The sequence below is a fragment of the Brevibacillus gelatini genome (genome assembly GCF_050920745.1).
GTDB lineage: Bacteria > Bacillota > Bacilli > Brevibacillales > Brevibacillaceae > Brevibacillus > Brevibacillus gelatini.
In genome coordinates this window covers 3,162,501-3,218,388 of record NZ_CP154342.1, presented here as the reverse complement: position 1 = coordinate 3,218,388, position 55,888 = coordinate 3,162,501, and the positions used below count along the sequence as shown (strand labels likewise).

Here is a 55,888-nt window from a genome sequence, read left to right as displayed (position 1 = left end):
CGGCGGCTGGGCTGTGTCATTTCCAGCGATTCGCCGCGCAGGGAAAGACCGCCGAAGCGGGATTCATCGTACACGTCGTTCGTAATCGTCTGGATACCCTCGCCGAGCGGGCCGTAAATGTCAATGAAACGGCGTCCCACAAGTTGACGGCGCGCCATGTCGATTACAGTGTCGTCCAGCTGGCTCCATTCATCTTTTGTCAAGGGAGAGTCAGGGTATTTGCGAAGCTTGTCCATAGCGTAACCTCCAGGTCATATAAGATCGTTGTTTCCTTACAGTCCTTTCAGACTTCCTACTGTAAGCCCCTTTTTGCCGGAAACAGCCTTGGCCGGAGCAGAATGCTTGATGACGGAAGCAACACCGTTCGCAGCGGAAGCAGAAGCTTTCAAGTGATCCACCTGATGAATGTCGTGTCCTTCGTCGTGGTCGGTCAGATCCGGGCGGGACCCGTCAGAGAACCGCTCGCTCAATGAGGCCATGATTTCTTTCACTTGCAAGTAGTCGGCGTGGGTTTTTTCGCGCATGCCGTCCAGAGTCTGGCGAGTTTCTTCATCTTGAAACTCGTACAGGGAAAGCTCCAGGTGTTCGCGGAAATTGTGCAGGCCAAAGCGCTCCAGGTTCACATCCGACAGCATTTGCGAAAGCTCGCGGTCGCTCAGCTCGGCAAGCGTTTCTTTTTCGGACACTTTTTCCAGGTAAGGAATCAGTTCCTGGAGTCGTCCCAAGCGCTGTTCTTCTTCTTCCAAAATGTGATGGTAGTACAAGCGTGTATGCTCGTCCTGGGCAGCGTCGATAATCGGCTGGATGATTCCCATAAAATGATTGATGTATCCTCTGGTTCGATCAAAAATGGCGTGCAGTTGTGTAATTTCTTGCACCCTCCGCCACCTCCTCATTCACGATCTTATTTGTTCATTATACAGTTGGAAAAATGAACCGGGCAATACATATGTAGATATTCGGCTTTTTTTGTCATAAATGGCGGTTTCTATGCACAATGGTTGCCGGAGCAAAGAAGTCGTTACCGTTAGTTTTCTATTTTTACAAAAAAGTTATCATGGAGAGTATTGTCAAAGGCAAATGGGAATGATAATATTTATCAATAAGAGTGATATTCATTATCAATTAGAAAGCAGAGAAACAAAACATACATTTTACACTCACTTGAAGGAGGAAAACAGTTATGTCATCCATTTTAGTTATTGGCGGAGATCGCCTTGGAAATATCGTCGATTTGTTGCGCGGGCAAGGCTTCAAGGACATTCACCATGTCACAGGTCGCAAAAGCTCGCAAACAGGCGTGAAAATCCCGGCAGGTATCCATATGATTCTGGTACTGACTGATTTCGTGAACCACAACCTGGCGAAAACGGTGAAAAACCAGGCGAAAGACCGCGAACTGCCGATTGTGTTCTGCAAACGTTCGTGTTCCGCTATTGCCAAAGCTTTCGAACTGACCGCGTAAATACATACCCTCTCTGGTGGATAGACTAACGCGTGAGTCTGATCCCAACGGAGGAATGGCGTATGGAGCAAAACCGTTTGAACGAACTGCCTATTGCCAAGCTGACGGCCGTGCAGCTGCAGCAGTTGAAGCAGGCAGAGGAACAAATCAATTCCGAAGGTCAAAACGTGTACTTGATCGCGTTTGAAAAGCAACCCCCGTCATCCTAGACGGGGTGTTTTGCTTCTCTTTGTCATTTGAAGACGTACTGCTCCAGTTGCGCTTTCAGCGCGTCAATGCCGATGGCAAAGCCCAGGCACTGGCTGGATTGAATGATAAAGGCATTGAGTCCGACAACCTCGCCGTTCAGGTTGATGAGTGGCCCACCACTGTTGCCGGGGTTGATGGCGGCATCGGTCTGGAAAATTTCCTCGTACATTCGCTTGGCAACTTGCAGGCGACGGTTTTTGGCGCTGATGATTCCGGCAGTGACGGAGTTTTCCAATCCGAGTGGAGAACCGCCTGTGTGCAAAGAGCAGAATTATTAATGAAAAACAAGGTGTTGAAGGCGGACGGCGCGCTCAGGACGCTGCCCTGCTTCGGAGGAGACGGTTGCTTCCAGACGCCGGATGAGCATGGTGATGAGCAGGCGACGTTCTTCCTCACTGGCATGGGCCCAGATGAGCGGCCATTCGGTCATAAGGCCAGGAGCGGGGGAAGCGGTTGGCGGGGGAAGCTGGGCCTGCGATTCCGGCTGCAATGCCGCCATTTTTTCGCGAAACGCTTCCAGGGAGATCAGCCCTTCCTCGTAAGCTGCCTCCCAGCGCCGCCGCTTGCGCTCCCGTTTTTGCTCCAGCTCCGCTGCGGTCGGGCCATCGGAAGCGCGCAGCGACTCCCGTGCTTCCGCTAGGGCGGCAAGCGCTTCTTCCGCGTAGAGCATCAGCTCGGAGAGAACAGCCTGCTCCAGTCGGTCTTCGCGGATGGCAGGGGCGTCGCAGCGTCCTGTCTGCCTGTTTTTGCATAAATAGTAGCGATGCACATACAGCCTTCCGCCGCTTTTGCTCTTCGCTGTTTTCCCCCGCATGGGTGCGCGGCAGCGCGAGCAGTAAAGCAGGCCGGAAAAAGAAAACGACGAGCCAAGGACGCGCGGATGAAGCGAGCCACGTGCCGCGATCTTTTTTTGCACACGGTCAAAGCAGGCTTTGTCGACGATGGCAGGATGCGCCGCTTCCTCGATAATCCACTCGTCAGGCGCGTTTTGGCGCTGGTGCGAATCGGTGTAGTTCCAGCGCAAAGCCCCGTGATACACCGGATTTTTCAGCAGGCGAAGGACGGCGCTTGCACTCCAGCGGGCGCCATTTTTTCCGCGCAGCCCTTGGCGGTTGGCCCACTCGGCGATCTGCCTTGGTGATTCGCCTTTTTCGTAGCGGGTAAACATCTCGCGTACACAAGCCGCCTCGACGGGCAACACAGTCAATCTTCCTTCCAAAAGCTCGTAGCCAAAAGGAGCCGGGCCGCCTGGCCGTTTGCGTTCTCTCGCCATTTGCTCCATGCCGAGCTTGACCCGCTCCGCCAAATTTTCCCTCTCCCACTGCGCGAGTGCCGCCACCAGCGTAATAAACAGCCTACCGATCGCTGTCGTCGTATCGTAAACCTCCGTGCAGCTCTTGAAGCGTACGCCGTACTTTTCAAATTGTTGCAGTAGCCGATACAGATCGAGCACGGAGCGGGTGAGCCGATCGAGCCGATAGACGAGGACGACATCGATGTTTCCCTCTCGAATATCGTGCAAAAGCTGCTGAAGCGCCGGGCGATTCGTATCCTTGGCGCTGACCCCTTCGTCGGCGTAGATGGCGGCAACCTCCCACCCTTGAGAGTGAATGTACGCCAACAGCTTTTCCCGCTGGGCCGGGATCGAAAACCCTTCCCGTGCCTGGTCTTCGGTGCTGACGCGCATGTAGACAGCCGTTCGCATCCGCTTCCCTCCCATCTGCTGAGGTTGCTAGAGTCTACAGCAAAATGCCGGATTGTATGCCTGGCCAGCGCAAGAAAAAAGGTGGGCTTCAAGCGCACAAAAAAGCCCCGCTTATCCTTTGTTGGACAAGTGGGGCGGCACTACATCCATTTTTGTCCCCATTCGTGAATGGATTCAATGACTGGACGCAGGTCTTTACCTTTTTCTGTCAATTCGTATTCGATGCGAACGGGAATTTCCGGGTACACCTTGCGCTCCAAAATCCCCAGTTCCTCCAACTCTTTCAACCGTTCCGAGAGCATTTTGTCGCTCATTTGCGGAACCATCTCGCGAATATCCTTGAAGCGAACGGCGCCGCGCAGCAAAACGTGAATGATGAGACCCGTCCACCGTTTGCCCAGGATCTTAATGGCACATTCGTACTTGGGACACATGTGTTCGCCAGCAAACTCTTGACTCATGTTGGTGTCACCTCTGTATTGCATGGTTGTATTACCGCTTATTGTACCAGATATGCTTGAAAAAAGTAAGTAACGAAGTGTTGGGGAATCGCTCCTTTATGTTGTTGCCAAATGCATACGCATGTATGCGCATTCCTTTTGCCGACCGCCTGCTTGCCGTCCGGGCCTGGGGGTGCCCAAGCCCGTTTCGCCGCTGGATCGTTTCGTGGGCAGGTTCACGAACATAGACTGTGGCGAACGATTCGAGAAGAAGAAGGTGTTAGGATGCATCCCAAACGGGTGATCGGGATTTTGACCTGGCGAAAGGGACAGCGCTTTGGCGAACCAGACTATTTGCGCAAGCTGGTGCGGGCAGGGCAAAGGCTGGGGGCGGAAATCTACCTGTTTTCGCATCAGGACGTGAATCGGAAAGCAAAAAAGATCAGAGGCTTTGTGCCGAAAGCGGGGGGCGGATGGGCCAGCAGATGGTTTCCGTGGCCAGAGGTCGTCATTGACCGCTATCGGCGGCGCGTACCGGAGTACATCCGGCTGCGAAACAGCAACCTGTTTTTCTTTGCGAACAGCCCTTTTTCCAAAAAGTGGCGCGTGACGCAGCTGTTGGCCAAAGACGAACGGGTCCGTCACTGGATTCCGGAGACTCATCTGTACGCAAAAAAGACAATGGCAAGCATGATGGCCCGACATCCGCTGGTGTATGTCAAGCCGGGGAATGGTTCGGGCGGGAAAAGCATTTTGCGGGTGGAACATGTCGGCAAAAAGTATCTCCTTTCCGGACGTGACAAGCAGTATCAGGTGCATATGGCCAGGCTTGCCAGCAGGATGGCTGTCGAGAACTGGGTCAGCCGCTGGGTGGCCCAGCAACGAATTGCAGACGGCAACTTTTTGGTCCAGCAAGGAATCGATCTCGGCCTGATCCCGGGTCATGTGGCAGATGTCCGGGTGTTGATCCAAAAGGACGAGGAAGGCGAGTGGAGAGTAACAGGCAGCGGGGTTCGCATCGGCAAGTCAGGCAGCTCCACCTCCAATCTGCATGGCGGAGGACGGGCGTTTCCGTTTGCGCCGCTGATCGAAAAATGTTTCGGCAGCAAGGCACCGCACATTATCCGGGAATGCCACCTGCTTGCCCATGAGGTGGCGAGCACACTGGAGGACTATTTCGGCAGGATGATGGAGTTTGGCCTGGACATCGGTGTGGATGTGAACGGGCGGGTGTGGCTGATCGAGGTCAATCCCAAGCCGGGACGTGAAGTTTTTCGCCGGATAGGAGAGAGGGACACGTATGCCAAAGCGATCGAGCGTCCGGTGCAGTTTGCGCTCCATCTTGCCCGCAGCAGGCAAAGCCGCGAAGTTTCACAGAGGGCGTGACGCGCTGGCGATTGAGCAACAGCCTGTTTTTTGGCGCTATGACGACAAGCGGGGAACCGACACTGATGACCCATTCACCAACCTTGGTGTGGGAAGAGTTGCCGAGCGGCAAAGGGTAAAGCTTGCAGTCCGCGTCAATTTTAATGACAGCATAATCTCTGACTCGATCAGCGATGATGCGTTTGGCTTCGAAAATCTTGCCGTTGAACAGCTTGACAAAAATTTTTTTCGATTTGCCGATGACATGCTCGCTGGTCAAGATATAACCTCTGGGATGGAAGATAAATCCCGAACCGAAGCTGCGCTCAAGAGGCGTCGTCGATTTATCTTCGTGATCGATGAGGCTGCGGATGAGGGAATCGACATCTTTGGCAAGGGGGGCGTCTTCGGTAACGATGGAGACGACTCCCTCCTGAACTCGCTCTACAATCGGAACAAAAAAGTTGAACGGGTGCAGACTGCTGCTGCTCACAGGGTACTTTACACGCGTATACTGGGACCATCGTTTACTTTTCAACAACCTCTCCCCCTACAGCAGTAGTTAGGTATATATCATCTTATGGAACGGCAGAAGGGAAGGGACGCCCAATTTGCTTATGCACGTGTGTTATATCATTATTTTCGATTGATATAATAAAGAAATAGCATTGGTATAATTATTAGAATCGAATTATAATACATGTAGGTAAAGAATATTTTGAACATAAAGGCTTGGCAGATGGATGCCTGTACTTGTCTGAAAAAAGGGAATAATCTGCTTTGTCTGTAGAGAGAAAAAGAAAGATAGGGAGGATGCGAAGAGATGGATGTGAAAACGATCATACTTGGTTTTTTAAGCTACGGAGAGATGAGTGGATACGATATCAAGCAAGCCTTTTCCAATAGCATCGGATTTTTCTACGACGCCAGCTTTGGAGCCATTTACCCTGCGCTGCGCAAGCTGGAGGAAGAAGGACTCGTCACCAAGCAAGAGGTCATTCAGACTGGAAAGCCCAACAAAATTTTGTACCAGATTACCGCACAAGGGAGAGAAGTGTTCCACCAGGAAATTCAGGCACCGATCCTGCCTCCGGTACTGCGCTCCGATATGCTGGTGAAAATTTTCTTTGGCAAGAGCCGCACGCCAGCGGAGCAAAAAGACATGCTGGATAACTGTCTGAATCTGCAGCGGAAGATGCTTCAGCAAAGCCGGGCATCTTTTAAAAAGTTGGAGACTCACTTTGACGAATATCAGCGCTTTTGCTGGGAGTACACGATTCACCATTTGGAAACGACGATTTCCTTTCTGGAGCAAAAAATGCCATCCCTGTTGAAGCAGCCTGCCTTGTCCGCTTCCGTGGGGTAGCTCCTGTCCCAACCGAGCAAACATATAGCAAAAAAGGCTTCGCCTGCGAGCAACGGGCGAAGCCTTTTTTTCGGCGCACCAGGTACGGGGCCGGCAGCAAAGCAAAGTGCAGTCAGCTCTGCCAAGGATACTACTTCAAGTTTTCCGGGTTGAGGCATTCCAGCTCAGGCACGACGAAGCGTCCGTCTTTGCGGATCAGGCGGTCGTCAAACCAGATTTCTCCGCCGCCCCATTCCGGACGCTGGATCATCACCAAATCCCAGTGGATCGAGGACTTGTTGCCGTTGAAAGCTTCGTCGTAGGCTTGCCCTGGCGTAAAGTGGAAGCTGCCGTCGATTTTTTCATCGAACAGGATGTCTTTCATCGGGTTTTGGATGTAAGGGTTGACCCCGATGGCAAATTCGCCGATGTAGCGCGCGCCTTCATCAGTGTCGAACACTTCGTTGATTTTTTTCGTGTCGTTGGCGGTTGCTTCCATGATTTTGCCGTCCTTGAACGTCAGCTTGATATTGTCGTATGTAAAGCCCTGGTACGGAGATGGCGTGTTGTACGCGATCGTACCGTTTACGGAATCACGCACAGGAGCGGTAAAGACTTCTCCGTCCGGGATGTTGAATTCCCCGGCGCATTTGATCGCAGGAATGCCTTTGATCGAGAAGGTCAGGTCTGTGCCGGGCCCTGTGATGCGCACCTTGTCGGTTTTTTCCATCAGCTCGACGAGGTTGTCCATCGCTTTGTCCATTTTGCCGTAGTCGAGCGTACACACCTTGAAGTAAAAATCTTCGAAGGCAGCGGTGCTCATGTTGGCGAGCTGGGCCATGGAAGCGTTCGGGTAGCGGAGCACGACCCATTTTGTCTCCGGTACGCGCACATCGAGCACCGGGCGCATCAGCAGCTTCGAGTACAGCTGCATTTTGTCGCCAGGCACGTCGGACAGCTCGCTGATGTTGTCGCCGCCGCGGATCCCGATGTAGCAGTCCATCTGCTTCATGAAGGAGACGTCTGCCTCGCGCATGATGCCAAGCTGGGTTTCATTGACGCCGAGCAACAGCTCGCGCTGAATGCTCTGGTCAATCAGCTGGACGTAAGGGTTGCCGCCTGCTTCGTACACTTTGGCAATAACGGCCTTCGTCAAGTCAGTGACATCGCCGATGGAGTAGATTAAAACGTTTTCCCCTTTTTGCACGCGGGTGGAGTAGTTGACCAATACATCTGCCAAACGTTCAATACGCGGATCTTTCATAGGAAGGGTATCCCTCGCTTTCCATATCATAGTCAGTACGTATTGTACACAAAACAGATAGAAAAAAGCTACCCAGGCAGGGTAGCGTGCGGAGGAAACGCGTTTACAGGATTCGGTTCTTCATGTATATGCAGTGTCCTGCCCTTATATGACGCTGTCAATCGCAGCCGCAGCCGATGATGACCAGCAGGATAAAAAGAATCAGCACTAAGGTGAAATCATCGAGGTCTCCATTGAAAATGCTGCTCATAGGATGAACATCCTCCTTGTTGTGTGTTAAGCCTCTTGTGCTTACATCCATAACATATGGGTTTTTGCACAGTCCCGATACGGGCATTCGCCCATTTATGGGAAGATTCTTTCCATTTGTCCGCCATCACTTTGCATGTTTATTATTCTGAAAAGCAGGAAAAGCTAGAGGATACGAAAAGACTTTGCAAAAAACGAAAGGATGTTATGGCGATGCAAAGATCATCTTCGAGTCTGGCACACGATCTGCCCCAAATTACCATCACTGTGGGGGAGGATTTCAAATCAATCATGTGGAAAGCCCAGTACGATATGGATTTCAATACCGAATGCTTGTTTTGCTTTTCGGAGCGGATTACAGGATACCGGGTGGAAGACGAGGCAGGGCATACCGGCAAGGTTGCTGTTTGCCCGCACTGTGAAAAGGTAAACGCGATTTACGCGTAAACACGGCGAAACAGGCAGCAAAAAACGATGCACTCAAGTTGGAGGGCATCGTTTTTTTGTGCGGACTACTATATCTGCCACTGCATCCACCAAGTACCACCTGGCGTTTAGCAGGATTGAAGGAGCCAGCCACGAATAGTATGAGAGGTATACATATGTAGAGAGTTAGGGGTGAACTTTGTGCAAAAGAAATGCAGCCGCTGCGGGAACGACATGGAGATCGTACTGCGCAATGTCGTGTATAAAAAGCGGGTAAAAATCATGAACGTACCCGTGCACGTTTGCGTGGACGAGTGTTGCGCTCATTCCCAGGTGGTAGATGTGATTAAGGATGACCTGAAATCACTCATGGAGGAACTGGGCCAACATCCGCAGCGACAGGCGATTGAGTTTGAAGAGTTGTCAGAGTTATCCAACTTATTGGTGTTTATTGCTAATGAAAAGGCAAACTCTTCGGTGCGAGAAGTGCTGGGCGAGAGGGTCAACGAGCTTCTGGATCTGTTTTTGTTGGCGCAGTCCCTGGGCGATCAAAAATGGATGAAGGAATTGCGTGAGCGGTTGACCAAAATCATGGTATAAGCAAAAAGAGGGCGGCAGTGTAGCCAAGCGTAGACTTTGCCATAAGGATTTCGGTATACTAAAAAACCATAGAGCAAAGTCAAAAGGAGAGATACAAGGTGGCCCAAAAACAGCTTCATTCCATTGAAGAACTGGAGCAGTTCGTTGCGCAAAAAGGCAAAAAGCTTTTGTTCAAGCATAGTACAATCTGCCCGATCAGCACGTCCGCCTACGAGGAGTTCCAGGCGTATTTGCAGGAGCATGCGATTGAGTCGGCCGTGATCCTGGTGCGGGAGGATCGTCCGGTGTCCAACGCCGTAGCAGATCGTTTTGCGATCAAGCACGAGTCACCGCAAATTTTCCTGCTGGAAAACGACGAAGTAAAATGGCACACGTCGCACTGGAAAATCACCAAGGACGCCATTCGTCAGGCGGTTGGGGCATAAGTTTTTTAGGAAATTTTAGGACTGACCCCGTGATGTGAGACAAATCAAAACACCTTCAAGAGAACCTACCTATATCGTAAGATATAGGGTCAACCTTGGAGGTGTTTTTACGTTGGCAACTAGAGTGAGTTATCCCGTAGAAACTAAAAGGAAAGCAATTGAAATGCGTCTTTCTGGCGTTACCAAAAAGCAGATCATGCAGGAACTAAATATTAAAAATAAGACCCAAATTAAACAGTGGATGCGCTGGTATCGAAGTGGAGATGTTCATCGTCTTCAGCAGCCTGTTTGAACTAGCGTCGTCACCTTCGTACGGCGCAACGTAGGGAGAGCTACCTCTTCCATCATGTGCCTATTGCTAATCATCCGTTCAATGCATACATATCGTTATTCTTCGCGTCTACAAAATTGATCCCAACCCTAGGGGAGGACAAACGAGGCGATTCCCGTTCTCTAGCTCAATAATACGGAAAGCATCCCCATCATAATCAAGCTCGTTATTTTTATAGGACGCGCAAATACTTAATACTAAGCGTCTTTTTTTGCCAGCCTTCCCCATACAACACCCAAACCAAGGGTAAAAAATAAGACATATTTGTTAAAAAAAACGGAATAAAGGCAAAAAAGACACAGAAAAATACACTAAGAATCAACTTAAAGTAAACAAGAACCCGGGAGCGGCAAAAGCTTGGGAGAATTATTTGGATGCTTCCATTTCTCCTAAAGCGCTTACTGAAAAAAATCTGTCCGTACCTTTATTTAATCAATGGAGTAAGGATGTCGCTTCTAGTTACAGAAGTAGTGCTTGTGGACCAACAACCATATCCGCAATTACGGAATATTGGAGAACGTCAAAAGGAAAAAGCAATCTAACCTAAAGTATATCTGCGGCGACCATTTCCCTATACTTCACTGGGAAAAGTCGCCATTTTTTCTTAAGAAAACAGAATTGATGAAGAGCGCAGAACTTTGTATGTTGGGATGGCAAGATCGGAGAGCAAGCTGTATCTTACATACTCCCTAAATAGAGAGGGGGAAGAAAGAGAGAAAAGTCACTTTTTACTGACATTCCAGTTGAAGAGACTTTTCAGTCGTAATATGAGGACTCGATCACGGGAATGAATATGTGAATTTCGCCGCATTTCCCCCCTTCACCAAACTGTATTGACAAAGTAGTAGACCTATTCTAGGTGATTTGGGTTTAGTCTTTTGTCAACTTTCAATTATTCGAATTAGTGAAGGATATTAGAGAAGAGCAAGAAAGACTACTTTGGGTTGATTTTGTGATCTTTCAATTCCCTTTATGGTGGTACTTTGTTTCTTATATTCTGAAAGGCTGGTTTAATCGAGTGTTTGCCTAGGGCTTTGTTTATGCTACATGGCGATCAGGGCAGCGTGTATACGTCTCATCCTATCAAGCAGCCGTTAAGAGAAAAGGCATTACCATGAGCATGTCCCGTAAGGGTGCGCCCGCTGATAATGCCCTATCGAGTCGTTTCATTCCACACTAAAGTCTGAAACGTTCTATCTCGATAATTGTATTTGTACGACGACTGCCATCGTTGTACAGATTGTTCAAGACTACATTCATTACTATAACTCAGTTTGCATTCAAACGAAACTAAACAACAAGTCTCCAATTTAATTTCGGCAACTGGCTGCTTAAATGGCATGGCAAAGGTGTTTTGATCCCTGTCCCACGGACGGGGGTCAGTCCCTTCATTCCCGCAGCTCTTTTTGCATGTTACTCCCAAAACAGCTCCAGCTTGTCCCCGCTTTTCAGCTCCGTCTGGAAGCTGGCTTGCTCGCCGTTCACCAGCATGACGAAGCCGGAGATGCTTTCGCTGTCAGGCTTCTCCAGGGAGAAGTTGACAAAACGGAAAACGTCGCTGAATACAGGCGGAGCGGCTGGCGTGGATTTTACGGTAATCACTGCGCCGTCCGACACCAGTTCGTCTGCCGTTGCCGCTCTGCCGTCTACGGTGATCGACACTTGCGCCACAGGCAGAACGACGCGCTCGCCGTTAAAGAAAACGGTCATCGTCTCCTGCACCCACTCTTCCAGCGGAATCACATCGCGGATGGCTGGCGGCGCGACTTCCTCCAAATGATAGTGCAGCACATCGCCTTGCCGGATGGTGTCTCCGAACGCGGCGGGCTTGCCGTTCACCAGGAGGATCGGATTGTGGGAAGGAAGGGTATAAGACTGACCATTGACACTGAAATGCAGTCTGGTTTGCGCAGACTGTTCCCCTGACGCGAGCAGCCCGGCTGACTCCAGCACCTGGGATACAGTGCGTGGCAGGAAAATTTCTACCTCCGCCCGATCGTCCAGTTGGTCGTCAAGCTGGGCAGGTGCGCCGTTTACCCGGATCATCGGACCGAGCGAGAGCGGGCGGTCATTGCAGGTGATGTCCAAAGTGTCCAGGTGGTCGAGCAGGTCGCGCACCAACACGCTGGCGTCCTCGCCGTTTGTTCCGGCGACAACCGTGATGCTGTCCCCATCCGCAATCGGCGCGTCGAGACTCGCTGCCTCGCCGTTTTTCATGATGACCGGAGGCGTGCCGTGTTTGCCGGGAATCATTTTCATCCTGCCGTTGACGGTGACGCTCATCGCCAGCCCCGGTCTTCCGTACAGACGGCGAATGTCAAGGCCAGCGGCAATCAAGGTATCGCCCAAAGACATTTTCCGCAAGTCAAAAATGCGCAGCGGTGTGTCGTTGACGGTGACAGTGACGTAGCGGAGAGGATGACGGCGGGCTGCTACCGCGATTCCTACGGGCGTCACAAACTCAGGGCCGCTGAGAGCCGGTATGTCTCCCACGAACTGCTTGATGGCGTCGCCGCCTCTGACGGCGACACGCGCCGCTGGCATGTTCAAAAACTGGGCGACTTTTCCCGGGAGGCCAGGGGTAAGGCTGCCACCGCCAATCAGCATGACAGCCTGCGGCGCTTTGCCGTTCAATTCGCTGATTTTCGTTGCAATTTTTTCTGCCAACTGTGAGATTTCAGCGTCAATCGCGCTGGTTACTTCGGCTGCGCTCATCGTGTGCTCCATGCCGAGAATGTCTGCAAAGGTAACAGACTCATGGGTGGTGAGCTGGCGCTTGACCTCTTCCGCCATCGGAAAATCGAGCAAAAAGGCATTCATCAGCGCATCGGTGATCTCGTCTCCGGCTACGGGTACCATGCCGTAGGCTGTAATGGTCCCCTCCTCGGTCAAAGCGACGTCAGAGGTGCCCGCGCCGATGTCGACGAGCGCAATGTTGAGTCGGCGCATGGTCACAGGGATGAGCACGTTGATGGCCGCAATCGGCTCCAATGTGAGCGCCTGCATCTCCAGATCGCACCGTTTCAGGGCGGCGATCAGCGAGTCGACTACTACTCGCGGGAGGAATGTCGCGATCACGTCGGCGCTGGCCGTATCTCCCCGCTGGTCGATCAGGCTGCCGATCAGCTCATCGTCCAGATAGTAGTTGACGACACTGTAGCCGACACAGTAATAGCGCGTGGCGTCCAGCTCGCGCAGCTCTTTCGCCAGTTCAGCCTGTGCTTCCTGCACGGCGGCAAACTCCAGGGCCACGACATTCTCGCGTGTAATAAAAGCGTGTCTGGACAACGGCATGTCCACACGTACGCGCCGGGTGCGCAGCGAGCGGCCGGCTGCCGCCACGGCCACCTGGCGCAGCGGTCCGTGTTTTTCTTCCAGTTCTTCTTTTATTTCCTTGATAACCTTCGCGACAGCGACGATGTCGTGAATCTGTCCGTCCAGCATGGAGCGCTCGTCGTGCTCGCGGATGGCGTAATCCAGCACGCGAAACTGGTCATTGTTCGCCTCCACAATCAGTCCGACGACACTGCGCGTTCCAATATCCAAGGAAAAAATCAGCTCAGGGGAGCCTGGTTCTGTATAGGCTGACAAAGGCAAGTCACTCCCTCGTTTTCATGTAAATCCACAAAGACAGGTCATAAAAGCAGATAGAACATATATCCATTTGATTCGACCAAAACCATAGAGAATCCTGTCGAATCAAGGAATCTTACCATCTTTGGCGAAGAATTTGCAAAGATAAAAAAACATAAACAATTTACTTTCGCGCTTTTTGGCACTAAACTGCTGACAAGGGAGTACGAATCGATTATAATAACCGTAATTTATCGCCAACCACCTAGTAGACCTATATAAAAAGAGGAGAGTGGAGAGACAAATGGCACACGATCAAATTGAAATCATGCGCAAGCAGATTGACGAAATCAATCTGCAAATCCTGGACTTAATCAACAAGCGGGCGACATTGGTGCAAGAGCTTGGAAAAGAAAAAGAAAAGCTGGGCAGCAACCGCTTCGATCCCGAGCGTGAGCGCCAAATGCTCAACCTGATCGTGGAGAACAACAAAGGACCGTTCAACGACAATACAGTCCGCCATCTGTTCAAGCAAATTTTCCAGGTATCCCTGGACCTGCAAAACGAAGACAAGAAAAAAGTGCTCTTGGTCAGCCGCAAGAAAAAAGCGGAAGACACCGTGATTACGGTAAAAGGTGTCGAGTTCGGCGGAGGCAGCCCAATCCTGATCGCCGGCCCTTGCTCCGTTGAAAGCTACGAGCAGGTGAGAGCCGTAGCGGAGAACCATGTGAAGCGCGGTCTGAGAACATTGCGCGGCGGTGCATACAAGCCTCGCACGTCTCCATACGACTTCCAGGGTCTTGGCGTAGAAGGTCTGAAAATCCTGAAGCGGATCGGGGACGAGTTCAACCTCGTCACCATCAGCGAAATCGTGACGCCTGCCGATCTGGAGATGGCAGCCGAGTACATTGACGTCATCCAAATCGGTGCGCGCAACATGCAAAACTTCGAATTGCTGAAGGCAGCAGGCCGTGTGAACAAGCCTATCCTGCTGAAGCGCGGTCTGGCGGCTACGATCGAGGAATTCATCTACGCAGCCGAGTACATCGTCTCCGAAGGCAATACGCAAGTGATGCTGTGTGAACGCGGGATTCGCACCTACGAAAAAGCGACGCGCAACACCCTCGACATCTCTGCTGTGCCGCTGCTCAAGCAAGAGACACACTTGCCTGTATTCGTCGATGTGACACACTCCACTGGCCGCCGCGACCTGTTGCTGCCTTGCGCCAAAGCCGGATTTGCCATCGGCTCCGACGGGGTCATGGTCGAGGTTCACCCGGATCCGGACGTAGCGCTGTCTGATGCGAAGCAACAGCTCAACATTCCTCAATTCAACGAGTTCCTCGATGAATTGCTCGCTTCCGGCCTGTACAAAGGCGAAGTTGTAGCAGCAAGAGGATAACGAAACCGTTTGAAGGGAGTATACGGGTCCTTCCTGCGCGCAGGGAGGGCCTTTCTCATTTGACGAACCTTGGCCGACCAAGTAAGCTAGGATTTAAGTGCTGATTATCGGCAAAGGAGGCTATGCCAGATGAATGATCGTGACCACTGTTGCTCGTCTGATCGCGCCACCGTGCGTCCTGATAAAATCAAATCGAATCTCGTTTCCCGGCTCAACCGGGTAGAGGGGCAAATTCGCGGAATACGCGGGATGGTGGAAAAAGACGTCTACTGCGACGATATTCTCAACCAGATCGCGGCTGTGCAGTCCGCCTTGAATGCCGTGGGCAAAATGCTCTTGGAGGGACACATGAAAAGCTGTGTCATCGAGCGCATCCAGCAAGGGGATAGCGAAGTGATTGACGAGCTTTTGAAAACGATGAACAAACTGATGAAATAACGGCAGAATAGGCCGCAAAAACGATTGCATCGCTATTAGGCTTGTCGTATCATAGGTGCATACATTTATGAAAATAACTATGAAAACCAATATATAGGGAAAGTGAGGGCGTGTGATGCCGGTAACAATCTACGACGTGGCAAGAGAAGCGGGGGTTTCGATGGCGACTGTCTCCCGTGTCGTCAACGGGAACCCGAACGTAAAGCCTTTGACCCGAAAGAAGGTACTGGCAGCGATTGAACGTCTGGGGTATCGACCAAATGCCGTTGCCCGCGGTCTCGCCAGCAAAAAAACAACAACCGTCGGTGTCATCATACCGGATATCTCCAGCCTGTTTTTTTCTGAATTGGCGCGTGGGATTGAAGACATTGCAACCATGTACAAGTACAACATCATCCTTTGCAACTCGGACCAGCGGATGGAAAAGGAGTTGCAGCTCATCAATACGCTGCTCGAAAAGCAGGTGGACGGGCTGCTGTTCCTGGGAGCCGAAGTCAAAGAGGAGCATTTGCAGGCCTTGACCAGCACCTCCGTGCCGACTGTTCTGGCTGCGACCCGCGATGCGGACAACGTGCTTCCGTCGGTGAGCATCGACCACTTCCAGGCTGCCTATGACGCGACAGAAGCGCTGGTTTCTCGCGGCCACAAGCGGATCGCGATGATTTCAGGTCCGCCCAACGACCCGCTAAGTGGCCTGATGCGCTACGAGGGGTACAAAAAAGCGTTGAACGACGGCGGCATTGAGCTGGACGAGAAGCTGGTTGCGACAGGCAACTACTTCTACGAGTCAGGCTTGGCGACAACCAAGGCATTCCTTGCGCTTTCCGAGCCGCCTACAGCGATTTTCGCGGCCAACGACGAAATGGCGATTGGCGCGATCCACGCCATCCAGGATTCCGGTCTGAATGTGCCGGACGATATTGAAGTAATCGGTCACGACAATATCCGCCTTGTGGAAATGGTGCGTCCGCGCCTGACTTCCGTGGTGCAGCCGATGTACGATATTGGGGCCGTCGCGATGCGCCTTTTGACGAAGTACATGAACAACGAAAACGTGGAAGAGCACGTGGTGCTGCTGCCGCACCGGATCGAGTTCCGGGAGAGCACGAAGCCACAGCAGGCGTAAGCGCTGTGCTGTTGACAGCATGAGGAGGATGGAATGATGCGGTACGGTATTATCGGTGCCATGGATGAAGAAATTGCGCTGTACCTGGAAGCGATGGAACAGACGGTTGCAACCGTCAAAGCGGGAGTGACCTACTATACAGGCAAGATGGAAGGAAAAGAAGTCGTGCTGTGCAAATCAGGCGTCGGCAAGGTCAATGCCGCCGTCACGACGCAAATCCTGATCGACCAGTTCCAGGTGGAACGAGTCATTTTTACAGGGGTGGCCGGAGCGGTTCACCCGGAACTGAACATTGGCGATATTGTCGTCTCGACAGATTGCCTCCAGCATGACATTGACGTGACGCCGCTCGGTTTTGCCCCAGGGCAAATTCCTTTTACCGAGCAGTGGATCTGGGAAGCCGACAAAGAGCTGATGCAGCAGGCAATCGAAGCTGGCAAGGAGCTGGAGGCAGGTGTCCAGGTCGTGAGCGGCCGCATTTTGTCCGGCGACCAGTTCGTAGCCAGCCGGGAAAAAGTGCAATGGCTGTATGAGCAGTTCGGCGCTCACTGCACGGAAATGGAAGGCGCTGCCGTCGGACAAGTATGTGCGATGAACGGCGTACCGTTTGTCGTCGTGCGCTCCATGTCCGACAAGGCAGACGGCTCGGCACACGTCAACTTCGTCGAGTTTACCAAGCTCGCTTCGCAGCGCTCGTATGCTATTGTCCGTAACATGCTGACCTCCGCTGCGGGTGCGTCACAGCCAGGCGTGATCGTCTACTCGACGAAAAACTGCGTCGACTGTGATATGGTCAAGCAATGGCTGACGGCAAAAGGCATTTCCTTCGAGGTGCGCGACGTCATGACCAGCCGCGCTTACCAGGAGGAAGTCGAGCGCTTTGGCTTTATGGGCGTTCCGGTGACAGTCGTGGGCGACAAAGCGGTCAAAGGCTTCGCACCGGCCGAGTTGGAAGCACTGGTACAAAAATAGCAAAAGACGAAGAAGCGGGAAGATCGGCATCACAAGAGGATGCGTGGTCTGCCCGTTTTTTTGTTTCCCCTTTTCCCGCAAGAGCGCAAAAAAAGAGCAAGCAAACTCATTTGCCTGCTCCAGTCGGCGCGTACTGCATCGCCCGTTCCAGGGTTATCCGGTTTTTTTCGGTAATTTCTGCGCGGCGGGGAATGGCCGGAAACGGTTCGTCGAACAGGCGCAGCGGCAGCGGCAAATCAGTCTGCGGCTGCCAGCGCTGAAGCCAGCTCGCTGGCAGGTCGCCGTCCTCCAGCGGCTGATCGCTCATTTCGCTCCATAACAGTGTCCACGCTCGCGGCACGACCCGCCAAATGTCGTAGCCGCCACCTCCTACCGCGATCCAGCGTCCGTCGCAATACGTATGGGCGAGCTGGTGGGCAAGCCGGGGAATCGCCTGGTAAATTTTCATCGAGCACGAAAGGTGCGTCAGCGGATCAAACGTATGGGCATCGCAGCCATTTTGGGTCAAGATCACATCCGGCTTGAAGCCGTTTGCCAGCTTGGAGACCAGCTCTTCGTACACGGCAAGAAACGAGTCGTCTTCCGTGAAGGCATCGAGCGGCACATTGACGGAAAAACCGTAACCGCTTCCATCCCCGCGTTCCGAAAGGTTTCCTGTTCCTGGAAACAGGTATTTGCCTGTCTCATGGATGGAAACGGTGAGGACGTTGGGATCATCGTAAAACGCCCACTGTACGCCGTCGCCATGATGAGCATCGGTGTCGATGTACATGACCCGGACATTCCAATGCTTGCGCAAATAGGCGATGGCAACGGAGCAGTCATTGTAGATGCAAAAGCCCGAAGCCCTCCCGCGAAACGCGTGATGCAGGCCGCCCGCAGGATTGAAGGCGTGCTCGGCTTGTCCATGCATGACGGCATCGACGGCGTTCAGCGTTCCTCCGACAATGAGGGCAGCCGATTCATGCATATTGCGAAAACAGGGGACGTCCTCGGTGCCAAGACCGTAGCTCATCGCCTGCGGAAGCTCTGCTTCGCTGTGTCCCTGCTCGCGGACGAACTCGATGTAGCGCCTGTCGTGGACGAGAGCGAGCTCATCGTCCGTAGCCATGCGCGGAGCCAGCAGGTCTGACTCTTTGAGCAGGCCATAGCTGCTCATCAGATCGTGCATGAGCAGCAGACGGCGCTGGTTAAACGGGTGGTCATCGTGAAAGTAATACTTCGTGTAGTCGGGGGAGTAGATCAGACGAGCATTCCGGCTCACAGGAGTATCCCCCCATCTGTCGGTCCGACGACGACGAAGCCTCGCTGGAGCAGCAACTGGGTCACGACGCGCGGATCAATCGTCTGGACGCGGAAGACCAGATTTTTTTTCCCAGGGTTTTTCCCCGGAAACACAATGACGCTGGTCACATTGACCTGGGCTTCGCGAAACACCTGGCTGACCTCTGCCAGCATGCCGACGCGATCGTCTACTTCTACTTCGATGTGGGAGCTGGGCTTGTTGACGCCGAACAGCTCAATCAGGCTGGAGAACAGATCGGATTCCGTAATCATGCCAACGAGGCGGTTTTCTTCCACGACTGGCAGGGAGCCGATTTTATGCTCATAAATCTGGAGAGCGGCGTCTTCGATAAAATCAAGCGGGTGGGCGGTAATGACCTGTCTTTGCATGATGTCAGCCACAGGCTTGTGCAGGACGGTGTCGTCGTCATCATGGGTCAGCAAACGGGAGGGGAGGGCATCACGCAGATCGCGGTCTGAGACGATGCCGACCAGCTGGCCATTTTCAATGACGGGCAAATGTCTGATGCGATTGGCTCTAAGCAGCAGTAAGGATTCTCCGATGGTAGTCGCAGGCTGAATGGTAACGACTTTTTTTCGCATGATATCTTCTACACGCATGATGGAGGGCCTCCTTGCATCCTTTGGAAAAGGTGTCCAGACTAATAAAGAAAGCGATTCTGAAAGCGCATGGCATCAAAAGCGACGATGGTCTCGGCAGGAACCCGTTTTCCGATTTTGGCCATCAGACAGTTGGCGGGGTGCGAGCATATTTCCGGATCGTCTGTCGCCATCCAGATCAGCCCGACACTGCCCATTACTTTTTCCATGACCTTTCTGTACTCCCACACATCGAGTCCGGTTCCTTTCAAGTCCCAATGCCAGTAATACTCGGTCGTAATAATGACGTAGTCTTCCATGGCATCATCCATAAAGGCGACCTCAAGCAGCTTCTTGGCCACACCGCCAGCCCGTACTTTATGGCTGATTTCGATGGCGCCAAGCTCCAGCAGATCGGGCAGCTTTGCCATGGACCAGCGTTCCAGCGGATCGGGGTAGAGGAAGGTAACGTAGCCGAGCACAAGATCTCCTTCCCGCGCGATAATGATGCGTCCTTCCGGGAGATCCGCTATTTCAATCAGGGCCTCGTGCTGCTGCTCCGGGATGCGAAATGCCTTGAGCCCTTCATCGAAGCGCAGGTCAGCCAGATAACTCCCCGTAATCGGTCCTTCGATCAGCAGTTCTTTTCCGTTCACGACCATGCTCGCAGAGTGATAGCGTTTGACGTGTTCCATCGGTTCCCCCCCTAATGCTTGTAGAAAAAGAGAGATGGCGATTGTGACCATCTCTGCTGATTCTTCCTACCTTAGTCTATTCAGTGGTGGTTGCCGTTACGTTGTTGGAATGTGGCGATTCTCCGTAACTGTTGACGGCGGTGACGTAGTAGCTGCCGTTCGGCACAGCTGCCGCGTGTGTATAGCTTGTGGCGGATACCGTGTCGAGGAGCAAATAGCCGCTTGCCGCATCAGGGCTGAAATACACGTTATAGGCCATGACCTGTTCCGCTTGGCTGTTGGCCTTCCAGGACAGCTTCACGCTGTTTCCGCTCATCGTGAGCGACAACGATTTCGGAGCGGACGGAGGCGCGGCCGACGGCGTATTCGTATTCGAGCCCGTGCTGGCGTTCGAACTGCCGCTTCCGCTATCTCCCGACCATGGCACGCCAGGGTTGGCAGGGTCGGTGCCGGTGTTGTCAGGCAGTGTGCTGCCGTCCGGTTGCGTACCCGGATTCGGAATCTCCCACGTCTGGGCAGAGCCGACAGAGGCGATGGCAGAAGGCGATGATTCATTTCCGGCTATATCGACCGCAGTGACATAGTAGCCTGCGCCGCCGCTTCTTGCAGTTGTATCGGTGAAGCTCAGTTCAGCCGGATCTTTTACCGTCGCGATTTTGACAAAGCCGTTTTGCGCGTCGGCGCGGTAGATGCGGTATCCTACCAGGTCAGGCTCTTTTGCCGATTGCCAGGAGAGGGTAATTTGCTTGCCTGCGCCGCTTGCGGTTACACCGCTTGGTGCTGCCGGCGTTCCGCCGACCTCTGTGCGCGGGTCTTCCTTGTCCGGAAGACGCTGCTCCCAATCTGGCGGCTTGACGGCAACGCTCTTGTTTTTGGCCTGAATCTGCTCCTTGGACGGAAGCGGATCAGGGGAGCGGTAGAAGATGCCTTCGGTGACGAAATCGTCCGGAGTGCCTTCCTTCGCCAGATAGCGCTCGCCGTTATACGTTATCAGACGCGCTTTTTGGTGAGAGTCGTCCACCTTCGTCGGAACGAAGCGGCGGTTGAACAGATCGGTAATCAGATGCCCCGCCTGCCTGGACAGCTCGCTTGGCAACAGGCCGGATTTGGAGTCGACTGTCGCCGTGACGATTCCCGCCGGCTTCTGGAACGTAGCGTCAGGAGGAGACAGGTGCGGGTGTTTCTCGATAATCTCCTTCATGACCTTGCCCCAGACGACCATCGGCACGTATTTGTCTGCGTCCGGCATCGGGTACGGTTCGTCAAAGCCGACCCAGACACCCATGGACAGCTCCGGCGTGTAGCCGACGAACCACAAGTCGTTGCTGTTGTTCGTCGTCCCGGTCTTGCCTGCGACGTCGACCTTGCGCGGAACGAATTTGCGAATGTGCGTACCTGTTCCGGAGTTGACGACGGTGCGCATCATGTCAGTAATCAGATAGGCGGTTTGTTCGCTGTACACTTGCACTGGCTGGGCTTCGTGACGATAGATCACTTTGCCCTGGCTGTCTTCAATCCGCTCGATGAGGTAGGCGTCCACGAACGAGCCGTGGTTGGCAAACGTGGCGTAGGCGTTGGTCATTTCTTCTGCCGTCGTCCCGTATGTAAGACCGCCGATTACGCCTGTTGCAGCGTAGTTGTCTGCCTCGACCAGTGTAGTGATGCCCATTTTCTTGACGTATTCCAGCGCGGTAGGAATGCCGACCTTCAAATACGTCTTGATCGCCGGGATATTCCAGGACATCCGCAGCGCTTCCCGCGCACTCATGATCCCTTGCCATTTGTTGTTCCAGTTTTTCGGCAGGTGCGTGCCGTTTTGCCCGTCGGCGAGCAGCACAGGTGCGTCGTCGATTGGCGAGGCTGGCTGCAAAAGTCCCAGCTCAAAGGCCGGCGCGTACGCAGCGAGCGGCTTCATGGCCGAACCCGGCTGACGCGGAACCGTCGCGTGGTTCGTCTGCTCCACCTTGAAGTCGCGACCGCCGATCATCCCCAGGATCGCTCCCGTTTTGTTGTGGATCAGCATGGCGCCGACTTCTTCCAGCGCGTTCTCGATTGTTTCCGTCTTGCCGTTCGAGCGGCGGATCGTGTAGGTGCGGTTTTTCCCGAAGTTGTTCGGATCGGCCGCGACTGCCTGCATGATGCTGTAGACGTTTTTGTCAATCGTGGTGTAGACCTTGTAGCCTTTGCGCAAAATATCCCGGCGCTTGTCCTCGACCAGCTGGCGGTATTCGTTGCGGCCGATGGTGGACTTGTCGCGCCCTTTTTCCGCGAGATCGGCATCGACCAGCTGACGGGCGGCCCGCTCCTCGATCTCCATCATCAAAAACGGAACTTCGCGGTATGCCTGCTGGGTTGGCTTGGCCAGCTGCGCCTTCAGATCGGCATTGAGAGCGTCATCGTATTGCGTCTGGGTGATGTAGCCGTTTTCCAGCATGCGGTCGAGCACCATTTTCTGGCGTTCCTTGCCGCGCTGGTAGCTCTCGGCGCGAAACGGCGAGTAGGCGCCAGGGTTTTGAATCATGCCTGCGAGATAAGAGGCTTCGCTGAGATTCAATTCCTTGACATCCTTGCCGAAAATCCCTTTGGCCGCGGCCTGCACGCCGTACACGTTTGAGCCGTTGGCGTTTTTTCCGAAGTAGATTTCGTTCATGTAGGCTTCCAAAATCTGATCTTTGGAAAACATGCGCTCGATCCGGATGGCGCTGAAAATTTCCCGCGCTTTGCGGGTGTGGCTCACTTCAGCGGAAAGGATCGTATTTTTTACAAGCTGCTGCGTAATCGTACTACCGCCTGTCACGACAGGCTGGTTGGTGAATTCCTGAATCGCCCCGCGTAGCGTGGATTGAAAAGAAACGCCTGAATGGTGGTAGTAGTTTTTGTCTTCTGTGGCAATGATGGCGTTGATTAAATAAGGAGAAACGTCTGCTTTTCTCACCAAGCGCCGGTCGCCTTCCTCAGCCCGCAGTTGGCCGATGAGAGAGCCGTCGTTGTAGTAGGCGAATCCCGTCAGATAATTGGTGAAAATCTTGTCCTCCAACTCTTCCTTGCTGCGCACGGGCTCGTCTTTGACGAGTGCGGCAACATAACCTGTCACGATTCCTCCGGCGACAGCCGCCCCCATGAGTCCGAGCAGAAACACCATCTGAACGATGATCCAGATCAATCTGCCACGGCTACGGCGTCGCTTTTTTTTCGACGGTTCAGAGGAAGATGTGTGGTTGTTCGACATAGTCTACGACCCCCTAGCATACCACCTGATTATACCATACGAGGAACCTTGAGGGTAGAAGCGATGAGGGGGACAGTGGAGAAGTTGCGTGTCGTGTCATAATGTGTCAAAAGTTGTTGAAGCGGGATAAATAAAAAAGAGCAGGCCGACGAGCGGCGCTGCTCTTTTGCTTCCAGACGATTAACGGCTGTAGAACTCAACGATCAGAACTTCGTTGATTTCGGAAGGCATTTCTTCACGGTCTGGCAGACGAGTGTAGGTACCTTCAGCAGTAGCATCGTTGAAAGAGATGTAGTTTGGCAGGAAAGTACGGCTTTCCAGAGAGTCCTTAATCAGTTGCACATTGCGGGACTTCTCACGGATGGAAATCACATCACCCGGTTGTACGCGGTAGGATGGGATGTTCACTTTTTTGCCGTTTACCAGGAAGTGACCATGGTTTACCAGCTGACGAGCAGCAGGGCGAGTTGGAGCGAAGCCCATGCGGTATACCAGGTTGTCCAGGCGGGATTCCAGCAATTTCATGAAGTTTTCACCGACTACGCCAGCCATTTTGCTAGCTTGGTCGAAAGTGCGGCGGAATTGTTTTTCGCTCAGGCCGAACATGTGACGCAGTTTTTGCTTTTCTTGCAGCTGAATTCCGTACTCGGACAGCTTGCGACGGTTGTTGTGACCGTGTTGGCCAGGCGGGAAGTTGCGTTTGATGTCTTTTCCTGTACCGTCGAGGGAGATTCCCAGACGACGAGCCAGTTTGTGACGAGGTCCTGTGTAACGTGACATGTATTCAGTCTCCTTTAAATTGGATTCGTAGGTGTTTACTTCCGAAAGGCTAGTTCCTGCTTTATCTACACGAACTTCGGACGGTAGCGTTTCCGCATCGTGCTCCTCACAGATATTCAGCCGCAGTCTGTAAAGGGAGGGAACTAAGAGGGTACATCCTTCCGTTTTTACCTACAATCAATGCTACCCTGTACACATACAATCAATAATAATAGGCAAGGTGTAAAGAAGTCAAGAGAAAAGAAACACGCCACTTCTGGAGAAGAGATGGCGTGTTTCTTTCATTTAATCACGGAGAAAGTCTGATTCCGTATCCACGTTGCCGCGTTTTTCCAGGAAGCGTGTAAACGTAACGGCCGCATCTGCCCGCGACACCGCGCCCTGCGGCTGGAACTTCGTCTTGTCGGTCGGGACGATGCCCAGTGTCGTAGCGATAATGATCGAAGCGCGGTGCTTGGTGTTGCCGATGTCGGTGAGCGGCGACTGGAACATGCCTGGGTAGTCTGTGAGCTTCTTGTAGCCGAGCGCGCGCACGATCATGTCGGCCAGCTCTTCACGGTTGATCGGCTCATCCGGGTTCAGCTTGGAAGCATTTTTGTCCAACAGGCCGCGGTCCACCGCACCTTCGACCGCAGAGAAGAAGCGCGAGTCGTTTGCCACGTCGCTGAAGGTCGCCTTGCGTTCCAGGGAGTACACCGGGTAGTGGCGGCCCTGGTTCAGACTAATCATCAGCATCTCGATCATTTCGCCGCGTGTGATCGGCTTTTGCGGCAAGATTTTGCCATCCTCCAGCGAGAGCGCCTCGTATTCGTACATCAGGGACAGCTCCTTCTCGGCCGGATGACCCTTGAGGTCGAGCGGTGCTGGCCGGTGCAGGTTGAGCACTTTTCCGGATGAAGCAGAGCGCCACTCTCCTGTCGTCGCATCCAGGAAGTAAGGCTGCTCGAACGGCGTGGACGTTACGCGGTAGACGAGCTTCGCTGTTCTTTTCGGAACGTAGGAAGGCAGTTCCTTCACCTTTTTGTCGTCTTCCTCGCTGAGCGGCTCAAGGGCGTACACCGCTTCTGCCGCAGACTCCTTCCACCAGGCCTGGATCGCTTCGTCGTCAGACAGATGATTCGGGACTTTAGTCGGATACGTTTCGCTGCCAAAATCAGTTCGATAGGACAAAAGTTCGCCTGTCTGCGCATCGTAATAGAGGTAAGCCGAGCCGCTGGCAGCCGCGATCCCGTTGATGTACCGTCCCAGGGTGATCCGGTACTGGTTGGCTTTAAACGGCTCTATTTCTTCCTCGTCGCGATCGACCAGATACAACTGGTGGGCCGAGGTCGGCGTCCATTTGCGGACGGTTTCCATAGCGGCTGCCTGCAGTTTTTTCAGATCGAGCGTCTTGGCGGGCTTTTCTTCCTCATCTCGCTTCGATTTCCCCTTGCTGTACGAGTAAACGTCGCCAGTGACGGCGTCAAAGCTTACGTAGATGTAGTTGTCGTTTTCCTTGCCTTTTTCCATGTATTCGAGCTCCCACACGGGCCGGTTGCCCCGGTATTCTCGCTCGCTGTAGTTGGCGGAGCGCAGCTCGTACTTGCCGAGGTCAAACGTTTTTTTCGCCCATTCAATGGCTTCCTCCTGGCTGAGCGCAGTTCCCGAACGGAGAGGGGAAAGCGGCTTGCTGCTGACGGCGACAGGCTCCTTGCTTTCGCCGCGGGGTTTAAGGGAGCGGTTCAAGGCTTTTCCGCTTTGGGCGTCGAGATAAAAGGTGAATGGATTTTGATAGCCGAGCGTGACGGTATCTTTCTCAGCGCCTGTCCGCTCCCACGGAAGCAGGTACGAAAGCTGCGGGTCAGCCTGCTCCTGGAACAGCTTTTTTGCTTCCTCCAAAGAAATTTGCTTGTCTGGCTTCTCGAACTTCACGTCGTTCCACAACAGGGAAAAATCGCTGACGATGCCTGCGCCGTTGACCGTGATGTCCACGCCGTTGTCCGGGAACAGCACATCGTCCACGACACGGACGAAGCGGAATGTGTAGGAAACGTCGGCCGTAAGCGGCGTTTTCGGCTCGGGCAGCTCACGCAGGTAAAGGCGGGTTTCCGCGGCTTTGCCAGGGTTGTTCTTTTTCAAAAATTGCTCTGCTGCTGCACGGGCGTCTGCATAGGAAACCCGTTTGGCATAGGGCAGGTTGCTGCGGCTTTGGTCGTAATGGGAATAGGAGGTCAGCTCCCCGGTATTGGCGTTGATGCTGACGCTGTAGGACAAGAGCACTTTCTCGTTCTTCGGGTCCTTTTTGTTCCAGCCGAACGACCATTCCGGAAACGAGCGCCAGTTGTCAGCCGAACGGAACGACACGTTTGACAGCGTGAGTCCGCTGGTTGGCACAAACTTGGCAGCGAGCGTAAGTGCTGCTTCTTTCGACAGCTTTACTTTGCTTGTGGCTGCCAGAGTCGCACCGTTCAGCTGGGGACTGGCGACGATTTTGCTAGCTGTAGCTTCCGGTGTGTTTGCGTGCGCTTGGGCAACAGGAAGCAGCAGGCTTGCTGTCAATACGAATGAGCTGGATCGGATTATCCAAGGCTTCATGAAAATTCCCCCTGTGGTGTAATAGCTTTTGCTTATAACCTCTGACGAGGAAAAAAACGAAATCGTTTCATTTCGTCGAAAGAGAACCATTTGCCATAAATCTAGGAATTTTGTACCAAATGTTAACGGATCAAACTAGAATTGTGTACAACCATCTTATATAATAAGTAGTACTATCCATCACAACATGAGAAAGACTGCCTTGACTGTTTGATTTTCGCAAGCGGTCATCTCTATTTTTCGAATATCTCCGCTCTGGGTCAGACCTGCAGGCTGCCAGGGGCGGTTTACACAGAAAAGGAGCTATTGCGTTTTGGAAACCATCATGTATCTCGTTCGCCACGGAGAAACAGAGTGGAATCAGAGTCGACGCATTCAGGGACACAGTGACATCGCTTTGAACGAGCACGGCAGGCGGCAGGCGGAACTGGTAGCCGACCGGTTCCGAAGCGAGACGATTCACGCTGTTTATTCCAGCGATTTAAGTCGTGCGCGTGAGACTGCTGCCAAAATTGCCGCAAATTTCTCCATTTCCGTAGGCACGCAGCCTAATTTGCGCGAGCGCTGCTACGGGCAGTGGGAGGGGCTGACCTACGAGGAGATTCGTAAGCGCTTTGAAAATCAGGATGAGGCTTCCTGCGGGATTGAGACGTTTGAGGACATGCAGCGGCGTGTGGTGGCTGCTCTGACCGAGCTGGCTGTGAAGCATCAGAATGAGGCAATTGTGGTGGTTTCGCACGGCGGCCTCATCAACAGCTTTTTGCACTATGTAACAGCAGGGGAGCAGGGAACCGGGATTACGCGCATCGACAACACGGGAATTTCCGTGTTCCGCTATGCCGACCGCAGGTGGGAAGTGCTCCAGGTAAATGATACTGACCATTTGGAAGCTTGAGAAAATGCTGAGAGAGGGAGTTTCTCGTGGCAAGTAAAATGTTGGGGAAGTTAGAGACGGTCTTTTCCTACACGGCGCATTTTATCCTGCAATCTTGGCCGGAAAATAGCCCAGGCCTCCTTTTCCTGACAGATTCCGGGGGCCGTGTAATCAACTTCATGGACATGCATGATAGTCAATCTGGAAACTCTCTGTCTGCGGCTGCGCGCGAGTACGTCCAGACCGGGAAAGTCTGCCATTATATTTTGGAAGCGCTCGGCACGAAAGAGGTCGTTGTCAAGACCAAAAACGGGTACGTCTACGGAGCCTTTCCGCTGAAGGAGCTGGATGGCAGTGTACGGGCCGTCATTGGCATGATCGTCGCGCAGCAAGAGATTGAATTCGACTTGGGTGCGTACATGCGGGGGCTGGAGCCGCTCATTCGCATGGGGTACGATGCGTACATCCAGCACGCGACCAGCCAGATCGTGACAGATTTGACCCTGTATGACACCGCGCGGGATTTGCTGACCAACTTGACTAGACAAATCAGCAGCATCATTTCAAAAGGCTATTGCTCGGCAGTGAAGCTCTCCGAAGAGGGAGTGCTGGTCCCACAGGATTGTGTCACGACGGAAGAAGCGGAGCCAGGCCAGGCTCATATCGCCCAATTGGTCACGCGCATCGGAAATACGCCAATCACGCCGATGGCACTCGACGATCATCGGGTCATCGTGGTCCCGGTAAGTCTGAATTCCGTTCCGCTGTACGCCCTGTTTTTGCACTTGCCGCCCAAGGAGCAGGACTGCTTCTATGATACACGCGACGTCGCCTTCCTGCAGGAGATCGCGGAAAAGGCGAGCTGTGCCCTCTGGCGTGCGATCATGTCCGACGATTTGCGCCGGGAAGCGAACAAAAAGGATCTGCTCTACCAGCTCATGTCAAAAATTCAGGCGTCCATTGACGTCAATGACGTCCTCCACGAGATCGTCACCAGCATCCCCAGCCTGTATCCGTATTTTTCGGTCGAGCTGTTCCTGACTGTGGAGCCGGATGCCACCACGCCCGTCAAGCAGCTGTCGTTCCAGGAAGACGAGCCGTCCACCAGCACGAAAGCGTACCTGGAAGGGCGATTGGTCGCAGAAGAAGTGGGCGAAGGCGATCAGCGGGTGACGGTAATTGCCGCGCCGCTTTTGGGCAAGCAAGGAATTTACGGCGTTTTGCAGGTGACTTCGAATCAGCCGATTTCGTTGAGCCAGCATGAGAAGGATTACATTGCCATTTTGGCCGATACAGCAGGCACTGCATTTGAAAATGCCCAGCTTTACCAGCAATCGCGCAATCTGATACGCGAACTGCGTCTCATCAACGACATGGCCAGACAGCTGAACAAAAGTCTGGATTTAAAGGAAATTCTCGATTTTGTGACGGAAATGATGCAAGCGACATTCGATGCGGAGTTTTGCGCCATTTTGCGAAAACAGCCGGAAGAAGACAAGTTTGATGTGCTCTCGGCGTCAATCCCCGCCTTCAACGGCACCGTCGTCAACGCGCTTGAAAAACCGTTTCGGCAGATCATGCAGAGCAAGCAGACGCTGCTTCTTGCCCAGCCTGGCGCGGGTCCGCTTCCGTTTTCCATGTATTCCTGCTGCTCGCTCATGGGGGTTCCGCTTGTTGTGGAGGGCGAAATTAGCGGAGTGCTTCTAGTCGCTGATTCCCGCTATCATTCTTTTAGTTTTGACGACTACAAGCTGCTCGAAATTTTCGGCCAGCACGCAAGCCTCGCCATGACCAATGCCGTTTTGCACAACGAGATGGAGCGCATGGTCATTACGGACAATTTGACCGGGCTGTTCACGAGACGCTATCTGAACGAGCAAGTCAGGGCATCGCTTGCCAAGGACAACTACGGCTCGCTGATTTTGATCGATATTGACTACTTCAAGACGGTAAACGATACATTCGGACACCAGGTCGGAGACGAAGTGCTGATCCAGGTGGCCAACCTCATCCGTCACAGCATCAGAGAGAGCGATATTGCTGCGCGCTGGGGCGGAGAGGAGCTTGCTGTCTACCTGCCGCGCGTAGACAAGGCGACCGCTCACGCTGTCGCCGAGAGAATCAGGCAGTGCGTAGAGAAGGAGACGTCTCCGCGAGTGACGATTTCATGCGGTCTCGCGAAATGGAACAGGGAGATGGACGTCAATCTGAGCGTCGAAGCCTTGTTCCACCAGGCGGATATTGCGTTGTACGAAGCAAAAAATTCTGGCAGAAACCAGGTTGTTCTCGCCTAGAGCCAAACCAATGGCTCTTTTCTCTTTTTGATATGCTTTTTTGCAGTGCGGTTGACTCCTGTATAAGATATATCGGCAAAAACAGGGGAAACTTGAAATAAGAGGGAGGAGTTGACCATGGACACGCGTGAGTTTCGCACCAGGGCGACACAAATTGCACCGGATATTTACTGTCTGGAAATTCCTACCCCGTTCAGTGTCGGAGCGGTCAACGTCTACTTGATAAAGGGCGACAAGCTGACGCTGGTCGATGTGGGGCCGAAGACAGATGAGGCGTGGCAAGCGCTCGTGGAAGGCTTGCAGTCCGCCGGAGTTCGCGTGGAGGAGATCGAGCAGATTGTGCTGACGCACCATCACGTTGACCATTGTGGGCAGCTGGAAAAAGTACGACAGCTCTCCGGCGCCCAGACGCTGGCTCATCCGCAAGCGGCGCCATACGTCGAGCTGGATGCAGACTTCATGGATTTTCACGACCAGTTTTTTCTTGAGCTGTACCAAAAAAGCGGCGTGCCGAGCGACATGCTGGTCATCATTGCCAAGTTTCACAAGCTGATAACGACCTTTTCCGAGCCCAGCCGGATCGACGTATTGCTCAAGCATGAGCAGCGGGTGCCGCATCTGGAGGAATGGCAGGTACTCTACACGCCAGGGCACAGCCAAAGTCACCTGTCCCTGTACAGAGAGCGGGATCGCACCATGATCGGCGGCGATCACATCATCGGACACATTTCCTCCAATGCCTTTATCGAACCGCCGCGAGATCGTTCGGGGGCACGGCCGCTTACGCTCGTTCAATACCGGACGGCGCTGCAAATGTGTGCAGACATGGAAATCGACCGGGTGCTGTCGGGTCACGGCGAGATCGTCACCAACCATCGGGAGCTGATTCTCGCCCGTCTGCAAAAAAACTGGAGCAGGACAGACACACTGCGCCAACTGCTTGCCGATGGCGAAAAAACAGCTTACGAGCTGACCACGCTTTTGTTCCCTACCCTGTATGAAAAAGAGCTGCCGCTGACGCTTTCCGAGACGATCGGGCATATCGACCTGCTGACGATTTTGCACCAGATCGAGGTAACGGAAAAAGACGGCGTTTTGTACTACCACCTGTAGCCAGACCAATCCCTGTCATTGGCTGTCCAAGCAGAATAAGCCTATTCCTCCCCGGAAACGCTAAAAGGGACAATTATCCTGAAACCACCTGGAAGTGGCCGAAGGGTAGCCAAGGGAGGAAGCGTATGCGCAAGTATTGGACGATATGCCTGTTGACAGTGGCATGTACGGTTGGCGGCTGCACTCAAATGGGCGTCAAGCAAAACCCCAGCTCCACCTTTGAAGAGGTGCGCGACCAGTTTGCGGCCCAGAGCTCGTATGCGTTTTACGGCAGGACCAAGCTTTTGACCGCAAACAGCGCCAATGCCAACATGGTGAACTTTTCCGGACGCAAAGACGGCGAGGCAGAGTATATGAATGTGAAAATTTCCGTCCCGGAGGAAAAGCGGGTGCAGACATTGGCGCTTTTGCGTGAGGGCAGCGAACTGTACGCCAAGCAGGAGCAAGGGGAAAAATGGAAGCCCGTACCGGGAGATGGCGTCGCTCTGCGGCAGGAGATGGACAACTGGAGTCCCAGTTTTTGTTTCCAACAATTGGATGAAATGAAAAAGGACGTCCGCCAACTGCCGGATGAAAACCCCAGGGACGATCTGGAAGCGATCAGTGTCACGCTGGATTCAGCCAAGCTGAAGGCGTGGCTGTCTGCGCAAATGCAGGAGCAGGCTGCCGCAGGCTCGCGGATTCAGTCCGCCGCAGGGCCGTTTCCCGGGCACAAGCCGAAGCTGAAGCTGGCGATGCAACTGTCCGATGGGGACTGGGCAGGGGCGAGCGTGCGCCAGGGAGGCACTTCGATTCAAGCGAAGCAGTCCCAGGACGTAAAGGCATTGGTCGATCAGATGGACGTTGAAGCAGAGTGCACGATTTACTACAACAAAAACACGATGCTCCCGACCAACATGACGATGTCGATCCGCTCCGCTTACGATTTGCATGACCAGCGGGTAAAAGAGCATTCCCAGGTGGAGACCTTTTTGCAAAATTACGGGCGGGCAAAGCCGGTCCCGGCCCCGGACGAGGGCGCCAAATAAGGAGCAAAAGAACAGACGCTCACTTTCCATTGTCAGCGGACAGGGAGCGTCTTTTTTCTGTCAGGGGCATGCGTTTGTGATGCAGGTCGGCAGGTGCGGCGGCCAGGACAGGCTGCCGGGGGTTTTTCGTCTGGCAGAGGTAACTCTTTTCGGACTTTGCGCGTCTTTATTCATGGCAAAGAGGCGCACACCGAGCCGCTTTCTTCCCAGCTTTTTTCTAGGGCGAACTGCATTCCTAGAAGGAATACAGGAAAACTTTGTCGAACTAACAACAAGTCTATCTTTTTGCGTCGAAAAATCATGAATTGACTTTCAGGCAATTGTCGCCTCTGGTTTTGCTGAGCGTAAAGGGGATGGGAATCAGCGATGGATCAGACGAAAATGCGTATTTTGTCCGCAGCCGCAAAGCTGTTTGACACATACGGCTACAAAGGGACGTCCGTTAGACAAATCGCTGCCGAAGCACAAGTAAACGCCGCGCTGATTTCTTATCACTTCCAGGGCAAGCAGGGAGTGCTGGAGACCCTGATCGCCTCTTATTTTGAGACGCTGTTTCGGCTGCTGGAAGAGCAGGAAGCCGAGCAGCAGCATGTCTCTGCCATTGAACGACTTGAACAGGTGATCCAGCTTTATTTGCGCTTTCAACTGGAGCATGCGCCAATCACCAGGCTGGTTCATCGGGAGCTGAGTGTCGAGTCGATGCTTGCCCGTGAAGTGATGACGCTGTACATGAGCCGATGGAAGCACGGCCTTTCCCGCGTGATGGAGGGCGGTGTGGCATCGGGCGATTTTTTGCCTGTATCGGTTGATCGCATAGTGCTGGCCGTAAGCAGCCAGATGATATATCCGTTTTTACAACCGCAAATGGTTCGCCAGGTTTACGATCTGGAGCCGTTTTCCGAGGAGTTCGCCAGGTGGCTGCAAGATTCCATCATGCGCTTTTTGCGCGGAATTTTGCTGCCCGACTAGGATGCGCCGCCCTCGAAGGCTTTCGTCAATAGCCTGGCACAGCGAAGTTTTCCAAAGGGGATGTTTGACAAGTGAAACGAAAACTATTCCTGCTCTGTCTGGCAGGCATGTTGCTATACACGAATCCGGCTTACGCCACACCTTTTCCGGACAAAACCGATGAGGTCGTGCAGGACGCCGACAACTACATGAAAAAAGAAGAAAAGGAAAAGTTTGCACAGTCTCTGCAAAGCTTGCCTGGCAGCTACAAGGTCGTCGTGGTGGAAAGTACGGCGCCGGAAGCAGAATCCCCTGACATGTACGCGCAGAAGCTGTTTGACAACTACAATTTGGCTGAGGACGCGTTGATGGTCGTGCTCGACTACAATACCGAGCAGCTCGGGATGTACGCAGGGCCAGCCTTGCAGGCCAAAGGCGTGACGACAGAGCTTTTGCACGACAAAATTGCGTCGTACTACGATCCTTTTCGCAACCAGAAGCAGTATTTGACCGGCATTCAGACTGTGATCGGGGAAGTGAACCGGGAGCTGAGCAGCATTTCGGACAAGCAGGCAGCAGCGACTGCGAGTGATGCGAAAGCGCAGGAGCAGCCGGAAGAAACAGACATGCTGGGCGGCATTCCGTGGTGGATCTACCTGATCGGCGCTGTGTTTGCGGGGCTGTCTGTCCTGTTGATCTACGCCATGATTCGCCGCCGCTCGATTTTCAGGCAGGTCGATGACGTAGAGGACTGGAAGGACGAGCTGGTTGAAAAAATCAACGTCATCGAGGTGGAAAAGCCGCTGCGCCGCTCCAGCGGAATGACAGAGGTGCGCTATCACCACCTGGCGGACAAAAAAGAAAACCTGCTGCGCATTCGCATTCCGGATGTGGAGATGATGATTCTCGATGCGGAGGAAGCGTGCGACCGTTTCCGTTTTTCCCTGGCTTTGGGCATGCTGGATGAGGCGAGAGAGACGCTGACCCAGATCGAGGACGAGCTGAATGATCTGAAGGAAGACACGACAAAGGTAGCGATTGCCAAGCAGGAGAGCAAGGTCGTCATTCCGGAAATCGGCAAGCAGGTGGAGCAGATGGAGCGCCGCCTGTCCGATTTGCGTCTGGAATACGGACTGGCTTTTCACGAGCTGAAAGCGTCGCTGGACGAGGTAGAGACGATGAGAAACCTCGTGAAAACGTCGCGGGCGGCAGGCGACGATATTGCCGCCTATGATACGACGCTCAAGGCTCAGCAGTTGCTGGAGCAGGTCGGAAAAGCGATGGAGCAGATCCCGGCGCTGGTGCAGCGCGTGAAAAAGGAAATGCCGGAGGAGTTCAGACAGCTGGAGGACGGAATCAGCCAGGCGACCCGCGACGGTTTTGACTTGAACCAGGATTCGCTGGACAAGGCGATGCTGCAAGCCAAGCAATTGCTATCCTCTGCGAAAGGCGCGCTGGAAGAGGGCAATCTGGAGATGGTCATGACGCATTCCAAGGCGTTTGACGTTTTGATCGAAGCTACCTACCAGAGCATCGAAGAAGGAGTGCTGGCTCAGCACGAGGCAGCGGCCGCTTCGGCGCAAGTCCAGGAACCGCCGGTGCTTGCAGAAGAGTCGCACGCAGGTGAGGAAGAAGCCGAGCAAGCGAACAGTGTGCCGCCTGAAAAAGAACAGGAAGGCAGCGACGCGGAAGTCGCAGCGATCATCGAGCAGGCTCAGGAAGTGCAGCCACCAGTCGTCGACGAGCAGCCGCCGCAGGAGCAGCGGGAGTCCGTTCGCGAGGAACAGGAACCACAAGCGAACAGGCAGCTGGCGGAAGCGGGCGAGTTTGCTTCCGACACAGCAGTTGCGGCAGACACGCGCGACCAACTGAGCGAGGCGGAACGGACTGTGCTGCTTAAGGCCGTCAAAGGACCTGCGAATGCAAAGAAACAAAGCATGGCAGATGCGCACGCCCAGCAGGAAAGCAGCGACCACGCAGAAGCCGAGTACGAGCTGGTCATTCCGAAGAGCCAGATGAAGCCGGAGGAGCCTTATCAGGAGGAAGAGCCGGATTATTTGCTGATCGAGACAGAGGATGATGCCCTCGACGAGCTGGAACGCATTTCCAGTACACTCATCCGTGTGCGCCAGCAGATCAAGCGCAGCTATTTGCCGGGTGTTCCAGATCAGCTCAAGTATATGTTTGAAGAAGTCGTCCAGACGTTGGGGCGGATCAAGACGATCATGGAGCAATACCGTTACGATCTGGAGGAAGTGGCGATTTTGATCCAGGAAGCGCACGAACTGGTCGTAGAAACGGAGCGGATGGCCGAGCAGACGATTTCGGCCTGCCAGCTGGCGGAAGGAGCCATCCAGTACACCAACCGCTATCGCAGGCAAAACCGCTATGTCAATGAACTGCTGACCAAAGCGGAGCAGGCGTTCAGACAACTGTCCTTCACGGAAGCTTACCAGCTGGCGGAAGAGGCGCGTCTCGTCGTGGAAGGCGAGCCGGACAGGGAGGACAATCGCTGGCTTTTGCGCAGAAAGAAAAAGGGGTGAGGATACATGCAAATTCTTCCCTTTTTTCTCTTGGCAGCAGGCGTTCTCGTCATGCTCCAGCCGCGCACCAAAAGATGGAAGGCCCGGATGAACGCGCATTTGCAGGGCAATGAACAGCGGATCAAGCAGCGGGCCAACACGTTCTTTTTGCTCGGTCTGGCCTTTGTGCTGGCTGGATTTGCTTACTTGTTCCGGCTGGTCGGATAAAAAAGTAAACGGCATGCAAAAACACCTGATCGCACGAATGGGAGGACGCGGTTCTCATCTCGTGACGGCAGGTGTTTTTTGTTGGACAAAAAAGAAGCACCGCTTAACAAGGCGGTGCTTCTATTGGGGAAGATAAAGGGAGTAAAAACCTGTTAACCAGCGCCTTACAACTGGGGGGAGCAAGGTGCTGATTCCTCTTTTCGAAAAAAAGAGTACCTGCCTCTAAGCTTCCCCCATTCGTCTTTTTTTAAACACGACTCTCGCCCAAAAATTCCAAAGCTTCTTCGGCGCTGTGCGTGCCGGCTGCATGTCCGGAGGAAAAGGCGATGGTAATGTTGTAGCCGCCGGTATGGGCGTGCACGTCCATGACTTCGCCAGCGAAAAACAGACCGTCCATCAGCTTTGAACGCATCGTGCGCGGGTCGATTTCCTTGACGCTGACGCCGCCGCCTGTAATAAACGCTTCCTCCAGGGACAGTGTTCCCGTGATCGTCAGCGGAAAGGCCTTGATGATCCCGGCGAGATTAGCCCACTCCTGCTTTTTCATATGGCTGTACGTCGTGTCCTCGGCAATTCGGGCAAGCGACAGGACGAGCGGAATCATCCGCTCCGGCAGATAGCCTTTGAGCACGTTTTTGACGGCCTTTTTCGGCTGATCCTCCAAAAGCTTCCAGCTTTCTGCGCTGATTTCTTCCTTGCTTTTGCCGGGCATCAGATCGAGGGTGAGCGCCAGCGGGACAGCACCGTATTTGCGCTGGCTGATGGAGACGTAATGCCCCATGCGCAAGGAAGCAGGCCCGGACAGTCCGAAATGGGTGAAAATCATGTCGCCTTCCTGGGTCGTGATCTTTTTCCCGTTTGGTGCGTACAAGGTCATCGTGATCTCGCGCAAGGACAGCCCTTGCAGCGTTTTGTCGCGGATGAAGGAATCGTTTGCGGTGAGCGGCACTTCTGTCGGATACAAATCGGTGATCGTATGCCCTGCCGCTTTGGCCCAGGCGTAGCCATCTCCTGTGGAGCCTGTTTGTGGTACTGAGCAGCCGCCGACGGCAATAATGACGCAGGGAGCCGTCAGCTTTTCGCCTGACGCAAGCAAAATACCTGACGTTCTGCCGTTTTCATAGAGCACTTCTCTCACGGGAGCGTTCAGCCGGATGTTGACGTGCTGCTGCTTCAGCCGGTCGATCAACGCCTGCGCGACGGTTACGGCTTTGTCCGTCACCGGAAACATCCGCCCGCGATCCTCTTCTTTCAGGGCGACCCCCAACTCCTGGAAAAAGTCGATGATGTCGCGGTTGCCAAATTGCGCAAGCGCACTATACATAAAACGGCCGTTGCCGGGCATTTGCCTGATAAGTTCGTCCTGCTCCTTGGCGTTGGTCACGTTGCAACGGCCGCCGCCGGAAATGATGAGCTTGCGTCCCAGCTTGCCGCCTTTTTCCACCAGGCAGACACGCGCTCCACGGCCTGACGCCGCAATCCCGGCCATCAGTCCGGAAGGCCCGCCGCCGATAATGATAACGTCGTAGTCGTACTGTAATCGATTCATGTATTCTCGTCCTTTTATGGTGTAGGGTAAGGCATCCTTCATTTTACCACAAGAAGCCATGGCAGCGCGCAGATCGAGAGGAAGGGTGGGTACGCCCAAGCCTGAATGACACGCCAAAAAGGGCGGGTTTGATTGAAACCCACCCCGCCCCAACGTTCAACTTACCCAAGCACCGCAGACAACGGCTTCTTCTCCAGCACGTACCGGACAACCGCTTCATCGCGGACGATGTCTGTAACGATGTAGCCTTTGGCGAAGCAGCTGGTGAACAGCTCGCCGGTTTGCTTGCGCCAGGCCAAGGCGATGTTCATGTCTGCCTGCTTCACCTGCTGGAAAAAGGCCGGGACTGGCAGCAGCAGGACAGGCGCTTCCTGTGTAGTGTCACCAGCGATGGGAGCCGGGATGCCGTCGATGAGTTCATAGCGCAAAATTTCCGGGGCATGGTCGTAGGCACAGCGCGGTGCGCCTTCCGCCTGGCGTGCTTCCACACGGTGGCTGTCAATAAACCATTCGACGAGAAAGCGGTCGGTCGGCAAGCCGCGGTTGAGGTCGTCGTCGAGGTCGCCGTAGCAGTTGGGCAAGTACGTGCGGACAATTCCACCGAGCTTGACAATGTTCAGGACGCCGTTCACCGTTTCCAGCGGGTCGTAGGTCCAGGTGATTTTGGTGTGGCCGAGCGCTTTGGCCTCTTCCTTTTGCAGCCATTTCATTTTGACGCCGAGCCCTTGCTTGCGATACTCGGGCAAAAAGCCCAGCATGTGGGAGCAGAGGTGCATCTCGCCGTTGGTATAGCCGGGAAAGCTGTACAAAAAGCCGATCATCTCGTCCTCGTCAAACGCCCCAAGGAACAGTCCACCAAATTTGTGAATCGTCAGCGTCATGTGGTACGGAATGGCTGAGGACGGACTCCATATTTTTCCTTCCAACGCTTCCAGTTGCTCGATTTCGCTCGTCTCTGTCAGTTTTCGCAAGGTGATTGCCATTTGTTTGTCCTCCTGCCCAGTTTTTCGTTTTTACTTGATTCGAACAAGGGGAGGCATATTCCTGCCTGGGCAACGGTTGCATCCCCGATCAGCCTCACAGATAATAGGAGTGGCTGACCACATGAGGGGAGGTGGCGCTTTTGAACGCGATTGTTTTGTACACAAAACGCCAAGGTCAGGCGACGTCTTACGAATTTAACTTCTTCGACAACCAGTTCGCCACGGAAAATCTGGCTGTGCGCAAAGTGCTGATGTCCATGCTGGAGTCCGTGCGCGAACGGCTGACGGATGTGGAAGTGGAGTACAACGACAGCATGCTGGCGGAAAAGCTGGGAGCGAGACGCGCGGCAGAGACGCTGCGTTTTCTCGGGGCAACCAAGGAAAACAGCAAGGAAAACCGCAGCAACGGCATCGTCGTCAGCCGCTCGTTTCAAGCGCCGCTCACTTCTGAGCGCTATGCGTACTTTTACGAGCTGACCGACATTGCCACGCTGTCGCACTACCGCTTGAAGGAAGGCAGCGAGGATCGGATCGTCTTTTACTTCACGCGCTATTTGCAGTTGATCGCCCCTGACGAGCAGGTCAGCCGGGCCTTTTTGCAAAAGCTCGACGATTTTTCCTTGCCGTACAAGCTTGTGCCGATCAACTGAACGGAAAAAGCCATTTCCGCCGCTTCAGGGAAATGGCTTTTTCTCATGCGCATCGGCGTGCGACGATGAAGCACAGCCGATTGTCAGGTAGCAGGGCGATTCGGCCCTTCCAGTTTTTTGTCCCCGTAGCCGGGGGCGTCGTTTTGCACAGACCGCGGCTGGCGGTTGCGGTCAGCTTCCCGCAATTGCCCGGCTTGCTCCTGCTTGTTTTGCCTGCTCATGCTAGGTGGCACCTTCCTTTCTTCCTGTTTTCGGTTCGGGAGCCTGTTCCGGATTTTTGTAGCGCGGCATCGCGTAAATCGCGAACAAGCCGAGCAGCGCAGCCAGCAAAAGCGTAATGATCCCGTAGCTGATCCACGGGCTGCGGCTGCCGACTCCCCCGAGTTTCTCCACCATGGCCCCGCCGATGCTCGTCCCAAGGGCCGTGCCGATGCCGGATACGAAGTTGGAGAAGCCAAAGTAGGCTCCGAGCCATTCTTCCTTGGCAAAATGGGTGACGAGCGAGTCCTGGACAGGCATGAACAGCATTTCGCCGACGATAAACACGACAGCTGCGGCACTGAGCGTAACGAATTGATTGGCCCAGCCCATCGCGGTCAGGCCTGCGCCGAGCAAGGTCGTTCCGGCGGCGAGTGCCACATACGGGTTGATGCGCGACAGGACAAACCGCGAGACGAAGCCTTGCAGCAGGACGACAGTGATTGAGTTGATCGTCCAGACGAGACCGATGAGCGTCGCAGAATGCAGCACGTGCTCGCCGCGCAAAGGCAAGACCATCGCAAATTGCGCATACAACGCCCAAATCAAGAGGGTAATGCCGGAAAACAGCAGAAAGCTGCGGTGCTTCAAAATATGCCGGTATTCCGAGATCGGCGTGTGGCGGCAGTCTGGGCCGATACAGCGATCATCCGGCAAGGCAAAAAACGTGAGCACGGCGAGCAAGCCAAATACAGCGGCTGCGATCATAAACGGCTGCTGACCGATAGACGTCATCCACGTGATGACCAGCCCCGCTACGATGATGCCGCTATGCGCGAGAATGCCCCGCCACGAAAAGGCGGCGGTACGCTTTGCTTCCTCGACCTCATCTGCGATCATCGCCTTGATCGTAGGCGCCAACAGTCCTAGCCCCAGCCCGTTCACGGAGGAAAAGAGCAGAAACATGCCGTATCGCGTGCTGTAGTGATAGCCGAGCATGGCCACTCCCTGCAGCAGTGCGCCAAGGGCGATGATCGCGCGGCGGCCCCAGCGATCCGACATCGGCCCGCCGATCAGACTGCCAATCTGGTAAGCAATGCTGCCCGCTCCCAGGATGAAGCCGACCTGGGCGAGATGCAGCAGCCGTACTTTTTGCAGGAACACCGGAAAGACCGGAATGACCAGATACGAGGCCAGGTGCATGAAAAAGACGAGCAAGAGCAGGATCAGATAAGGCTTGTTGCGCCAGAGAGCTCCACTTGAGGCTGTCATAACCGCCTCCTTCAATTACGGTATCGTCTCTTCTAGTATGAGTGAATGAGGTTTGTCTCTATGCAACAAAATGGGCGAGCATACAAATGTGCGCGACAGGCAGGCATATGTCCAATCCAACCCTTTCCCCGCTACATATACCTATAGAGAAAGGTACCATGGGCGGTATGCCAGGTGCGACGGTTCGAGGCCAGCGTGAAGGGGGGATCTGTCATGAAAGGCTTCGGCTTTTTCAACCAGGATGGCTTTGAAACGGTGATCTGGATTATCGTTATCATCTTTCTCCTCTCCATATTCTTTGACGAAGGGATAGATTGAGATGAGCGCATATCGGCCGGTTCGCCGCCTGAACAATCACTATCGCTCGAATCAGGGCTTTAAAGCCTGGATCAAGGCCAACGAGCAATGGTTCAAGGAAAATCCGGAAGTGTTCAAACAGGTAATGAGCAACCCCAACATGGTCAACCTGTTTATGGATCTCATGGTGATGAACTCGCCGCGCATTCAGAGACGTCTGCGCAGGCAGGGCAAAAACAAGACATGAGCGCATGCGGCATGCTGTCAACAAAGGCATGCCATCTTTTTTTGAACAAGCAGGCGGTCATCCTTTCGCGCAGGCCTGACAGCGGCTTTTCAAGCATAAAAGCCAGACAAGCCGCGTAGGGATAAGCATAGGCAGCGCGGTCGAGAGGGTGGGAAACTGCATGGCACAAGTCATTTTGACGTTTTTTGTGGCCTACGGCATTGTCGTGGGGGGAGCTTTGTGCGGTGGCTTGGGAGCCTTTTTGACGGAAAAGCCCCCGTTGTTTTCGATGGTCCAACTGGCGGACCAGTTGAAAATCTGGGGCCTGGTCGGTGCTTTGGGCGGCACCTTTGACTCATTTTTGCAGATTGAAAAAATATTAATGGGCAATTTCTCGCCAGTGTTCAAGCAGCTCGTGATGATCGTCGTCGCCTTTTTGGGCGCTCACATCGGAACGATTTGCGTACATTGGCTCGTGCAGGTGCGCTCATGATGGTCGTCCTGTGGAAACGCTATCTCGCTCTTCTGCTCATCGGCTGCCTGTTGGGCGGAACGGCGGTTCTTTTTGTGTACGGGCGCGAAATGGAGCAGATGATGCTGGTCCGCAAAAGCCTGGAACTGCAAAATAAAAAGCTGTACGAGGAAAATCAGGAGCTGAAACAAAACCAGCGTGTGTATCGAAAAAAGCAGGATCAGGTTATCGAGGAAGTCCGCGCCTTTGTCATGCCTGTGGAGCAGAAGCAGCCGCTGCACGGAACGATCATCGTGCAGGTGGTCGACTTGATTGAAAAAGATTTCGCCTCGCTCAAGGGCAAAAAAGCAGAGCAGGTCGCTGAGGTTCACCAGGTGCTGCACGAGATGTTGCGCCGCCGGGAATATGTTTTGTCTGACCGGACGATGGTAGAAGTGCGGATCAAGACGGTTTTTATCGCACGGACGCTGAAAGTCTTTGTGACGGCAGAGGTTATTTCAGATGACGTCTGGCAAAAGGTTGCGCGAAACTTTCTTTTTCTTCCCCCGTATATTTCTACATAGAAATCTGAACGCAGGTCTGGTGTTGATCTGGGGGAACGCAAAGGAGAGGCGAGTACATGTCCATGTTCAAAAAGTTGCTGGCCAGTGTCGGAATCGGAGCGGCCAAAGTTGATGCTCGTTTGGAGCAGGAGTCTCTGGTTCCGGGAGATCTCGTGAAAGGCGAGGTGCACATCACCGGGGGAGACGTGGCACAGGAAATTGACGAAATCTATATGTACGTGGTCACACACTACGAACGCGAAGTGAACGACAACAAGGTGAAGGAAGAGTGCACACTGGTCAAGTACCGTCTGACCGAGCGCGTGCAATTGCAGCCGAAGGAGGAAAAGGTACTGCCTTTTGCGTTCCAGCTTCCTTATGAGACGCCGTTGACCATGGGACGTCAGCCCGTTTACTTGCGGACGGGATTGGACATCAAAAACGCGATTGATCCGGGCGACTCCGACTTTATCGAAGTGCGTCCGCATCCGTTGATGGCAAAAGTATTGGAAGCGGTTCAATCGCTCGGCTTCCAGCTGTACAAGGTAGACTGTGAGTACAACCGCTACCTGGGCCGGACGTATCCGTTTGTGCAGGAATTTGAGTTCCGTCCGACAGGGGCATATCGCAGCCGTCTGGAGGAGCTGGAGATTGTCTTTTACTTGCGCGAAGGCGAACTGGAAGTGCTCCTGGAGCTTGACAAGCGCGCGCGTGGCTTCCTGGGTGTCTTGGAAGAAGCATTTGACCTGGATGAACGCTATGTCCGCTTCCGGCTGTACGATGCCGACCTGAAAAGGCCGACTTCCGCGATCGCGGATGCCATCGAGAAACTCATCAAGCAGCAACTGCGCTAGTCGGGCTTTGCCTGTGAATGAAAAAGAAGGCTGTCTGGGAAACGAACCAGGCAGTCTTTTCTTGTGGATGGGCAAGGCTGATGATTAGTCGTTTGCGCCAACGATGGTCAACAGAACGAACATTCCCTGAGTTGTCTTTCCAATTTTATGATTTGCATGTATAGGACTGGATTTTTCTGACAATACTGTGAGCATGAAGAACTCCAAGGAGGATATTATTATGAACTTGTTAGAAAAAACCAGGAAAATTAATGTGATGCTGCAAAAGACAATGGGGGGCAGCGGAGTAGGCTTTCAGGATCTCGCCAAGTTGCTGTCTGAGGTCATCTCAGCGAATGTTTACATCATTACGGCGGATGGAACGATTCTCGGCAGCGGCTTGAACCAGGAAATTGCGCTGAACGAGGAAGGCCAGTCCTCCACTCAACTGCAAAGCAGTGTACACCAAAAGTTGCTGGAAGTGACGCAGACGCTGGCAAACGAGCCAATCGACAGTCCGTACAGCTTCGTGCCAAAAGAACTGGCAGGGTTGTTCCCGCAAATGATGACGACCATCGTGCCGATCAATGCAGGAGGAAGCCGTCTGGGTACACTCGTCCTGCTGCGGGCGTATGGTGAGTTTGAAACCGAGGATCTGATTCTCGGCGAAATCGGCGCGACTGTGATCGGGATGAAAATCGTTCGGCAGCGCACCGAGCAGATTGAAAATGAAGTACGGGACAAGACGTTTGCGAAAATTGCGCTGTCCTCCCTGTCCTACAGTGAACAGATTGCCATCGAAAAAATCATGGAGCAGCTCGATGCGCGCGAAGGCTTGCTTGTCGCAAGTCAACTGGCGGACCAGGCCGGCTTGACTCGTTCCGTCATCGTCAACGCGCTGCGCAAGCTGGCCAGCGCAGGTGTGCTGGAATCCCGTTCGCTCGGCATGAAAGGTACATATATCAAGGTGCTCAACGACAAGTTTCCATCCGAATTGGCGAAGTGGAAAACATCGTAATGCGATGGGCAAAAAGTCAAAAGGCTCTCTCGGCAACCGGGAGGGCCTTTGCTTGTGTGTGCAAGTGGCGATTTCTTTATCGCTCAACAAGTACATTCTCGTTGGACAAAAATTCATGAATGAATCATTGATTCGTGCTTTTTTTGCCGATATAATTTGCAAAAAGGATAAACTTCAAAAAAATCAAAATGTAAAGTATGAACTTCAACATGCAGTGCAATGGGCACCGCCATCGAGTTGAGCATGGGCGTAAAAAACAGGCTGCCTGCACGGCCTGCCGCTCTGCCCCCGATCCTACCATAGTTGACAAGGAAGTAGAAAGCGATGGAACACGTACAGGAGCGTATTCGCAAGCATTTTCCGACACTGACCGCCCGGCAGAAGCTGGCCGCCAAATTCATTCTCGCTGAACCACAAATCGTAGCCCAAAAGCCCGCAAAGGTAGTGGCAGCGCTGAGCGGGACGAGTGAAACGACAGTCATTCGCCTCTCTTACGCGCTTGGTTACTCCGGGTACAGCGAATTGCAAAATGAAGTTCGCAGCTCCCTGCTCGAACGCGTGCAAAAAGCAGATGCGATCAGCAGTCTGCGGGCGGTGGCGGAAAATATTCGCGGACAGGACGATCTCATCCGCTTCAACATGGAACAGGATATCGCCTACATCCGGCAAACGCTGGGCGGGCTGCAAAAGGAACAGCTTCAACAAGCCATCACGCGCATTATGTCCGCCAGCCATATCCTCGTCGTCGGCTTCCGCAGCTCCTACGCCCCGGCCCACTGGCTCGCTTTTGCGCTCAACTTGGTAAAAGGAAACGTGCATCTGTACAAAGGCCCTGTAGATGATGCGAACTATTTGCTGACCAGGATCGATGCGGGCTGGCTCGTCATTGCGCTCTCTTTTCCCCGCTACGTCAATGAAACGATTTTGTTCACCAAGGCAGCGAAGGAGCGAGGCGCTGTCGTTTTGGGAATCACGGACGACGAATTGTCTCCGGTCGGCACGATTGCCGATCAGGTTTTGAAAGTGTACGCGCCTGCGCCAACCGCCCTGAAAGGAATGACCGCGATTTTTTCCATGCTGAACCTTCTCGTCAACGGCGTGGTCCAGTCTGACGGCAAGCAGGTGCAGGAGCGGCTGCGCCATTACGAGAACACGAGCCGCCAAATCTATCCGTTTGCGGGAGAAACCTGACCGATAGGTGGAACATCAATACAGAAGGGATGAAGAGCATTGAAAATCGAGCGCATTGAGCTTAAGCAACTGCACATACCGCTTCGCTTCCGTTTTGAAACAAGCTTTGGCTACACGCTGGTCAAGGAGCTGATTCTCGTCAGCATCTACGGAGAAGGGGAGGTCGGCTACGCCGAGAGCGTGGCAATGCCGGACCCTTACTATAATGAAGAAACGACCGAAACCGTATGGCACATGATGGAGCGCTTCCTCGTTCCCAAGCTATTTGCCAACCCGATTGAGACGCCGGAGGATGTAGAGCGGCTGTTTGCCCCCGTCCGCCGCAACAACATGGCGAAGGCGGCATTGGAAGGGGCCATCTGGGATTTGTACTGCAAGCAAAAAGGGCTGTCGCTGGCAAAGGCGCTTGGCGGAACCAAATCGGTGATCGACGTCGGCATTAGCATCGGGATTGAACCGACAGTCGATCAGGTGCTGGCAAAAGTCGAGCGGCACCTCGCGGAAGGCTACAAAAAAATCAAGGTGAAAATCAAGCCAGGGTTTGATGTGGATTTGATTCGCGCGATCCGCAAGCAGTTTGGCGACGATGTGCCGTTGATGGCAGACGCGAACTCGGCCTACACGCTGGAGCACATCGACGTGATGAAGGAGCTGGATCAATACGGACTGATGATGATCGAGCAGCCGCTGGCGCATGACGACATCATCGATCACGCCAAGCTGCAGCGCGAGCTTTCCACGCCGATTTGCCTGGACGAAAGCATTCACAGCGTGGAGGATGCGCGAAAAGCGATCGAGCTTGGCAGTTGCGGCATCATCAATATTAAAATCGGGCGTGTCGGCGGGCTGACCGAGTCGAAGCGGATTCACGATTTTTGCCAGTCGCAGAACATTCCGGTCTGGTGCGGGGGCATGCTTGAATCCGGGGTCGGCCGCGCGCACAATGTTGCCATTACCAGCCTGCCAAACTTCACGATACCGGGCGATACAGCGGCCTCCAGCCGTTATTGGGAGGAAGATATTGTGGAGGGCGGCATCGAGCTGATCGCTCCAGGTCAACTGGCAGTGCCGGATGGCCCGGGAATCGGCTACGCCCTGAATACACGGGCGATTGGCAACTACGTGCTTCGCTCGGTGAATTTTCGAGCGTAGCCAGCCCGGTTTTCACGATTTTTCCCGGACATTGGATCGAAAAAACGCGCTCCTGCAAGCATGTCGCTCGCTTGCCAGGGGCGCGTTTTTCAATCCGGCTGCCGACTCATTTACTAAATATAATTATTGAAAAAGTATAATATCATGGATACAATAAGTGGAAAAGGCAAAAGAGGAAGATGCAGGGATGAAAGAGCTATGGAGACAGCAGCCCTTTCGCATGTACTGGCTCGGCATGTTTTTATCGGGACTCGGCGATCAGTTTGGCTGGATGGGGCTTACCTGGTTTGTCATGAAAAAAACAGGCTCGTCAGCCGCGATGGGGGGCGTCGTGCTCGCGTACATGCTGCCTGCTGTGTTTGCGGGGCTGGTGGCCGGAGTTTTGCTGGACCGATTTGATCGCCGAAAGCTGATTATGCTGGACAATGTAGCACGCGGCCTGATTTTTCTTGCACTGGTGGCTTTGCTGCAGGTCGACCATGTTCCGCTTTTTGGGGTTTACGTGTTGATTGTGATGGCAGGCACGCTTTCTCCGCTCAGTACGGCTGGCGCCCAGTCGCTGCTGCCAAGGCTGGTGGCTGACAAAAAGCATCTGGTCAAGGCGAACGGCCTCATGGAAAGCCAGTGGCAGATCCATTACATGTTCGGTCCGGCGCTGGCCGGGGTATTGATCGGGCTGATTGGCGAAGCAAACGTGCTGTTGATTGATGCCCTAAGCTTCTTTGCCTGCGCACTCTGTTTTTGGCGCTTGCCAAAAGAAAGGACAAAAAGCGCCCATCCGGAAGCGGCGGCGCAACCCGCCCAGATCGGCCTGTTTTTGCGCTCGCTCTTTGCGGACATGAAGACGGGATACCGCTATTTGTTCGGGAAAAAGCAAATGGTGGCGCTCGTGCTGTTTACCTTTTTGTTCAATATGTCATACGGACCGATTGAGGTCGCGCTGCCGCTGTATGCCAACCAGGAGTTGGCGGGAGGTTCAGTTGCGCTGGGGATGCTCTGGTCGTCGCTTGCGGTCGGAGCGCTGCTCGGGTCTTTGTTTTTCGCGACGATTTCCTGGCGGATACCGCTTGGTGTGACATTGGCGGGCATTATCGTTTTGTGGGGAATGACGACCATGCCGCTTGCGCTCTTTTCCCGGCTGGAGGTGGCGATGATCGCGATGGCGTTGGCCGGCTTCAGCTTTTCGCCCTATAACATCATGTATAGAAGCTACCTGCAAAGACAGGTCCCGGATGCCTTGCTGGGAAGGGTGATGACGAGCATCCGGACGATTACAGGTACGGGCATGCCGACTGGCGCGGCAGTCTCGGGAGTGCTGATCCCTGCACTGGGCGTACAGGGACTGTTCGGGGCAGCGGCGGCTGCTTGCATCGTGTGCGGGCTTGTGGCCTTCCGGGTGTTGCGTGATCTGGAGAAACCATTACTTGCGGTTGAGGAGCGGGGCGACTAGCTGTTTGATGCGCGCAGGCAACAGGCCGTAGAGCACGGACAGCATTTTCAGGCGATAGGGCATCGCCACTTCGGAACGGTTGGATTGGACGGCCTTGTAAATGTGGCGGGCCGTTTCCTCTGCGGTGAGCAAATAACGGGCGACCTTGCTGCGGTACGCCCCGGTCCTGTCTGCCTTTTCCAAAAAAGGAGTGTCGATCGGTCCGGGCATGGCGCAGGTGACGCGAACGCCGCTTCCGGCAAGCTCGTGCTGCAAACCTTCGCTAAAGCGGATCACCGCCGCTTTGCTCGCCGCGTAGACGGATGCCTTGGCGGTCGCGACCTGTCCGGCGAGCGAGGCGATATTGACGATATGCCCTGAGCCGTGGTCAAGCATCAGCGGCAAAAAGGCGCGGGTGGTGTACATCACGCCGGCAATGTTGGTGCGAAGCGTTTCCTCCAACTCGTCAATGTCCATGCCGATGAGCGTCTCGAACACGGCAATGCCCGCATTGTTGTAGAGGATGTCACACCTGCCGAAGCGGACGTGCACCCAGGCAGCAAAGCGGCGGACGTCCTCGTTGTTTCCGACATTGACGGTATAGGAAAAAAAGCGGTTGGGATCAGGGGCAAAAACAGTGGACTCGTGGGTGACGGGCTTGCGTGTTGCGGCGATGACGAGGTCGCCTTTTTCCAGATGCAGCCGGGTCAACGCCTGACCGAGACCGCCGGAAGCCCCGGTAATGACGACCACACGGGGAGCGTGCATAAGACCATCCTCTTTTCTATGGGAATTGTTGGCGGCTGTTTGTGTTTCATAAGTATAAGCCCCAGACGAATGGTGAAGGATAGCGTCTAGGAGGTGAAAACTTATGCCACAAGTAAAATGCAGCGTAGCAAACTGTGAGTATTGGGCGCAAGGCAATCTTTGCAGCGCCGACGAAATCATGGTAGAGATCGACTCGCATGCCAGCGCAAACAAAATGAAGGAAGAGTTTGCCGGCGAGTATGGGCAAAACACAGGCCACCAGGATCATGCGAGCAAGTCGTCCGAAACCTGTTGCCAGACGTTCAAGCCGAAAACGTCTGAGAAGAAGTAACTGCCCCGATCTGTTTGCGGACAGGGCGTTTTTTTGCCCGCTGTCTGACGCGGACAATTGCAGGGCCTTCTCGTGCGCTTTGGCGCTCAAAAAGACGTATCCCGCGATGGAGATACGTCTTTTTGCTAAGCATAACCAGGGGGCCGCTGTTACACAAGGGCTTGTCCAAGCGTAAGCGCCTTGAGCTTCCTGTCGACTTCCTCCCAGGAGCTCACGCGGTGTACCAGCTCGGGGAGCCGGGCCTGGTTGTATGGCGTATCGAATAAAAAGACGGGAATCTGCAAGGCTTCGGACAGTTGCAAGGCATTTTCCAGCCGATCCTCCAAAAACAGGTCCACGCCCCATTTTCGTGCAGCTTCCAGCTTGTCGTGGGAGCCGAGCAAATCCACTTCATGGTACGGGATTTGGTAACGGGCAAACCAGTTCAGCGTCACGTCATGATGACGCGCTTCCCTGGCGCTGATGTAGATCAGCTTGTGTGCAGGATACCACTTGCGCAGCACCTGGTCGGCAATTCCGTGTACAGGTGCTTCGTTGTACAGGCGCTCCCCGTTCTGGTCGAGCCACTGCTCAAATTCCGCCTCTGTAATCTGATATACGTTGGCCAAATTGTAATCGTAACAGTCTTCATATCGTAAATCTCTTCCAAAGCTCTCGTTCATCATTGGCACAATACTGCTGGGTGACGTCACTGTACCGTCAATATCAATGCCAATGGTTAGGATTTTCTCTGGTTTCATCCTCTCGCCTCCAGTTTAAATTGTACACCGCAGGCAGACAATAAGGCTACTTCCTTCACTAACAAAACCTTTGCCAAAAAAGGGGCTGAGCATGGTATGTTGGATCGACGTGAACGCATGAATGCGAAGCGGAAGGAAGATACCGGCTTTTCCGAGACCGTAGACCAGCACGACAGGGAGTTTACGGTGGAAACCTGGACCCAGGCTGCCTTCGACGAACACGAGGGACGCTCCAGGCGAGGGATTCACTACGACCCCCACTCTTTGACAGAGCGCTACTCAGGCGAGCTGGAGGACAGAGTGGAAAACGGCAGGGGGGAGAAAGATTTTTCCGAGCGCCTGGATGGAGAGGTTCTGACACAGGAGGACCGTGCGCCGGCCGCTTCTGTACGAGACGATGACATCGAGGCAGCATCGGAAATCGCCGAACCGATCCCTGCACGTCGTTCTGGGCGTGAGGTCAACGATGACGACGACAGTCGGGAAAGCGGAGCCAGCGGGATTGGCATAACAGGTCTGGGGCTATCGATCCTGTCCCTGTTCCTCATGCCGTATTTCATGGCCCCTATCGGGATGGTGCTTGGCTATCTGGCGTATCGCCGGGGCTCGCGAACACTGGGCGCCTGGGCGATGATCGTGGGTGCACTCGCCATTTTGGGAGCGCTGGTGATTTACCCGTACTACACGGCCCGCTAAGCAGCATCAGACCGCAAAAAACCTCTCCGGGGCATAGAACAGTCCGGAGAGGTTTTTGCCTTTGCCCGCTTTAGTTTGTGTACAAGCGGGATAAAAACGGAGTGGTTGCCGCAATGACCGCCTCGCAAAAAACGTCCGCCCTGTTGACACGCCCGCCCGTCAAAAAGGCGTACGCCCCGCCGCGGTGGTTGCTTCCGGTCGTCTGACCCCATTCGTCGATGACGACATTCAGTTCGATGCCTTCTGCCATAATGCGTTCTGCTGCCTGTCTGGGGAGCGGAAAAGCCAGTCCTTTTCCCAGATACAGTTCGCTTCCATTCCAGGCTGCGCAGACGGAGATCAAATACCATTGCTGGGTAAATTCCCGATCATACATAAGGCCGCCTTCCAGTCCAAGCCCGATGTCCGCCTGGGGTGCGGAGGCCAGGGCCGCTTTTGCCCGGTTAATCGCTCCGGTAATCGTCTCTTCCTCGCTCATCGGTTGGCCAGACACGCCGGAAGGGACGGATAGACAGATGGGGTCTGTTCCCGTCGCTTTTTGTACCGCCAGCCGTTTTGCTTCGTTTTGGGTGCCGAGCGCATAGCGTAATGGTGCGTGATTCATCTGGATCGTTTTCTCCTCTTCTGTCAGGATTGTTCAATCGCTACTGGTAAGTATACCACTTCCCCAAACAGGGAGCTGTTGTGTTAAGATAAGTCCATATAAGAACGAGTCAGAAATTACAGAGAAAACGGGGAGTGGCAGATGAATTTTACCAAATTGCATGGCTTGGGCAACGACTATGTGTACGTCAACTGTTTTAAAGAAAAGTTGACCGGGGTGGACCTTCCGGAGCTGGCAAGACGGGTCAGCGACCGCAACTTCGGCATCGGCGGCGATGGGCTGATTTTGATTTTGCCATCTGAGCGCGCCGATTTTCGCATGCGTGTGTTCAACAACGACGGAAGCGAGGCGAAAAACTGTGGCAACGGCTTGCGCTGCGTGAGCAAATACGTCTACGACCACGGCTTGACCCGGCAGACGACGTTTACCGTCGAGACGCTCGGCGGGATCATGAAGCCGGTTGTCTCGCTCGGGGCAGACGGAAAAGTCGAGCAGGTGACAATCGACATGGGCGAACCGCGCTTTGAGCGGGCGGCGATTCCGATGACAGGCATCCCGGAGGAGCAGGCACGCGAGGAAGTGCTGGAAGTGGACGGGGCTGTGTTTACGATGACGGCTGTTTCCATGGGCAACCCGCATGCGATTATTTTCGTCGAGGAAATCCGGGACGAGGACGTGCGCAAATACGGCCCGCAGATCGAGTTTCACGAATGGTTTCCGGAGCGCACCAACGTCGAATTTATCCAAATATTGAATCGGGAAGAAATTTTGTTCCGCGTCTGGGAGCGTGGATCGGGTGTGACGCTCGCATGTGGCACAGGTGCTTGTGCAGCGGCAGTGGCAGCAGCGCTCGCAGGCAAAGTCGACAGAAAGGTAACAGTACATCTGGCTGGAGGAGACCTTTTTATCGATTGGCGGGAGGAAGACAATCGCGTCTACATGACAGGGCCTGCTACCGAAGTGTTTGCAGGGAAGTATCTGGGGGAAATCCCGTATAAATAAGCGCAAGTCCTCTTGGGCGAAAGCACGTAAAAAAGCCGTTTCGGTCGCATCAGCCGAAACGGCTTTTCATACTTTTTAACAGGCTTGGCACAGCCAGGTTCTATTTTCCTGCCGCGATTCGGATGGCGGCCTGATGGTTCGTGTCGACCTGGTTGTCATTGTGGCGCAAGCTGCCGGGGAAGTGAATATCGAAATGCCCGTCAAAATCGTTATTGGCAATGTACTCGATGCTGTGCGGCATGGACGACATCGAAGCGGCGAGGCGTCTGCCATTTACCTCGACGATGACAGGACGGACGCTCCAGGAAAAGTTGCCTCCCCAAATGCTCTTGATCGCAGCACTGTCAGCGGCAGTCAGAGGCTCGGTGTCCGAGTGGGAAGCGCCGATCGTGCGTTTGACCATGAAACTTTTCCCGGTGGCAAAATCGGTCACTTTCGCAGTTGCGTTGATCGGGAACAGGTACTGCACAGCTTCGAACCAGTCGAGATATTCTCCGTATTTGGCACCAGCCGTCGCTGTTTGCGGGATGTGGTGCACCGGAATCGTGACGATCTGGCCGATTTGCAAATAGTCCGATTCAGACAGCTTGTTGGCTTGCAAAAACTCGGTCATAGGGATGCCGTGGGCAATGGAGATTGTCCAGGGTGTATCCCCTTTGACAACCTGATAGCGTGTATTCTCGACCCAGGGCTTGTCCTGTTCCGATTTGTCCTGCTCAGGTTTTGGCTCAGGCGCTGGCGTTTCCGCTGCCTGTTCCTGCGTTGGAATTAGCAGTTTTTGCCCGATGAGAATTTCCATTGTTTGCAGGTTGTTCGTATTCACAATAGTTTGAATGCTTACGCCGTGATTGGCCGCGATTTTCCACAGGACATCGCCGCGTTTCACCGTATAGACGGTAGAGCGGGGAGGTATGTACAGCTTTTGTCCAACCAGAATCATGTCTGACGTCAATTGATTCGCCAGCTTGAGCTGCTCGACGGTAATCTGGTGTTTGTAGGCGATATTGCCGAGCGTATCACCAGGCACAACCTGAATCGTTTGGGCAAAAGCCGATGTGACAGGGAGCAAGCCAGCAACCAGTGCAGTCTGCAGGGCGAGACGTTTCCAGCGTGTTGTTTTGAACATGAAAGCCTCCTCAGATGCCGTAGCGTGATATGTGACGTGGTTCATTTCAATTGTACGCAGTCGGCAGGTCCGCTTTCATCCGGTAAATCTATCCTCCATTGGTCGGCACTCCCACCGGACGCGAAAATGGCATCCTTTTGCCTCGAACGCCATGCGCAAACAGTGCTTTTGGACATAAAAATAGCGCGGTTGCAGCAACAAAGTTGTGCCAGCACCCACGCTATGAAAAGCAAATTAAGCGAAAAGTCACCCGTTGTACACCTCATTTAAATATGCGACGTCATTGCGGTTGAATTGAGGAGTGGTCTTGTTGATTTTGGCCAGTTCCGCCTTCAACCTTTTCAATTCGGCTTCCATCTTGCTGATTTTTTCCTGCATGGCTTGTGTTGTCATGGCTGTTCTCTCCTTGTTCCTTGCGATTGTATTTTTTCTAAATTTATTGACAATTCTAACGAAAGGTTGTGACGTTGTAAATAGCCCAATTTTGGATGTAAGCGCTTTAGTTGTGAAAAGTGTGTGAACGCTCGATCAGATTTTTGGGAAGCTGCTGTTTGCACGGCCAAATGTGGGAAAATAACAGGAGAAGTACACTCGACAGTATGTTCTTGGCGGGCAGTCATGTTATGATGAAGGGTAGACTTAGGGCAGTGCGCCCTCGGGAAGGTGTGGACTGGTGATTTACTTAGACAACAGTGCGACAACCCGGCCTCATCCGGAGGTCGTGGAGACTGTGAGACGGGCAATGGAGGACTATTACGGAAATCCGTCCTCGTTGCACCAAAAAGGGGTAGAGGCGGAAAAACTGCTGAAGCAGGCGCGAAAGGTTGCCGCGCAATACCTTGGTTGCAAAGAGGGGGAGATCATTTTTACCTCCGGAGGCACGGAAAGCAATAATACGGCAATCAAAGGCATTGCCTTTCAATATCAGAACAGAGGGAAGCATATCATTACGACACAGGTGGAGCATCCGGCTGTCTACGATGTGTGCAAGCAGCTCGAAGGCTTCGGGTTTAACGTGACCTACCTGCCCGTGGACCGGGGAGGGCGCGTATCTGTGGAAGATGTAAAGCGTGCGCTCCGGCCGGATACGATTCTCGTTTCCGTCATGCACGTCAACAATGAGCTGGGGACGATCCAGCCTGTTGCGGAAATCGGACAGTGGCTGAAACAGTTTCCAAAGGTGCTGTTCCACGTGGATGCCGTGCAAGGAATCGGCAAAGTGCCGCTGCGGCTGCAAAACTCCGGGATTGATCTGCTGAGCGTCTCGGCGCACAAGTTTTACGGTCCGCGGGGAGTAGGCATTTTGTACAAGCGCGAGGGACTGATTATTCATCCGCTGATGATGGGCGGCGGTCAGGAAGGCGGGATTCGTTCAGGGACGGAAAATCTTCCGGCGATCGCTGGTTTGGCCAAAGCAATCCGGATCGTAGAAGAACTCGGCCAGGCGGAAGTCGACCGGCTGCGTGACTTGCACAAGCAGCTTCGCGAAGGCATCGAGCGAATCGAAGGCTGCATCGTCAACACGCCCGAAGCTGGCGCAGCGCCACATATCATGAACCTGTCTGTACCAGGCGTGAAGGCGGAAGTGCTGCTGCACGCTTTGGAAGAGCGCGGCTTTCTCGTCTCCACCAAGTCGGCCTGCTCCTCCAAGGTGAACGAGCCGAGCCGCGTGCTTACAGCAGCAGGGATTGCGCGTGATTGCGCGCTGTCGTCGCTGCGCATCAGTCTGGGCCGGGAAAATACGAGTGAGGATATCGCTCAATTTTTGACCGCGCTGGAAACGTGTGTGGGCACCTTGCGATCGCTTCTCAAGCCGCAGTCTGTTCCAGATCGCCGAAAATAGCGTAAAACGAAACGGTTAAAGGAGATAATTATGAACTACGATGTAATTTTGATTCGTTATGGCGAACTTGCCCTCAAAGGCAAAAACCGCGATCAATTTGAAGATGCGCTGGCCAGAAGCGTGAAAAGCGTGCTGCGTTCCTTTTTCAAGGTAAAGGTGAGACGCAACTACGGACGGATGTACGTCGAGCTTCACGGAGAAGATGCTTACGCCGTCATGGACCGCTTGAAGCGCGTTTTTGGGATTTCTTCCATCAGCCCGACCATTCAGGTTGAGCCGGATATGGATACGATCAAGGAAAAAGCGCTTGAGCTGATCCGCCAGCTGACCCCGGAGCCACGCACGTTTCGCGTCGTAACGCGCCGCGCCGACAAACGTTTTCCGATTCCTTCGATGGAAGTCAACCGCATCGTCGGCACGCACATTTTGCGGGCGCTTCCTGCGATCAAGGTGGACGTGCATGAGCCGGAAACGGTTGTCAATCTGGAAATTCGCGCAGAAGGAACGTACATTAGCTGCGAAACGATTCCGGGACCAGGCGGCCTGCCGGTTGGCGTGAGCGGAAAAGTGCTTTTGCTTTTGTCAGGCGGAATCGACAGCCCTGTCGCTGGCTGGATGATGATGAAGCGCGGGGTTACACTCGAAGCGATTCATTTCCACAGCTATCCGTTTACCAGTGAGCGCGCCCTGCAAAAAGTGCGCGATCTTGCACAAAAGCTGACCAAATGGGGCGGGACGATCCGTCTGCACGTCGTACCTTTCACCGAGATTCAGACGGCTATCCGCGAAAAGTGTCCGGAAGATTATTTGATTACGATCATGCGCCGCTTTATGATGCGGATCTCTGAGCGTGTAGCGGAAAATACAAAAGCAAAGGCTTTGGCGACAGGCGAAAGTCTGGGACAGGTCGCTTCGCAAACGTTGGAGAGCATGGATACAATCAACAAGGTGATTTCGATTCCGATTTTGCGTCCGCTGATCGGGATGGACAAAGTCGACATTACCGATCTCGCGCGCAAAATCGACACGTATGAGCTGTCCATTTTGCCGTACGAAGATTGCTGCACCGTGTTTACGCCGAAAAATCCTGTGACAAGACCAAAGCCGTATCTCGCTGCCAGGTTTGAAGAAGCGCTGGATGTGGAGGCGCTTGTCGAGGATGCGGTAGCACGCACCGTCATCGAAGAGATTACGACCAAGCCAAAGGAAACGACAACCGATCTGTTTTAAAGTTTTGATAGAGAAAACGCATGACAGGGGAGAAGAGTCATGATTATCCGCTATGAGCGTAACGGCAAGGTAAAGCATGGGTGGATGGTAGAAGAGGATCACAAGGTACGGGTGATCGAAGGGGATATTTATAAAGTCCAAACAGCCAAACCGATCATGACGGGACTGGAGCTGCCGTTGGACGAGATCAGC

The 55,888-nt window shown here is 53.8% G+C and carries 58 protein-coding genes and 3 pseudogenes (2 of these 61 only partly in view); 37 read left to right on the top strand and 24 right to left on the bottom strand.

Annotated features, from left to right (window positions below):
• Positions 1–236, bottom strand: partial view of a family 1 encapsulin nanocompartment shell protein gene (locus AAFJ72_RS15670; RefSeq protein WP_432774625.1) — the start only. It extends 613 nt beyond the left edge of the window; only the first 236 of its 849 coding nucleotides appear in the window; it begins with the start codon at positions 234–236; the stop codon falls past the left edge of the window.
• 36 nt (positions 237–272) lie between these two features.
• The gene (locus tag AAFJ72_RS15665; protein ID WP_122905342.1) at positions 273–878 is read right to left on the bottom strand and encodes an IMEF encapsulin system ferritin-like cargo protein; all 606 of its coding nucleotides are present in this window, start codon (positions 876–878) and stop codon (positions 273–275) included.
• A gap of 305 nt (positions 879–1,183) precedes the next feature.
• Here AAFJ72_RS15665 and AAFJ72_RS15660 point away from each other — a divergent pair, with 305 nt between their 5' ends.
• Both AAFJ72_RS15660 and AAFJ72_RS15655 read left to right on the top strand, forming a co-directional pair.
• Complete coding sequence (locus tag AAFJ72_RS15660) at positions 1,184–1,465, top strand: DUF2325 domain-containing protein (RefSeq protein ID WP_122905343.1); 282 nt, start codon at positions 1,184–1,186, stop codon at positions 1,463–1,465.
• A gap of 62 nt (positions 1,466–1,527) precedes the next feature.
• Positions 1,528–1,674, top strand: coding sequence for a hypothetical protein (locus tag AAFJ72_RS15655; RefSeq protein WP_170163447.1), 147 nt, complete (start codon positions 1,528–1,530; stop codon positions 1,672–1,674).
• A 23-nt stretch (positions 1,675–1,697) separates the two neighbouring features.
• Here AAFJ72_RS15655 and AAFJ72_RS15650 read toward each other — a convergent pair whose 3' ends face one another.
• The 3 genes from AAFJ72_RS15650 to AAFJ72_RS15640 all read right to left on the bottom strand — a co-directional run bounded on the left by AAFJ72_RS15650 (position 1,698) and on the right by AAFJ72_RS15640 (position 3,880).
• Positions 1,698–1,976, bottom strand: a complete 279-nt coding sequence (locus AAFJ72_RS15650) for a S1C family serine protease (protein ID WP_025843917.1) — start codon at positions 1,974–1,976, stop codon at positions 1,698–1,700.
• A gap of 12 nt (positions 1,977–1,988) precedes the next feature.
• Positions 1,989–3,419, bottom strand: a complete 1,431-nt coding sequence (locus AAFJ72_RS15645) for a recombinase family protein (protein WP_432774623.1) — start codon at positions 3,417–3,419, stop codon at positions 1,989–1,991.
• A gap of 140 nt (positions 3,420–3,559) precedes the next feature.
• Complete coding sequence (locus AAFJ72_RS15640; protein ID WP_432774622.1) at positions 3,560–3,880, bottom strand: winged helix-turn-helix transcriptional regulator; 321 nt, start codon at positions 3,878–3,880, stop codon at positions 3,560–3,562.
• Positions 3,881–4,144: 264 nt separating this feature from the next.
• Here AAFJ72_RS15640 and AAFJ72_RS15635 point away from each other — a divergent pair, with 264 nt between their 5' ends.
• The gene (locus AAFJ72_RS15635; RefSeq protein ID WP_432774621.1) at positions 4,145–5,245 is read left to right on the top strand and encodes a YheC/YheD family protein; all 1,101 of its coding nucleotides are present in this window, start codon (positions 4,145–4,147) and stop codon (positions 5,243–5,245) included.
• Positions 5,246–5,351: 106 nt separating this feature from the next.
• Here AAFJ72_RS15635 and AAFJ72_RS15630 read toward each other — a convergent pair.
• Positions 5,352–5,717 (bottom strand): annotated as a pseudogene (locus tag AAFJ72_RS15630) (trypsin-like peptidase domain-containing protein); the annotation flags it as partial.
• Between the two features lie 330 nt (positions 5,718–6,047).
• On the opposite strand from AAFJ72_RS15630, the gene AAFJ72_RS15625 reads away from it, so the two are divergent.
• Entirely contained in the window at positions 6,048–6,590 is a 543-nt protein-coding gene (locus tag AAFJ72_RS15625; protein WP_432774620.1) for a helix-turn-helix transcriptional regulator, read from the top strand.
• Positions 6,591–6,720: 130 nt separating this feature from the next.
• Here the strand turns inward: AAFJ72_RS15625 and AAFJ72_RS15620 are convergent, their stop codons facing one another.
• Both AAFJ72_RS15620 and AAFJ72_RS15615 read right to left on the bottom strand, forming a co-directional pair.
• Positions 6,721–7,833, bottom strand: a complete 1,113-nt coding sequence (locus tag AAFJ72_RS15620) for an aminopeptidase (protein ID WP_432774619.1) — start codon at positions 7,831–7,833, stop codon at positions 6,721–6,723.
• A 157-nt stretch (positions 7,834–7,990) separates the two neighbouring features.
• Complete coding sequence (locus AAFJ72_RS15615; RefSeq protein WP_007783189.1) at positions 7,991–8,083, bottom strand: YjcZ family sporulation protein; 93 nt, start codon at positions 8,081–8,083, stop codon at positions 7,991–7,993.
• Positions 8,084–8,295: 212 nt separating this feature from the next.
• On the opposite strand from AAFJ72_RS15615, the gene AAFJ72_RS15610 reads away from it, so the two are divergent.
• From AAFJ72_RS15610 to AAFJ72_RS15585, 6 genes and pseudogenes are all read left to right on the top strand, one after another.
• Positions 8,296–8,529: a hypothetical protein gene (locus AAFJ72_RS15610; protein ID WP_122905401.1), complete on the top strand. Its 234-nt coding sequence runs from the start codon at positions 8,296–8,298 to the stop codon at positions 8,527–8,529.
• 180 nt (positions 8,530–8,709) lie between these two features.
• The gene (locus AAFJ72_RS15605) at positions 8,710–9,108 is read left to right on the top strand and encodes a hypothetical protein (protein WP_432774618.1); all 399 of its coding nucleotides are present in this window, start codon (positions 8,710–8,712) and stop codon (positions 9,106–9,108) included.
• A 98-nt stretch (positions 9,109–9,206) separates the two neighbouring features.
• On the top strand, positions 9,207–9,533 hold the full coding sequence (ytxJ, locus tag AAFJ72_RS15600) for a bacillithiol system redox-active protein YtxJ (RefSeq protein WP_170163450.1): 327 nt from the start codon (positions 9,207–9,209) through the stop codon (positions 9,531–9,533).
• 112 nt (positions 9,534–9,645) lie between these two features.
• Positions 9,646–9,822 (top strand): annotated as a pseudogene (locus AAFJ72_RS15595) (helix-turn-helix domain-containing protein); the annotation flags it as partial.
• 946 nt (positions 9,823–10,768) lie between these two features.
• Positions 10,769–10,894 carry an NAD(P)H-dependent oxidoreductase gene (locus AAFJ72_RS15590; RefSeq protein ID WP_281274238.1) on the top strand — a complete coding sequence of 42 codons (126 nt, stop codon included), beginning with the start codon at positions 10,769–10,771 and terminating at the stop codon, positions 10,892–10,894.
• A 10-nt stretch (positions 10,895–10,904) separates the two neighbouring features.
• Positions 10,905–11,178: pseudogene (locus AAFJ72_RS15585) on the top strand (integrase core domain-containing protein); the annotation flags it as partial.
• Between the two features lie 99 nt (positions 11,179–11,277).
• On the opposite strand, the gene AAFJ72_RS15580 reads toward AAFJ72_RS15585, so the two are convergent.
• Positions 11,278–13,455, bottom strand: a complete 2,178-nt coding sequence (locus tag AAFJ72_RS15580) for a cell division FtsA domain-containing protein (RefSeq protein WP_432774617.1) — start codon at positions 13,453–13,455, stop codon at positions 11,278–11,280.
• 286 nt (positions 13,456–13,741) lie between these two features.
• Here AAFJ72_RS15580 and AAFJ72_RS15575 point away from each other — a divergent pair, with 286 nt between their 5' ends.
• The 4 genes from AAFJ72_RS15575 to AAFJ72_RS15560 all read left to right on the top strand — a co-directional run bounded on the left by AAFJ72_RS15575 (position 13,742) and on the right by AAFJ72_RS15560 (position 17,375).
• Positions 13,742–14,839 (top strand): bifunctional 3-deoxy-7-phosphoheptulonate synthase/chorismate mutase, encoded by a 1,098-nt coding sequence (locus AAFJ72_RS15575; protein WP_432774616.1) that lies wholly within the window; start codon positions 13,742–13,744, stop codon positions 14,837–14,839.
• Positions 14,840–14,968: 129 nt separating this feature from the next.
• The gene (locus AAFJ72_RS15570; RefSeq protein ID WP_005828137.1) at positions 14,969–15,277 is read left to right on the top strand and encodes a metal-sensitive transcriptional regulator; all 309 of its coding nucleotides are present in this window, start codon (positions 14,969–14,971) and stop codon (positions 15,275–15,277) included.
• 115 nt (positions 15,278–15,392) lie between these two features.
• The gene (gene ccpA, locus AAFJ72_RS15565; RefSeq protein ID WP_432774615.1) at positions 15,393–16,403 is read left to right on the top strand and encodes a catabolite control protein A; all 1,011 of its coding nucleotides are present in this window, start codon (positions 15,393–15,395) and stop codon (positions 16,401–16,403) included.
• A gap of 36 nt (positions 16,404–16,439) precedes the next feature.
• Positions 16,440–17,375, top strand: coding sequence for a 5'-methylthioadenosine/adenosylhomocysteine nucleosidase (locus AAFJ72_RS15560; protein WP_432777204.1), 936 nt, complete (start codon positions 16,440–16,442; stop codon positions 17,373–17,375).
• 106 nt (positions 17,376–17,481) lie between these two features.
• On the opposite strand, the gene AAFJ72_RS15555 is transcribed toward AAFJ72_RS15560, so the two are convergent.
• The 6 genes from AAFJ72_RS15555 to AAFJ72_RS15530 form a co-directional block, all read right to left on the bottom strand.
• A complete protein-coding gene (locus tag AAFJ72_RS15555; RefSeq protein ID WP_432774614.1) occupies positions 17,482–18,639 on the bottom strand; it encodes an acetoin utilization protein AcuC in 1,158 nt (385 codons plus the stop codon).
• Entirely contained in the window at positions 18,636–19,280 is a 645-nt protein-coding gene (locus tag AAFJ72_RS15550) for a CBS and ACT domain-containing protein (RefSeq protein WP_432774613.1), read from the bottom strand. The genes AAFJ72_RS15555 and AAFJ72_RS15550 overlap by 4 nt, the downstream gene beginning before the upstream one ends.
• 41 nt (positions 19,281–19,321) lie before the next feature.
• Positions 19,322–19,954 carry an N-acetyltransferase gene (locus tag AAFJ72_RS15545; protein WP_432774611.1) on the bottom strand — a complete coding sequence of 211 codons (633 nt, stop codon included), beginning with the start codon at positions 19,952–19,954 and terminating at the stop codon, positions 19,322–19,324.
• Between the two features lie 76 nt (positions 19,955–20,030).
• Positions 20,031–23,183 carry a PBP1A family penicillin-binding protein gene (locus tag AAFJ72_RS15540; RefSeq protein WP_432774610.1) on the bottom strand — a complete coding sequence of 1,051 codons (3,153 nt, stop codon included), beginning with the start codon at positions 23,181–23,183 and terminating at the stop codon, positions 20,031–20,033.
• A 180-nt stretch (positions 23,184–23,363) separates the two neighbouring features.
• Entirely contained in the window at positions 23,364–23,963 is a 600-nt protein-coding gene (rpsD, locus tag AAFJ72_RS15535) for a 30S ribosomal protein S4 (RefSeq protein WP_122905361.1), read from the bottom strand.
• Positions 23,964–24,248: 285 nt separating this feature from the next.
• Entirely contained in the window at positions 24,249–26,537 is a 2,289-nt protein-coding gene (locus AAFJ72_RS15530; RefSeq protein WP_432774609.1) for a YcdB/YcdC domain-containing protein, read from the bottom strand.
• 313 nt (positions 26,538–26,850) lie between these two features.
• Between AAFJ72_RS15530 and AAFJ72_RS15525 the strand changes: the two genes are divergently transcribed.
• The 7 genes from AAFJ72_RS15525 (at position 26,851) to AAFJ72_RS15495 (ending at position 35,544) form a co-directional block, all read left to right on the top strand.
• Positions 26,851–27,432: a histidine phosphatase family protein gene (locus tag AAFJ72_RS15525; RefSeq protein ID WP_432774608.1), complete on the top strand. Its 582-nt coding sequence runs from the start codon at positions 26,851–26,853 to the stop codon at positions 27,430–27,432.
• 38 nt (positions 27,433–27,470) lie between these two features.
• Complete coding sequence (locus AAFJ72_RS15520; RefSeq protein WP_432777203.1) at positions 27,471–29,705, top strand: sensor domain-containing diguanylate cyclase; 2,235 nt, start codon at positions 27,471–27,473, stop codon at positions 29,703–29,705.
• Positions 29,706–29,822: 117 nt separating this feature from the next.
• Positions 29,823–30,818, top strand: coding sequence for an MBL fold metallo-hydrolase (locus AAFJ72_RS15515; RefSeq protein WP_432774606.1), 996 nt, complete (start codon positions 29,823–29,825; stop codon positions 30,816–30,818).
• 125 nt (positions 30,819–30,943) lie between these two features.
• Positions 30,944–31,846 (top strand): hypothetical protein, encoded by a 903-nt coding sequence (locus AAFJ72_RS15510; RefSeq protein ID WP_432774605.1) that lies wholly within the window; start codon positions 30,944–30,946, stop codon positions 31,844–31,846.
• Positions 31,847–32,212: 366 nt separating this feature from the next.
• Positions 32,213–32,815, top strand: coding sequence for a forespore capture DNA-binding protein RefZ (gene refZ, locus AAFJ72_RS15505; protein ID WP_432774603.1), 603 nt, complete (start codon positions 32,213–32,215; stop codon positions 32,813–32,815).
• 71 nt (positions 32,816–32,886) lie between these two features.
• On the top strand, positions 32,887–35,337 hold the full coding sequence (locus tag AAFJ72_RS15500) for a septation ring formation regulator EzrA (protein ID WP_432774601.1): 2,451 nt from the start codon (positions 32,887–32,889) through the stop codon (positions 35,335–35,337).
• 6 nt (positions 35,338–35,343) lie between these two features.
• Positions 35,344–35,544: a hypothetical protein gene (locus AAFJ72_RS15495; RefSeq protein WP_432774600.1), complete on the top strand. Its 201-nt coding sequence runs from the start codon at positions 35,344–35,346 to the stop codon at positions 35,542–35,544.
• Between the two features lie 247 nt (positions 35,545–35,791).
• Here the strand turns inward: AAFJ72_RS15495 and AAFJ72_RS15490 are convergent, their stop codons facing one another.
• Together AAFJ72_RS15490 and AAFJ72_RS15485 are read right to left on the bottom strand one after the other, a co-directional pair.
• Positions 35,792–37,093: an NAD(P)/FAD-dependent oxidoreductase gene (locus AAFJ72_RS15490; protein WP_432774599.1), complete on the bottom strand. Its 1,302-nt coding sequence runs from the start codon at positions 37,091–37,093 to the stop codon at positions 35,792–35,794.
• Positions 37,094–37,254: 161 nt separating this feature from the next.
• Positions 37,255–38,076 carry a GNAT family N-acetyltransferase gene (locus tag AAFJ72_RS15485; RefSeq protein WP_432774598.1) on the bottom strand — a complete coding sequence of 274 codons (822 nt, stop codon included), beginning with the start codon at positions 38,074–38,076 and terminating at the stop codon, positions 37,255–37,257.
• A gap of 140 nt (positions 38,077–38,216) precedes the next feature.
• Between AAFJ72_RS15485 and AAFJ72_RS15480 the strand changes: the two genes are divergently transcribed.
• Entirely contained in the window at positions 38,217–38,726 is a 510-nt protein-coding gene (locus AAFJ72_RS15480; protein ID WP_432774596.1) for a hypothetical protein, read from the top strand.
• An 83-nt stretch (positions 38,727–38,809) separates the two neighbouring features.
• On the opposite strand, the gene AAFJ72_RS15475 is transcribed toward AAFJ72_RS15480, so the two are convergent.
• Both AAFJ72_RS15475 and AAFJ72_RS15470 read right to left on the bottom strand, forming a co-directional pair.
• Complete coding sequence (locus tag AAFJ72_RS15475; protein ID WP_432774594.1) at positions 38,810–38,947, bottom strand: hypothetical protein; 138 nt, start codon at positions 38,945–38,947, stop codon at positions 38,810–38,812.
• Position 38,948: 1 nt separating this feature from the next.
• Positions 38,949–40,196 carry an MFS transporter gene (locus AAFJ72_RS15470; RefSeq protein ID WP_122905373.1) on the bottom strand — a complete coding sequence of 416 codons (1,248 nt, stop codon included), beginning with the start codon at positions 40,194–40,196 and terminating at the stop codon, positions 38,949–38,951.
• A gap of 319 nt (positions 40,197–40,515) precedes the next feature.
• Here AAFJ72_RS15470 and AAFJ72_RS15465 point away from each other — a divergent pair, with 319 nt between their 5' ends.
• The 9 genes from AAFJ72_RS15465 (at position 40,516) to AAFJ72_RS15425 (ending at position 47,377) form a co-directional block, all read left to right on the top strand.
• On the top strand, positions 40,516–40,740 hold the full coding sequence (locus AAFJ72_RS15465; RefSeq protein WP_122905374.1) for a hypothetical protein: 225 nt from the start codon (positions 40,516–40,518) through the stop codon (positions 40,738–40,740).
• A gap of 160 nt (positions 40,741–40,900) precedes the next feature.
• Complete coding sequence (locus AAFJ72_RS15460; protein ID WP_063228142.1) at positions 40,901–41,212, top strand: YtrH family sporulation protein; 312 nt, start codon at positions 40,901–40,903, stop codon at positions 41,210–41,212.
• Complete coding sequence (locus AAFJ72_RS15455; protein ID WP_432774592.1) at positions 41,209–41,754, top strand: hypothetical protein; 546 nt, start codon at positions 41,209–41,211, stop codon at positions 41,752–41,754. Before AAFJ72_RS15460 ends, AAFJ72_RS15455 begins: the two co-directional genes overlap by 4 nt.
• A 56-nt stretch (positions 41,755–41,810) precedes the next feature.
• Positions 41,811–42,587, top strand: coding sequence for a sporulation protein (locus tag AAFJ72_RS15450; protein ID WP_432774591.1), 777 nt, complete (start codon positions 41,811–41,813; stop codon positions 42,585–42,587).
• Between the two features lie 220 nt (positions 42,588–42,807).
• Complete coding sequence (gene codY, locus AAFJ72_RS15445; RefSeq protein WP_122905377.1) at positions 42,808–43,584, top strand: GTP-sensing pleiotropic transcriptional regulator CodY; 777 nt, start codon at positions 42,808–42,810, stop codon at positions 43,582–43,584.
• A gap of 58 nt (positions 43,585–43,642) precedes the next feature.
• Positions 43,643–43,825 (top strand): hypothetical protein, encoded by a 183-nt coding sequence (locus AAFJ72_RS15440; RefSeq protein WP_432774590.1) that lies wholly within the window; start codon positions 43,643–43,645, stop codon positions 43,823–43,825.
• 83 nt (positions 43,826–43,908) lie between these two features.
• A complete protein-coding gene (locus AAFJ72_RS15435; RefSeq protein WP_122905379.1) occupies positions 43,909–44,775 on the top strand; it encodes a MurR/RpiR family transcriptional regulator in 867 nt (288 codons plus the stop codon).
• A 39-nt stretch (positions 44,776–44,814) separates the two neighbouring features.
• The gene (gene menC, locus AAFJ72_RS15430) at positions 44,815–45,927 is read left to right on the top strand and encodes an o-succinylbenzoate synthase (RefSeq protein ID WP_432774588.1); all 1,113 of its coding nucleotides are present in this window, start codon (positions 44,815–44,817) and stop codon (positions 45,925–45,927) included.
• A gap of 187 nt (positions 45,928–46,114) precedes the next feature.
• Positions 46,115–47,377, top strand: coding sequence for an MFS transporter (locus tag AAFJ72_RS15425; RefSeq protein ID WP_432774587.1), 1,263 nt, complete (start codon positions 46,115–46,117; stop codon positions 47,375–47,377).
• Here AAFJ72_RS15425 and AAFJ72_RS15420 read toward each other — a convergent pair.
• Complete coding sequence (locus tag AAFJ72_RS15420) at positions 47,348–48,124, bottom strand: SDR family NAD(P)-dependent oxidoreductase (RefSeq protein WP_432774585.1); 777 nt, start codon at positions 48,122–48,124, stop codon at positions 47,348–47,350. The two genes, AAFJ72_RS15425 and AAFJ72_RS15420, sit on opposite strands and share 30 nt — an antisense overlap.
• A gap of 103 nt (positions 48,125–48,227) precedes the next feature.
• On the opposite strand from AAFJ72_RS15420, the gene AAFJ72_RS15415 reads away from it, so the two are divergent.
• On the top strand, positions 48,228–48,455 hold the full coding sequence (locus AAFJ72_RS15415) for a DUF1540 domain-containing protein (RefSeq protein WP_122905383.1): 228 nt from the start codon (positions 48,228–48,230) through the stop codon (positions 48,453–48,455).
• Positions 48,456–48,604: 149 nt separating this feature from the next.
• Here the strand turns inward: AAFJ72_RS15415 and AAFJ72_RS15410 are convergent, their stop codons facing one another.
• On the bottom strand, positions 48,605–49,195 hold the full coding sequence (locus AAFJ72_RS15410; protein ID WP_432774584.1) for a 5' nucleotidase, NT5C type: 591 nt from the start codon (positions 49,193–49,195) through the stop codon (positions 48,605–48,607).
• 96 nt (positions 49,196–49,291) lie between these two features.
• Between AAFJ72_RS15410 and AAFJ72_RS15405 the strand changes: the two genes are divergently transcribed.
• On the top strand, positions 49,292–49,891 hold the full coding sequence (locus tag AAFJ72_RS15405; RefSeq protein ID WP_122905385.1) for a DUF456 domain-containing protein: 600 nt from the start codon (positions 49,292–49,294) through the stop codon (positions 49,889–49,891).
• A 70-nt stretch (positions 49,892–49,961) separates the two neighbouring features.
• On the opposite strand, the gene AAFJ72_RS15400 is transcribed toward AAFJ72_RS15405, so the two are convergent.
• Entirely contained in the window at positions 49,962–50,495 is a 534-nt protein-coding gene (locus AAFJ72_RS15400) for a DUF84 family protein (protein ID WP_432774583.1), read from the bottom strand.
• 141 nt (positions 50,496–50,636) lie between these two features.
• Between AAFJ72_RS15400 and dapF the strand changes: the two genes are divergently transcribed.
• A complete protein-coding gene (gene dapF, locus AAFJ72_RS15395) occupies positions 50,637–51,497 on the top strand; it encodes a diaminopimelate epimerase (RefSeq protein WP_432774582.1) in 861 nt (286 codons plus the stop codon).
• A 100-nt stretch (positions 51,498–51,597) separates the two neighbouring features.
• Here the strand turns inward: dapF and AAFJ72_RS15390 are convergent, their stop codons facing one another.
• The gene (locus tag AAFJ72_RS15390) at positions 51,598–52,623 is read right to left on the bottom strand and encodes a LysM peptidoglycan-binding domain-containing protein (RefSeq protein ID WP_432774580.1); all 1,026 of its coding nucleotides are present in this window, start codon (positions 52,621–52,623) and stop codon (positions 51,598–51,600) included.
• Between the two features lie 246 nt (positions 52,624–52,869).
• On the bottom strand, positions 52,870–53,016 hold the full coding sequence (locus AAFJ72_RS15385) for a hypothetical protein (protein ID WP_170163449.1): 147 nt from the start codon (positions 53,014–53,016) through the stop codon (positions 52,870–52,872).
• 280 nt (positions 53,017–53,296) lie between these two features.
• Here AAFJ72_RS15385 and AAFJ72_RS15380 point away from each other — a divergent pair, with 280 nt between their 5' ends.
• The 3 genes in view from AAFJ72_RS15380 to AAFJ72_RS15370 are tightly spaced (at most 39 nt apart) and all read left to right on the top strand, a layout consistent with a single transcriptional unit that may run on beyond the window.
• Positions 53,297–54,466 (top strand): cysteine desulfurase family protein, encoded by a 1,170-nt coding sequence (locus AAFJ72_RS15380; protein ID WP_432774578.1) that lies wholly within the window; start codon positions 53,297–53,299, stop codon positions 54,464–54,466.
• A gap of 30 nt (positions 54,467–54,496) precedes the next feature.
• Positions 54,497–55,696: a tRNA uracil 4-sulfurtransferase ThiI gene (gene thiI / locus AAFJ72_RS15375; RefSeq protein WP_122905390.1), complete on the top strand. Its 1,200-nt coding sequence runs from the start codon at positions 54,497–54,499 to the stop codon at positions 55,694–55,696.
• A 39-nt stretch (positions 55,697–55,735) separates the two neighbouring features.
• Positions 55,736–55,888: the start of a fumarylacetoacetate hydrolase family protein gene (locus AAFJ72_RS15370; RefSeq protein ID WP_432774575.1), read on the top strand. Its footprint extends 624 nt past the window's final position; 153 of the gene's 777 nt are visible here — the first part of the coding sequence; the start codon lies at positions 55,736–55,738; its stop codon lies beyond the right edge, outside the window.

Bases quoted from the DNA above. Each gene is read 5' to 3' on its own strand.
- AAFJ72_RS15660 (WP_122905343.1), top strand. From the start codon at position 1,184: ATGTCATCCATTTTAGTTATTGGCGGAGATCGCCTTGGAAATATCGTC.
- AAFJ72_RS15655 (WP_170163447.1), top strand. From the start codon at position 1,528: ATGGAGCAAAACCGTTTGAACGAACTGCCTATTGCCAAGCTGACGGCC.
- AAFJ72_RS15645 (WP_432774623.1), bottom strand. From the start codon at position 3,419: ATGCGAACGGCTGTCTACATGCGCGTCAGCACCGAAGACCAGGCACGG.
- AAFJ72_RS15640 (WP_432774622.1), bottom strand. From the start codon at position 3,880: ATGAGTCAAGAGTTTGCTGGCGAACACATGTGTCCCAAGTACGAATGT.
- AAFJ72_RS15635 (WP_432774621.1), top strand. From the start codon at position 4,145: ATGCATCCCAAACGGGTGATCGGGATTTTGACCTGGCGAAAGGGACAG.
- AAFJ72_RS15625 (WP_432774620.1), top strand. From the start codon at position 6,048: ATGGATGTGAAAACGATCATACTTGGTTTTTTAAGCTACGGAGAGATG.
- AAFJ72_RS15620 (WP_432774619.1), bottom strand. From the start codon at position 7,833: ATGAAAGATCCGCGTATTGAACGTTTGGCAGATGTATTGGTCAACTAC.
- AAFJ72_RS15615 (WP_007783189.1), bottom strand. From the start codon at position 8,083: ATGAGCAGCATTTTCAATGGAGACCTCGATGATTTCACCTTAGTGCTG.
- AAFJ72_RS15610 (WP_122905401.1), top strand. From the start codon at position 8,296: ATGCAAAGATCATCTTCGAGTCTGGCACACGATCTGCCCCAAATTACC.
- AAFJ72_RS15575 (WP_432774616.1), top strand. From the start codon at position 13,742: ATGGCACACGATCAAATTGAAATCATGCGCAAGCAGATTGACGAAATC.
- AAFJ72_RS15570 (WP_005828137.1), top strand. From the start codon at position 14,969: ATGAATGATCGTGACCACTGTTGCTCGTCTGATCGCGCCACCGTGCGT.
- ccpA (WP_432774615.1), top strand. From the start codon at position 15,393: ATGCCGGTAACAATCTACGACGTGGCAAGAGAAGCGGGGGTTTCGATG.
- AAFJ72_RS15560 (WP_432777204.1), top strand. From the start codon at position 16,440: ATGCGGTACGGTATTATCGGTGCCATGGATGAAGAAATTGCGCTGTAC.
- AAFJ72_RS15550 (WP_432774613.1), bottom strand. From the start codon at position 19,280: ATGCGTGTAGAAGATATCATGCGAAAAAAAGTCGTTACCATTCAGCCT.
- AAFJ72_RS15545 (WP_432774611.1), bottom strand. From the start codon at position 19,954: ATGGAACACGTCAAACGCTATCACTCTGCGAGCATGGTCGTGAACGGA.
- AAFJ72_RS15540 (WP_432774610.1), bottom strand. From the start codon at position 23,183: ATGTCGAACAACCACACATCTTCCTCTGAACCGTCGAAAAAAAAGCGA.
- rpsD (WP_122905361.1), bottom strand. From the start codon at position 23,963: ATGTCACGTTACACAGGACCTCGTCACAAACTGGCTCGTCGTCTGGGA.
- AAFJ72_RS15530 (WP_432774609.1), bottom strand. From the start codon at position 26,537: ATGAAGCCTTGGATAATCCGATCCAGCTCATTCGTATTGACAGCAAGC.
- AAFJ72_RS15520 (WP_432777203.1), top strand. From the start codon at position 27,471: ATGTTGGGGAAGTTAGAGACGGTCTTTTCCTACACGGCGCATTTTATC.
- AAFJ72_RS15515 (WP_432774606.1), top strand. From the start codon at position 29,823: ATGGACACGCGTGAGTTTCGCACCAGGGCGACACAAATTGCACCGGAT.
- AAFJ72_RS15510 (WP_432774605.1), top strand. From the start codon at position 30,944: ATGCGCAAGTATTGGACGATATGCCTGTTGACAGTGGCATGTACGGTT.
- refZ (WP_432774603.1), top strand. From the start codon at position 32,213: ATGGATCAGACGAAAATGCGTATTTTGTCCGCAGCCGCAAAGCTGTTT.
- AAFJ72_RS15495 (WP_432774600.1), top strand. From the start codon at position 35,344: ATGCAAATTCTTCCCTTTTTTCTCTTGGCAGCAGGCGTTCTCGTCATG.
- AAFJ72_RS15490 (WP_432774599.1), bottom strand. From the start codon at position 37,093: ATGAATCGATTACAGTACGACTACGACGTTATCATTATCGGCGGCGGG.
- AAFJ72_RS15485 (WP_432774598.1), bottom strand. From the start codon at position 38,076: ATGGCAATCACCTTGCGAAAACTGACAGAGACGAGCGAAATCGAGCAA.
- AAFJ72_RS15475 (WP_432774594.1), bottom strand. From the start codon at position 38,947: ATGAGCAGGCAAAACAAGCAGGAGCAAGCCGGGCAATTGCGGGAAGCT.
- AAFJ72_RS15470 (WP_122905373.1), bottom strand. From the start codon at position 40,196: ATGACAGCCTCAAGTGGAGCTCTCTGGCGCAACAAGCCTTATCTGATC.
- AAFJ72_RS15465 (WP_122905374.1), top strand. From the start codon at position 40,516: ATGAGCGCATATCGGCCGGTTCGCCGCCTGAACAATCACTATCGCTCG.
- AAFJ72_RS15460 (WP_063228142.1), top strand. From the start codon at position 40,901: ATGGCACAAGTCATTTTGACGTTTTTTGTGGCCTACGGCATTGTCGTG.
- AAFJ72_RS15455 (WP_432774592.1), top strand. From the start codon at position 41,209: ATGATGGTCGTCCTGTGGAAACGCTATCTCGCTCTTCTGCTCATCGGC.
- AAFJ72_RS15450 (WP_432774591.1), top strand. From the start codon at position 41,811: ATGTCCATGTTCAAAAAGTTGCTGGCCAGTGTCGGAATCGGAGCGGCC.
- codY (WP_122905377.1), top strand. From the start codon at position 42,808: ATGAACTTGTTAGAAAAAACCAGGAAAATTAATGTGATGCTGCAAAAG.
- AAFJ72_RS15435 (WP_122905379.1), top strand. From the start codon at position 43,909: ATGGAACACGTACAGGAGCGTATTCGCAAGCATTTTCCGACACTGACC.
- AAFJ72_RS15425 (WP_432774587.1), top strand. From the start codon at position 46,115: ATGAAAGAGCTATGGAGACAGCAGCCCTTTCGCATGTACTGGCTCGGC.
- AAFJ72_RS15420 (WP_432774585.1), bottom strand. From the start codon at position 48,124: ATGCACGCTCCCCGTGTGGTCGTCATTACCGGGGCTTCCGGCGGTCTC.
- AAFJ72_RS15415 (WP_122905383.1), top strand. From the start codon at position 48,228: ATGCCACAAGTAAAATGCAGCGTAGCAAACTGTGAGTATTGGGCGCAA.
- AAFJ72_RS15410 (WP_432774584.1), bottom strand. From the start codon at position 49,195: ATGAAACCAGAGAAAATCCTAACCATTGGCATTGATATTGACGGTACA.
- AAFJ72_RS15405 (WP_122905385.1), top strand. From the start codon at position 49,292: ATGTTGGATCGACGTGAACGCATGAATGCGAAGCGGAAGGAAGATACC.
- AAFJ72_RS15400 (WP_432774583.1), bottom strand. From the start codon at position 50,495: ATGAATCACGCACCATTACGCTATGCGCTCGGCACCCAAAACGAAGCA.
- dapF (WP_432774582.1), top strand. From the start codon at position 50,637: ATGAATTTTACCAAATTGCATGGCTTGGGCAACGACTATGTGTACGTC.
- AAFJ72_RS15390 (WP_432774580.1), bottom strand. From the start codon at position 52,623: ATGTTCAAAACAACACGCTGGAAACGTCTCGCCCTGCAGACTGCACTG.
- AAFJ72_RS15385 (WP_170163449.1), bottom strand. From the start codon at position 53,016: ATGACAACACAAGCCATGCAGGAAAAAATCAGCAAGATGGAAGCCGAA.
- thiI (WP_122905390.1), top strand. From the start codon at position 54,497: ATGAACTACGATGTAATTTTGATTCGTTATGGCGAACTTGCCCTCAAA.